The 57,050-nt window shown below is 44.6% G+C and carries 39 protein-coding genes; 5 read left to right on the top strand and 34 right to left on the bottom strand.

Annotated features, from left to right (window positions below):
* Positions 1 to 185 precede the first annotated feature (185 nt).
* The 30 genes from AB5150_RS14815 to leuC form a co-directional block, all read right to left on the bottom strand.
* Positions 186 to 3,419, bottom strand: coding sequence for a glycosyl hydrolase 53 family protein (locus tag AB5150_RS14815; protein ID WP_368292131.1), 3,234 nt, complete (start codon positions 3,417 to 3,419; stop codon positions 186 to 188).
* Between the two features lie 400 nt (positions 3,420 to 3,819).
* The gene (locus AB5150_RS14810) at positions 3,820 to 5,079 is read right to left on the bottom strand and encodes a sensor histidine kinase (protein WP_368292130.1); all 1,260 of its coding nucleotides are present in this window, start codon (positions 5,077 to 5,079) and stop codon (positions 3,820 to 3,822) included.
* Entirely contained in the window at positions 5,076 to 5,762 is a 687-nt protein-coding gene (locus tag AB5150_RS14805) for a response regulator transcription factor (protein WP_055272742.1), read from the bottom strand. The genes AB5150_RS14810 and AB5150_RS14805 overlap by 4 nt, the downstream gene beginning before the upstream one ends.
* A gap of 402 nt (positions 5,763 to 6,164) precedes the next feature.
* Positions 6,165 to 7,244 carry a translation elongation factor Ts gene (gene tsf / locus AB5150_RS14800; protein ID WP_238050360.1) on the bottom strand — a complete coding sequence of 360 codons (1,080 nt, stop codon included), beginning with the start codon at positions 7,242 to 7,244 and terminating at the stop codon, positions 6,165 to 6,167.
* 182 nt (positions 7,245 to 7,426) lie between these two features.
* Positions 7,427 to 8,161: a 30S ribosomal protein S2 gene (gene rpsB, locus AB5150_RS14795; protein WP_015533520.1), complete on the bottom strand. Its 735-nt coding sequence runs from the start codon at positions 8,159 to 8,161 to the stop codon at positions 7,427 to 7,429.
* Between the two features lie 208 nt (positions 8,162 to 8,369).
* The gene (locus AB5150_RS14790) at positions 8,370 to 9,185 is read right to left on the bottom strand and encodes a hypothetical protein (protein WP_368292128.1); all 816 of its coding nucleotides are present in this window, start codon (positions 9,183 to 9,185) and stop codon (positions 8,370 to 8,372) included.
* Between the two features lie 30 nt (positions 9,186 to 9,215).
* Positions 9,216 to 9,962: a hypothetical protein gene (locus AB5150_RS14785; protein WP_368292127.1), complete on the bottom strand. Its 747-nt coding sequence runs from the start codon at positions 9,960 to 9,962 to the stop codon at positions 9,216 to 9,218.
* Between the two features lie 19 nt (positions 9,963 to 9,981).
* On the bottom strand, positions 9,982 to 11,190 hold the full coding sequence (locus AB5150_RS14780) for a hypothetical protein (protein WP_368292126.1): 1,209 nt from the start codon (positions 11,188 to 11,190) through the stop codon (positions 9,982 to 9,984).
* A 38-nt stretch (positions 11,191 to 11,228) separates the two neighbouring features.
* Positions 11,229 to 11,993: a GTP-sensing pleiotropic transcriptional regulator CodY gene (codY, locus tag AB5150_RS14775; RefSeq protein ID WP_022216094.1), complete on the bottom strand. Its 765-nt coding sequence runs from the start codon at positions 11,991 to 11,993 to the stop codon at positions 11,229 to 11,231.
* Between the two features lie 321 nt (positions 11,994 to 12,314).
* Positions 12,315 to 14,399: a type I DNA topoisomerase gene (gene topA / locus AB5150_RS14770; RefSeq protein ID WP_117549412.1), complete on the bottom strand. Its 2,085-nt coding sequence runs from the start codon at positions 14,397 to 14,399 to the stop codon at positions 12,315 to 12,317.
* Positions 14,400 to 14,476: 77 nt separating this feature from the next.
* Positions 14,477 to 15,556: a DNA-processing protein DprA gene (gene dprA / locus AB5150_RS14765; protein WP_055279883.1), complete on the bottom strand. Its 1,080-nt coding sequence runs from the start codon at positions 15,554 to 15,556 to the stop codon at positions 14,477 to 14,479.
* Between the two features lies 1 nt (position 15,557).
* The gene (locus AB5150_RS14760) at positions 15,558 to 17,090 is read right to left on the bottom strand and encodes a YifB family Mg chelatase-like AAA ATPase (protein ID WP_055279882.1); all 1,533 of its coding nucleotides are present in this window, start codon (positions 17,088 to 17,090) and stop codon (positions 15,558 to 15,560) included.
* 120 nt (positions 17,091 to 17,210) lie between these two features.
* Positions 17,211 to 18,101 (bottom strand): ABC transporter permease, encoded by an 891-nt coding sequence (locus AB5150_RS14755; protein ID WP_055272732.1) that lies wholly within the window; start codon positions 18,099 to 18,101, stop codon positions 17,211 to 17,213.
* Positions 18,079 to 19,044: an ABC transporter ATP-binding protein gene (locus tag AB5150_RS14750; RefSeq protein WP_368292125.1), complete on the bottom strand. Its 966-nt coding sequence runs from the start codon at positions 19,042 to 19,044 to the stop codon at positions 18,079 to 18,081. The genes AB5150_RS14755 and AB5150_RS14750 overlap by 23 nt, the downstream gene beginning before the upstream one ends.
* Positions 19,044 to 21,353 (bottom strand): hypothetical protein, encoded by a 2,310-nt coding sequence (locus AB5150_RS14745; RefSeq protein ID WP_368292124.1) that lies wholly within the window; start codon positions 21,351 to 21,353, stop codon positions 19,044 to 19,046. The genes AB5150_RS14750 and AB5150_RS14745 overlap by 1 nt, the downstream gene beginning before the upstream one ends.
* A 180-nt stretch (positions 21,354 to 21,533) precedes the next feature.
* The gene (locus AB5150_RS14740) at positions 21,534 to 22,493 is read right to left on the bottom strand and encodes a GTP-binding protein (RefSeq protein WP_015533531.1); all 960 of its coding nucleotides are present in this window, start codon (positions 22,491 to 22,493) and stop codon (positions 21,534 to 21,536) included.
* Positions 22,494 to 22,524: 31 nt separating this feature from the next.
* Entirely contained in the window at positions 22,525 to 23,670 is a 1,146-nt protein-coding gene (locus AB5150_RS14735) for a CobW family GTP-binding protein (protein WP_368292123.1), read from the bottom strand.
* A 139-nt stretch (positions 23,671 to 23,809) separates the two neighbouring features.
* A complete protein-coding gene (locus AB5150_RS14730) occupies positions 23,810 to 24,718 on the bottom strand; it encodes a mechanosensitive ion channel family protein (protein WP_015533533.1) in 909 nt (302 codons plus the stop codon).
* A 15-nt stretch (positions 24,719 to 24,733) separates the two neighbouring features.
* Positions 24,734 to 26,617, bottom strand: coding sequence for an alpha amylase C-terminal domain-containing protein (locus AB5150_RS14725; RefSeq protein WP_368292122.1), 1,884 nt, complete (start codon positions 26,615 to 26,617; stop codon positions 24,734 to 24,736).
* Positions 26,618 to 26,636: 19 nt separating this feature from the next.
* The gene (locus AB5150_RS14720) at positions 26,637 to 27,872 is read right to left on the bottom strand and encodes a DUF1015 domain-containing protein (protein ID WP_055223949.1); all 1,236 of its coding nucleotides are present in this window, start codon (positions 27,870 to 27,872) and stop codon (positions 26,637 to 26,639) included.
* Positions 27,873 to 27,913: 41 nt separating this feature from the next.
* The gene (locus tag AB5150_RS14715) at positions 27,914 to 28,480 is read right to left on the bottom strand and encodes an AAA family ATPase (protein WP_015533536.1); all 567 of its coding nucleotides are present in this window, start codon (positions 28,478 to 28,480) and stop codon (positions 27,914 to 27,916) included.
* Positions 28,481 to 28,673: 193 nt separating this feature from the next.
* On the bottom strand, positions 28,674 to 32,933 hold the full coding sequence (locus tag AB5150_RS14710) for an Ig-like domain-containing protein (protein WP_173795646.1): 4,260 nt from the start codon (positions 32,931 to 32,933) through the stop codon (positions 28,674 to 28,676).
* A gap of 221 nt (positions 32,934 to 33,154) precedes the next feature.
* Complete coding sequence (gene asd / locus AB5150_RS14705) at positions 33,155 to 34,246, bottom strand: aspartate-semialdehyde dehydrogenase (protein WP_015533537.1); 1,092 nt, start codon at positions 34,244 to 34,246, stop codon at positions 33,155 to 33,157.
* A 26-nt stretch (positions 34,247 to 34,272) separates the two neighbouring features.
* A complete protein-coding gene (locus tag AB5150_RS14700; RefSeq protein ID WP_015533538.1) occupies positions 34,273 to 35,439 on the bottom strand; it encodes a phosphoglycerate dehydrogenase in 1,167 nt (388 codons plus the stop codon).
* A 30-nt stretch (positions 35,440 to 35,469) separates the two neighbouring features.
* Positions 35,470 to 36,552, bottom strand: a complete 1,083-nt coding sequence (gene serC, locus AB5150_RS14695) for a 3-phosphoserine/phosphohydroxythreonine transaminase (RefSeq protein WP_015533539.1) — start codon at positions 36,550 to 36,552, stop codon at positions 35,470 to 35,472.
* 525 nt (positions 36,553 to 37,077) lie between these two features.
* The gene (gene ilvB, locus AB5150_RS14690) at positions 37,078 to 38,751 is read right to left on the bottom strand and encodes a biosynthetic-type acetolactate synthase large subunit (protein WP_118016669.1); all 1,674 of its coding nucleotides are present in this window, start codon (positions 38,749 to 38,751) and stop codon (positions 37,078 to 37,080) included.
* A 33-nt stretch (positions 38,752 to 38,784) separates the two neighbouring features.
* On the bottom strand, positions 38,785 to 40,455 hold the full coding sequence (ilvD, locus tag AB5150_RS14685; RefSeq protein ID WP_015533540.1) for a dihydroxy-acid dehydratase: 1,671 nt from the start codon (positions 40,453 to 40,455) through the stop codon (positions 38,785 to 38,787).
* Positions 40,456 to 40,482: 27 nt separating this feature from the next.
* The gene (leuB, locus tag AB5150_RS14680) at positions 40,483 to 41,565 is read right to left on the bottom strand and encodes a 3-isopropylmalate dehydrogenase (protein WP_015533541.1); all 1,083 of its coding nucleotides are present in this window, start codon (positions 41,563 to 41,565) and stop codon (positions 40,483 to 40,485) included.
* 64 nt (positions 41,566 to 41,629) lie between these two features.
* A complete protein-coding gene (leuD, locus tag AB5150_RS14675; protein WP_022216080.1) occupies positions 41,630 to 42,121 on the bottom strand; it encodes a 3-isopropylmalate dehydratase small subunit in 492 nt (163 codons plus the stop codon).
* Positions 42,122 to 42,142: 21 nt separating this feature from the next.
* The gene (leuC, locus tag AB5150_RS14670; protein WP_022216079.1) at positions 42,143 to 43,408 is read right to left on the bottom strand and encodes a 3-isopropylmalate dehydratase large subunit; all 1,266 of its coding nucleotides are present in this window, start codon (positions 43,406 to 43,408) and stop codon (positions 42,143 to 42,145) included.
* A gap of 118 nt (positions 43,409 to 43,526) precedes the next feature.
* Between leuC and AB5150_RS14665 the strand changes: the two genes are divergently transcribed.
* A complete protein-coding gene (locus tag AB5150_RS14665) occupies positions 43,527 to 44,624 on the top strand; it encodes a LysR family transcriptional regulator (protein WP_349818540.1) in 1,098 nt (365 codons plus the stop codon).
* On the opposite strand, the gene AB5150_RS14660 is transcribed toward AB5150_RS14665, so the two are convergent.
* The 4 genes from AB5150_RS14660 to AB5150_RS14645 all read right to left on the bottom strand — a co-directional run bounded on the left by AB5150_RS14660 (position 44,602) and on the right by AB5150_RS14645 (position 55,578).
* Positions 44,602 to 47,217, bottom strand: coding sequence for a YfhO family protein (locus AB5150_RS14660; protein WP_368292120.1), 2,616 nt, complete (start codon positions 47,215 to 47,217; stop codon positions 44,602 to 44,604). The genes AB5150_RS14665 and AB5150_RS14660 overlap by 23 nt on opposite strands.
* Positions 47,218 to 47,251: 34 nt before the next feature.
* Positions 47,252 to 49,942 (bottom strand): YfhO family protein, encoded by a 2,691-nt coding sequence (locus tag AB5150_RS14655; RefSeq protein ID WP_368292118.1) that lies wholly within the window; start codon positions 49,940 to 49,942, stop codon positions 47,252 to 47,254.
* Positions 49,905 to 51,617 (bottom strand): DUF6541 family protein, encoded by a 1,713-nt coding sequence (locus AB5150_RS14650; protein WP_055223938.1) that lies wholly within the window; start codon positions 51,615 to 51,617, stop codon positions 49,905 to 49,907. Before AB5150_RS14650 ends, AB5150_RS14655 begins: the two co-directional genes overlap by 38 nt.
* A 208-nt stretch (positions 51,618 to 51,825) precedes the next feature.
* A complete protein-coding gene (locus AB5150_RS14645) occupies positions 51,826 to 55,578 on the bottom strand; it encodes a phosphoribosylformylglycinamidine synthase (RefSeq protein WP_015533547.1) in 3,753 nt (1,250 codons plus the stop codon).
* A gap of 247 nt (positions 55,579 to 55,825) precedes the next feature.
* On the opposite strand from AB5150_RS14645, the gene AB5150_RS14640 reads away from it, so the two are divergent.
* From AB5150_RS14640 to AB5150_RS14625, 4 genes are all read left to right on the top strand, one after another.
* A complete protein-coding gene (locus AB5150_RS14640) occupies positions 55,826 to 56,092 on the top strand; it encodes a hypothetical protein (protein ID WP_368292117.1) in 267 nt (88 codons plus the stop codon).
* A 97-nt stretch (positions 56,093 to 56,189) separates the two neighbouring features.
* On the top strand, positions 56,190 to 56,354 hold the full coding sequence (locus AB5150_RS14635) for a hypothetical protein (protein ID WP_368292116.1): 165 nt from the start codon (positions 56,190 to 56,192) through the stop codon (positions 56,352 to 56,354).
* 19 nt (positions 56,355 to 56,373) lie between these two features.
* Positions 56,374 to 56,538, top strand: a complete 165-nt coding sequence (locus AB5150_RS14630; RefSeq protein WP_368292115.1) for a hypothetical protein — start codon at positions 56,374 to 56,376, stop codon at positions 56,536 to 56,538.
* Positions 56,539 to 56,603: 65 nt separating this feature from the next.
* A partial coding sequence (locus AB5150_RS14625) for a hypothetical protein (protein WP_368292114.1) occupies positions 56,604 to 57,050 on the top strand: 447 nt, incomplete at its 3' end.

Genomic DNA, 57,050 nt, shown 5'->3' with positions numbered 1-57,050 from the left:
TGACGTGATCACGACACTGTAATTTAGCGTGCGAAAATAATTTAAAATAATTGTTACTTTACTATTGACAATCTACCTAATTTCTTAATGTTCCTTACAAAAATTAAATAACATATAAACAAATAATAAAATAGTCCGGCCGGGTATTCCCCAATCGGACTATCGTATATATGTATTACTCTGTACTATTTTACTTTTTTGACAACAAGACCTCTCACTACTTTATATCTTGAACCTGATATCTTAACTATACCGGTAACTTCTGTGGCGATCTTGCCCTTCTTCACATAGTAGTTCTTGTGATTCTTAGGACTCTTTACTATTCCCGTCTTGCCTGACTGGAATACACCCTTGTAGATATAGCATTTAGCACCTGTTGTGGTACTCTTGAAGAAGCCTGTATAACCTGACTGGATTATACCTTTCTTTACATAGTAATACTTCTTATTCTTAGTGCTTCTGACAAGGGCTGTCTTGCTCTCTGCAAATTTGCCCTTTATTATGAGACACTGCTGTCCCTTTGAATTTCTGTAGAAACCGGTGTAAGCTGTATAAATCTTGCCACTCTTTACAAGATATGTTTTTCCCGTCTTAGGGCTCTTTACAAGTCCCTTGTATCCTGTCTTTACCACGCCATTTACAACATAGTAGTTGACTCCGGCACCCTTGACAAATCCTGTGTAATTCTCCTGAACCACGCCCTTCTTATAGAAGTAGGTCTTTCCATTCTCCTTCACAAGACCATTCTTGCTTGTATCAATAGAAGGAGTTGGGTCTGGTGTTGGATCTGGATCCGGTGTTGGTATTGGATCTGGTGTTGGATCCGGGTCCGGTGTCGGATCTGGGTCTGGTGTTGGATCTGGGTCCGGTGTTGGATCTGGATCCGGTGTTGGATCTGGATTTGGATCTGGTGTCGGTGTGATATCCGCATCCTTGTAGAGATATGCGTCATCCCATGTTCCCCATGCCTTACCTGATGCGGTTGCTCTCATTCCGACAACAACCTCTGTTGTCTCTTCCACTGTAAATCTAATCTCAGGATGCTGCCATATCTTCCATCCCTGTGGAACTGCTGAAGCTGATGCAAGCTCTGTGTCTCCTGCCTTTGCATATACCTCGTATACATCATTGTCTCCATTTGCACCGCCCTGAATATATGCGCTGAACACATACTCGCCCGGCTCAAGTGTGATGGTCTGATACATGTCATATGTGAAATCTGAAGCATTGTAGTAATGTGCACAGTATGCTCCGTTTCTGTAGTCTTCCTTTGTCTTTATTGCAAGTCCCTTGCTGGTATCTGCGATCGTCCAGCCCTCATTTCCTGACTCAAATCCAGGATTTACAAGGATGTTCTCCTTTAATATTGTTACATTGCACTGAACCTCGACAGTCTCATCATTTACTGTCACAGTTCCCTTTACAGTACATGTTCCTGCACCGTAGTTCTTTACCTTCTCAAGCGCTCCATCCTCCCAGGTGATGTCTGCGCTCTCTGAATTGCCATCATTGTAAGCTACTGTTGCTGCAGTCGGCAGAGCTACATTTGCAATATCTGTTATCTCGATCTCAACATCATCAACTGTTATTGAGACTACCTCTCTCTTGGTCTTTGTTCCTGTATGAACATATGCAAATGTCTTGAGCGACTCAAGTGGGTGTCCTGTGAAGTCAAACAGTGCCTGGTTGTCAACTGCTGAACCGCCGTACCACTTGCCGGCGTCTGCTGCGTCGTACTCTCCTGCGTATGATGAAGCCCAGCCTGAACCGTACTTCTCCCATGCCTCCTTGTTGGCTGCAAGGACGTCTGCTGCATTCTCTGCAGATGAATCATACACATTTACAGGAAGCCATGCAGGCTCCCAGTAGAATACACCGATTCCTGATGAACCTGTATTCTTTACAGCCTTGATAACTGAACTGATCTCATTTGCCTGTCCCTGAACTGATAAATCATAAGTTGTAGAATCATCTTTACCTTTTCTGACAGTATTTTCATGTCCATCACCATCATCCAGTGTATATGCCCATGATGTCTCTGCTACCATTACCAGCTTGCCGTATGTGTCAGCCACATTCTTGAGAACTGATGTGAGGTTGTCAAGTGTGCCATGCCATACAGGATAGTATGATGATGCAAATACATCGTAGTCTACATTGTATGTATTAAGTCTCTTTGCAAAATTTGCGTAATTGCCACTTCTCTCAGGATTGGTGAAATGGATGGCAACAAGGATATTCTTGTCGAGGGCTCTCACCGCCTCACTTCCGGCACTGAAGATCTTTGCCATGTTTTCCCAGTTCTTTGATGTCTCACCGCATATTCCGTTGGTCGTCTCATTTCCAATCTGAACCATACCCACATCAACGCCAGCATCGAGCAGAGTCTTAAGGCTCTCCGATGTGTATGACTTAACTGCAGCTACCTTCTCGTCAAGAGTAAAGTCAGCCCAAGCCTTTGGCACCTGCTGCTTACCTGGATCAGCCCAGAAATCTGAATAATGGAAATCCACAAGAAGCTTTATTCCGGCTGCTGTTGCATACTGTCCGATCTTCTTGGCTGTCTCCAAATCATTGTTACCGCCGCCGTAACCGTTTTTGTCTGCATCATATGGATCATTCCATACACGGACACGCACATAATTTATTCCACATGAAGCAAGGAACTTGAAGTATCCGATATCGTCAAGCTCATTGCCATCGAAGTCATAATACTTAACTCCACTGTTCTTCAGTGACACATAGGACGATACGTCTACACCCTCGATAAATGACTGCTTCTCTCCGTTCAGATCTGTGTATGTGAGATCACTCACGCGGTCCACATATATTCCAGCCTCCACAGGCTCAACTACATCTTCCTCGTCTGTAAGCTTGCAGAGCTTTACATTGTCTATCTTGCCCCAATATCCCTTGGCAAGACTGCCCTTGAATGAAATGCTGACATCAGTTGTATCCTCAAGAACGAACTCTTCTGTCTCATTTGTCGCCCATGCATCCCATCCGGTCGTGGCTCCAACAGCCTGTGACTTATCAGCGACAGATACTGTGAGCCCTGTATCCTGTGCATCGCCCTCGACATCATACTCCAGCTTGTATGTTCCCGCAGGAACAGCCACTACAGTCTGTGTGATGCTGACATCAGCCGCATCTGAAGCCCAGATATTAAGATAATATGTGGAGTTTACATTACTTCCACCGTTTTTTACAACAAGCTCAGCTCCCGATTCACTCTCTATAGTCCAGTTACTGCTGTCACCTGTTTCAAAATCGCCATTTGCAACCTTGAGTGTGTCCACCCAGCTCGCCGCAGCCTTCGCTGTTATCAGTGAAGCTCCAGATCCAAAGATCTGCCCTACCATAAGCGCTCCTGCAAGAACTGCACAGCCAATCTGCTTTACAATTCTCTTTCTTCTCATATATGCCCTCCTAATAAGTATTATTACGCAGACGCATCCCAATGCGCTCCGCGCGGCGTCTGCATTATCACAAGGATTCCTCATTGCAATAATAATGTTGATCAACAGTTGCGCAACCGTTTGTCCTCATACTGATATATTAACATATTTGAGTTCTGGTTACCATGTCGCTTGTAGACAATGTTTTTAAGAATTATTTGTGTATTTTGTATATGCTCAGGCGCAACTTAAGCGCAATTTGTGTACAATTTTGTGCGCAACAGGATAATATTATGTTATGTATTTTCAAATATGCACAATAAATTCCAACGCTTACACAAAGAAAACGCCCTGTCCATGATATGTTATGTAAACTTCATATCATGAACAGAGCGTTTTAACGTATACACACTGTATTATTCTATAATGTAACTTGGAATGTGATGTATCCATCCCCGTCACATCTTGCTGTTATCCTGCCCTTGTGAGACTCAACTATCGATTTGGCGAGAGAAAGTCCTATTCCCGAACCTCCGGTCTCCGAATTTCTTGAGCTGTCAGGTCTATAGAATCTCTCAAACAATATATCCTGAGAGCCCTCTTCCATGCCATCTGTGAGGTTTTTGAGAACAAACTTCACCTTTCTGCCATCACGCTTCAAGGATATACTTATATCCGCTGATTCAACAGCATACTTCATGGCGTTATCCACCAGTATGCTTATGAGCTGCCTGATGGAATTCTCATCTCCGACATACTTTATTCCATCTTCGATATCCGCGCTGATCTTCTTGCCTCGAACCTCCGACAGAGACGAGAAATGATCTATCACCTCATACGCCACATCAGACAGATCAAACTTTGCCTTCTCCTTCGGTTCAGGATTCTCATCCAGTCTGGAGAGAGCCACCATCTGATTTGTGAGCGCTGTCAGTCTCTTGACCTGATCCCTGGTGTTCTTCGTCCATTCACTCTCACCGTTCACCATCTCTATGACCTCGGTATTTGCATCTATGATGGTTAGGGGTGTCTTGATCTCATGGCTTGCATCGGTGATAAACCGCTTCTGCTTGGCATAACTCTCAGCCACCGGCTTGAATATCTTCTTTGACCAGAACAGCACCAACATGAACACCGCAAGGAATCCCAGAAGTGACACTCCTACACTGTATACCAACGTATTTCTGAACGACTCCAGCTCCTGACGGCAGTCGACAAATATTATCCTGGTTCCATCCTCACAGTCCGCTACCCTGTATCTGTATATATCCGTAAATCCACTGTCTGAACCGTCCCCAAGTATCTTCAAAGCATACGACTCGGCTTCCGATTCATCAACAGCAGCTATATTGTCAAGGCTGTAGGACTCAACAGCCCCATCACTTACGACCACGGAGAAATATCTTGTCTGAAATGGTGTCTCCGGTGAGAACTTATCATTGCTCTTGCCATCAGGCTTATCAGGTGGCTGGGAATCCGCATTGGTCTTAACCTTCTCTTTCAGAAAATCCTTGCGGTCAAACTGTCCATTATTATCCACCAGTTCACTTAAGGTATCATCCGCCCTTGAAACCATGCGGGCATAATTTGCTATGTTGAGAATGCTCATTATGACAAACAGCACTCCAAATGTGGATGCCATTGCCGCAAATATAAATCTTTTTCTCAGATTCTTTATCATGTTCTATCCTCTTCCTTATACTCAAGTGTGTATCCCTGATTTCTTACTGCCTTAATGGACACCCCTGAGCCTATCTGACTGAGTTTCTTCCTGAGATACGAGATATTGACCCACACAACACTGATCTCCGTATCCGTGTCATAGCCCCATATCTTCTCCATCATAAGCTCTGCTGATATTATCGCATTCTGATTTGCCATCAGCAGTTCCATGATCTGATATTCCTTGTTCTGCAGCTTTACGCTTCCACCAGATGAACTGAGCTCATAATTCAGGCTGTTTAACGTGCAGTCGCCATACTTCATCTCCGTGCTGACCGCCTCACTCTTTCTTCTGGTTATCGCGCGTATCCTTGCCAGGAGTTCCTTTGTCTCAAATGGCTTTGCAAGATAATCGTCCGCCCCCAGATCAAGGCCGTTGATCTTGTCATCAGTCTCAGCCTTGGCCGTGAGCATAATAACCGGAACATCGCAGCCCTCAGCCCTGATCTTTGACAGCACGGTAAAGCCATCCATCTTTGGCATCATGACATCAAGTATGACTCCGTCATACACCCCTGCCATAATGTAATCATAGGCATCCTGTCCGTTATACACAGCGTCCACTGAGTAATTGTTATGCTTCAATATAACCTGAAGCGCGCTTGAAAGCGCTTTCTCATCCTCCGCAAGAAGTAATCTCATAACCTTATCTCCGTCTCATATTATTATGGTCTCCACCAGATATCACGCAAACCATCTATAATTCGTATTATACCCCTCAAGCTTAAATAAAGCTTAAACCTTCATGACATCAACAATTGTCTGGACAAGTCTGTCTATATCTATAGGCTTGGCAAGATGGGCATTCATACCCGCTTCCCTGCCTCCACACCGTCAGGCATAAGATCAACCAAAAGCCCGGATGCCGATTCTATGTGTCCCTGCTCGTTACTCAGCTCGTTTGCGATCATCTGAACCGCAATTACATAGATTATATTTTATACAGTGCCGGATATCAACAGAAACAGACAATAAAAAAGCCTCACGGCCAGCTCAAAAGCCAACCGCAAGGCAATTATTCATATATTCAGATACGGGATATGATTAAACGTTCATCTGCTTAGCAACCTCGGCTGCAAAGTCCTCGTTCTTCTTCTCCATTCCCTCTCCAACCTCGAAACGAACGAAGCTGGCGATCTTGAGATCCTTGTTAACTGACTCAAGGTACTTGGCAACTGTCTGCTTGCCATCCTCAGCCTTAACGTATACCTGATCAAGAAGGCTGATCTCCTTAACCTGCTTTGAGATACGTCCCTCAACAAGACCATTGAAGATCTTATCTGCAACGATAACATCCTTATCAGCAATAGCAAGCTCTGCAAGCTGTGCCTTTGCCTCCTTTGAAAGGAAGTTGAATAAGAAGTTCATGTTGCTCTTCTTCTCTTCGTAGATAGCTACATCCTCTGCGCTCCATACGCCGTCAACAGCCTTTGCGATAAGCTTGTTAAGGATTGGCTTTGGAAGTGTATCAGGTGCATTAAGTGCACTGTCAACTGTGATCTCCTTAAGCTTAGCCATAGCGTCTGCTGAGATATCAGCTCTGCTGATGTACTGTGGGTTCATAGCTGCGATCTGCATAGCTACGTTCTTGAGTGCTTCCTTAGCAGCGTCATCGCTTGCGCCGTTACCAGCTACGATAACACCGATTCTTCCATTGCCGTGTAAGTAGTCAACTACTACATCGCCTGAAAGCTTCTGGAATCTACGGAATGATAACTTCTCTCCGATTGTTGCTGTCTTGTCAACAAGGGCTTCCTTAAGACCATTCTCTCCGAGAAGTGCCTCAACATCCTCGCCATCCTTGCCACCAACAAGTGATGAAGCAAGTGCCTGATCAGCGATCTGCTGAACAAATGTCTGGAATACCTCGTTCTTAGCAACGAAGTCTGTCTCTGAGTTAACCTCTACAACAACACCTGTTGTACCATTAACTGCTGCACGGCAGATACCCTCTGCTGCGATTCTGCTTGCCTTCTTCTCAGCCTTAACTGCACCGCTCTTACGAAGTACATCTACTGCTGCTTCCATATTACCATCAGTCTCTGCAAGTGCCTTCTTGCAATCCATCATACCGGCACCTGTGAGCTCTCTTAACTCTTTAACCTGAGCTGCTGTGATTGCCATCTTATTTTACCTCCAAATTTGAATATTGACATATCATAATAATGGTTATGTCGTTTTATTAAAGCTTTTTCAGCCTGTATATGTCTCTTTAAAAGTCACGGGATAATACTTTTTATATTACCCCGTTACCTTTTATAATCATTTATTAATTATAATCAATGATGATCAATATCAACTACAGATTACTCCTCTGCAGCCTCCTCAGCCTCTGCCTCATCTACTGAATCAGCATCAACACCCTGCTGAGCCTCGATAACAGCGTCTGCCATCTTTGAAACGATAAGCTTTACAGCTCTGATAGCATCGTCGTTACCAGGGATTACATAATCAAGCTCCTCTGGATCACAGTTTGTATCAGCGATACCAACAAGCTTAATTCCAAGTGACTGAGCCTCCTGGATACATATTCTCTCCTTCTTAGGATCAACAACGAAGATCATGTCTGGGATTCTCTTCATGTTCTTGATACCGCCAAGATTCTTCTCGAGCTTCTCCATCTCCTTCTTGATCTGGATAACTTCCTTCTTAGGAAGAACGTCAAATGTACCGTCCTGCTCCATCTCCTCGTACTTCTTAAGAGTAGCGATTCTTGTCTGGATTGTCTTGAAGTTTGTAAGCATACCTCCAAGCCATCTCTCATTTACATAGTACATACCGCAACGCTCTGCCTCGCTCTTGATTGAGTCCTGAGCCTGCTTCTTTGTACCAACGAAAAGGATTGTTCCACCGTTTGCAACACAATCACCGATTGCATTGTAAGCATCGTCAACCATTCCTACTGACTTCTGAAGATCGATGATGTAGATACCATTACGCTCTGTGTAGATGTATGGCTTCATCTTAGGGTTCCATCTTCTTGTCTGGTGTCCGAAATGTACACCTGCCTCTAATAACTGCTTCATTGAAATAACGCTCATTTTTTCTACCTCCATGGTTAAAATCTTCTGCCGGCATCAACTCTTTGGACCACCCGAGCACAGGCACCACGCCAACTATCAACCAGCATGTATATTTGTTATGCGCACTCACGCAATCGACATTGTAACACAAAAAAAAAGTGCATTCAAGCACTTTTTTCTGAAAATATATGTTTTATAAGAAGTATTCTGTCTGCCGGTCCGTGTTCTATTTTGCTCTTGTCCTGATGCTGTTTATTATATATGAAACACTGGCTACAACAAACAGAAGATAACCGACCGCAAGCTCACCCCAGAATGAACTCATAGTATCTGCAGCATCCAGCACATCATACATACTCTTATAACAGTCAAAGAAGCTCACATCATATCCATAATCACTAAATTCCTGATATAATTCCATGCTGACACTCAGTCTCTCTGAAATGTATATCATTCCTATACACAACACTACGCAGATTATTATGCCCTTCAGGTCAAGTTTCTTTCCAAACTTGTTGTACCCCATCATGGCACATATGACCATAACCGCTCCTGATATGCCTGCGATATAACCAAGCTTATACACAACAAGCCAGAGCACAACTCCGACCAGTGATCCAAGAAACGCTCCTACCAGTCCTGCCAGAACATTTGATCCGGAACTCTTTGCTTTTTTCCCCTGTGGATTCATAGTCTCCTGATCGTAGCCCTGGCCATATGGCTGACTCTGTCCATACATCTGGTTCTGGCCATACTGTGGATTCTGACCATACATCTGGTTCTGGCCATACTGATGATTCTGACCGTACTGCTGTCTCGGATAATAGTTGTCCGTCTGTGAGGCAGCTCCACTATCCGGTTCAGCCGGATTGTTATACCGGTACATAGGACTGGTCTCACTGTGAGTTATTCCAAATTCATTCGGTACATACTGCAAGGCTGCCGGATTTGGCGCAAACGGATCCATACTACTACTACCACTACCCGCACTGAAACGCTGTCCCGGATATCCCATCTCCTCATTATTCATATTGTCTCCCATAATTGATTACTCCTCCCTTTTCTCGTATCTTTACTGATTACCTAATAGTATCCATACTATTCCGCCATTTGTCTCATTGCCGGTAAATGTGTATGTTCCAGGTACAAGACTCTCAGAATATCCCGATCTGAGAAGCCAGTCATAATACTCATCTGCATCCCTGATGCCTATCTGTCCAAGCAACTGGCATATCTCGTATGCTGATGTGCCGGCTCCAAATGTGATCTCTCCGCCGCCATTGTCATACTTGATGGCACTCGCTTTCACAGCCTCTGTCGCCGCCTCGGTAGTCTTATTTGTGCTGCTTCCTGAACCGGTCTGCGAATTCTTATCCTCTGTATAGCCGTTGTCCTTGGCAGATGGAACTCTCTCTGTCTTATCAGAAAGACCTCCGTTGTTATCTGTTGTGCCGGTTCCATTTGACTTGTCGGAGCTTCCGGTCGTACCACTGTTGCTTCCACTGCCGCTCTCTGCATCGCTCTTGCCATTTTCTGACTTGCCTGTCTCTGTTGTAGTCTTATTGGCATTGGCATTCTTTTCCGTGGTTACTTTCTCTGTCGTTGTCTTTTCTGTCGTCTTATCCTCAGTCTTCTTCTCTGTTGTCGTCTCTGTGGAAGAATCCTCTGTGCTCTTATCCTGCTGCTGACTTACGACCGCCGTCTTGCCCTGACCTGAATCAGTTTTTCCGGCATTTCCAAAATTAAACGCAACAGTCATGGTAAGTGCTCCTATCACCAGCCCTGTACCAAGGCCTCTGAAATAACTTTTTTTATACATAGCTTACCTCCCGGACTGATTACTGTTTGTCAGCCTCATTGATCTTGTCTATCATAACCTTAGCCTCTCCAACTCCTATTCCAAGTTTGTTTGCGATCTCCATGATGCTGAGTCCCTTCTTGTGCAGATCTGCAACCTGCGACTCTACATCTGTGCCTTCATCCCATATATCAACAACCTTGTTCTGAGCGGCTTTCTTCTTTTTTCTCTTCTTTGAACGATTGTTTCTAGATCTGGCAGCATTGTTATTCTCAGCGATCGCTGCGGCTGCCTTCTCAGGATTTTCAGCCTCTACCACTGTAAATGCACTGTCTGTTACCGGTGCATCCTCCACACTGACTGCTTTCTCGGCAGCCTCTGCATCTGCAGCAGCCTCAGTTCTGCTCTCTGACTCGGTATTCTCTTTCTGCGCTTCACCCTCGGATGTCTCCGACTTATCATTGTCAGCGATACCGTCTGTTTTTACGTCATCTTCTGCTTCAGCATCAGCTTTAGTCTCAGCTCCATCTGCTGTCTCTGTCTTATCTGCTGCCTGAGAATCATTTTCTGACTGAGCTTTCTCTGCATCCGGCTCAGTCTTCTCTGATCCGTTATCTACCTCCGCAGGCTCTGACTCGGAAGTCTCTACAGTCTCAGGCTCATCGTATGTCACAGGCTCTTTCTCGCTGGTATCATCCGGATCATATGCCTCGTATGCATCCTTAAGGCTCTGGTTGATGTAATCTATCATCTGCTTCTTGGCCTTCTCTGACAACTGTTTCTCACAAGCCTCAAGCTCTGTCTGCATCTTCTTCTTTGCAGCCTCTATACCCTCCTCGTATGCCTTGACTGCATCATCTATCTTCTTCTGGGTATCAGCCTGGGCTGTCTCATTTGCCTTGACTGTGCCGGCTCTGAATTCATCCAGCTCCTTCCTTGTGCTGTCCATGAGCTCACTCATTTCCTTCTTTGAACTCTCTCTCATCTCAGCAAGCTCTTTTTTCGATGACTCCCTGACTTCATCAAGGCCCTTTTTCATGTCTGATTTCACAGCTTCGCCCTGTTTCTTCAGCTCATTCTTCTTCTTCTCTACAAGGCTGTCACAATACTCATCAAGCTTCTTCTCCAGATTCTCCCTGCTCTCATCCATCACAGAATTCTCTGTATTCTCTTTTGGACCGTCAGTGAGGAAAAAGCTTACTATCACTATCGCTACACCTACTATCAATGTCACTATTGCCGGTATCATATATTTCTCTCCTTTTCGATGTATTTATAATTCTGTTCTCAGGCATTCTTCAGTTCATCAAACACCACATCATTCAGCACTTTTATGTACGTGCCCTTCATTCCCGATGATCTCGCCTCGATAACACCTGCGCTCTCAAACTTTCTGAGTGCGTTCACTATAACCGATCTTGTTATGCCTACCCTGTCTGCGACCTTGCTTGCCACCAGTATTCCCTCTTCGCCGTCAAGCTCGGAAAAAATGTGTTTGATCGCCTGCAGCTCTGAAAACGACAGAGTGTTGATTGCTGATCTCACTATGGCCAGCTTGCGGTTCTCCTCAGCATTCTCCTCATTGAGCGCCCGCATCATCTCAAGTCCCACAACGGTGGTTCCGTATTCGCCAAGAATGATGTCATCTATATCGTACTCAGTCTGAAGTCTGTACAGAAACAGAGTTCCAAGTCTCTCTCCTGCTATATCAATAGGAAGGAGCAGACCATGATACTTGTCTATATCCTTTCCATCAAATCCAAGTGTCGTCAGATTAACATTCTCCTTAGTGGACAGGACGAGAAGAAGACGCTCGTTGAGCATGTTGTCTATGAGACTTCCTACCTTACCCTCAATGAGCTCATGGATCTCCGGAATATCCTCTCTGTTCTTGAGTCCGAGTATCTTGCCCTTCTTGCTTATTACCATCACGTTTGAAGCAAGAATGTCGCTGAGCACATCACAAATGTCATTAAAAACAACCTTATGTGAATTGTTATTGTGCAATAACTTGTTGATTTTTCGTGTTTTATCTAACAATTGTACACTCATAAGTTAACCTCCATTTTTTTATGTAATAAAAAGTATCTTTTGCTCGAAATATTATGACTATTTGTGATTCTACCACAACAAGATTGACATAACAACCATATTTTATGTAAAGTTGTCCTAAAAACAAAGATTTAAGGAAGTGTTGATTTTACTGGATTTTTCAGCCACAACATATAGTGGTCAGTCTTTTTTTCGACACAATTTTAATAATTATGACAACCATACACTTCTTTTAATTTTTCTACAATTCAACAAAAAAACAGACAAATTCACTAATTGTCTCCAATTAGGAATCTGTCTGTCACATATCTTATATCTTAATTATTTATCAGCAGTCTCCGCCGCCTTGTTGTTGCAGGTATAACCACACTCCTGATCTGAGCATACCAGCTTATTGCCCTTTACTATCATGTACTTTCCACATTCAGGACATTTCTCATTGCTTGGCATTGCCCATGACATGAAATCACACTCAGGTGCATTGATACATCCATAGTATCTTCTGCCCTTTCTCGTCGTCTTGATGACCACGTCTCCGCCACACTTAGGACAGGTAACACCTATCTTCTCGTAGAACGGCTTTGTAAATCTGCACTCAGGGAATCCAGGACACGCCAGAAATTTGCCGTGAGGACCATACTTGATGACCATGTTTCGTCCGCACACGTCACACACTTCCTCGGACACCTCATCCTCTATCTTGATGGACTCAAGTTCTGCCTCCGCCTTCTTCACCGCCTCGTCGAGATCCGGATAGAAATTGCGGACAACCACTTTCCAGTCCACGGTTCCCTCTCCTATCTTATCGAGAAGGGACTCCATGTTAGCCGTGAAATTCACATCTATGATAACCGGGAACGCCTGCTCCATGCTCTGGTTAACCGCATCACCTATGGCTGTCACATATAACTTCTTCTGTTCCTTCGTTATATATCTTCTCGCAAGTATGGTCGATATGGTTGGAGCATAGGTACTTGGTCTTCCAATTCCAAGCTCCTCCAATGTCTTGACAAGCAATGCCTCTGTATATCTTGCAGGCGGCTGTGTAAAATGCTGTTTCTCCTCAAAGCCGTCAAGCTCCAGCACATCGCCCTCAGCAAGATTGTTGATTCCCGCAACTGTCTCTCCTCTGTCATTGTCCAGATTGTATACAGCAAGGAATCCGTCAAATGCTATCTTTGATGCGGATGTCTGGAATGTCGCATCGCCGCAGCTTACCTTTACACTCTTGACAGAATATACCGCCCCCGCCATCTGGCTTGCAAGGAAACGATTATATATGAGCTGATACAGTCTGAACTGATCCCTTGAGAGCTGTTCCTTTACCATGACCGGTGACAGAGTCACATCTGTAGGTCTGATAGCCTCATGAGCATCCTGTATCTTCTTGTCTGTCTTGGCGCGTCCATTTGAATCGCCAATATATATCTCACCGAAATTGTCCGTTATATATTTGTCAGCAGCAGCAACTGCTTCCTCTGATATTCTAGTGGAATCTGTTCTCAGGTATGTTATGAGACCTATCGTTCCACGGCCCTTGATATCAACTCCCTCATAGAGCTGCTGTGCGATCCTCATCGTCTTGGATGTCGCAAAATTGAGCTTCGATGAAGCCTCCTGCTGCAGCGTACTTGTTGTAAATGGCAGCGGTGCCTTCTTGTTTCTCTCACTCTCTTTTATGGACTTTACAACGTATTCTCCATCTTGAAGACCGCTGAGTATCTCATCGAGGGCCGCTCTGCCTGATATCTCTTCCTTATTCTTACCATCTCCGGTAAACTTGAACGTGATAGGCTTCTTGAGCTTGCCGCCGGTCAGATTCGCGTCCAGTGTCCAGTATTCCTGCGGGATAAAATCATTTATCTCCTTCTCCCTGTCACACACGAGCTTGAGTGCAACAGACTGTACACGTCCGGCAGAAAGACCTCTCTTGATCTTTGCCCAGAGAACCGGGCTGATCTTGTAACCAACAAGTCTGTCGAGCACTCGTCTCGCCTGCTGGGCATCCACAAGGTTCATGTCTATGTCCCTTGCCTGCTTTATAGAATTCTTTACCGCATTCTTTGTAATCTCATTGAACGTAATTCTCTTGTAATCCTTATTCTCCAGCTTAAGTGCTTTCATCAAATGATAGGATATAGCCTCTCCCTCACGGTCCGGGTCAGTTGCGAGATAGATCTTGTCAGCCTTCTTAACCGCTTTTCTCAGAGCGGCAAGGATATCACCTTTACCCCTTATAGTGATATATTTGGGCTCGAAATCATTATCAACGTCTATTCCCATCTGACTCTTTGGCAGATCTCTCACATGGCCATTCGAAGCAATCACCTCATAGTTTGATCCAAGAAACTTTTTTATTGTCTTAGCTTTAGCTGGAGACTCAACAATAACAAGATTTTTTGCCATAGCTATCTGTCCTTTCTGTAGGTTTCCTGTAATTCTTATCATCCCAGAGCATCTTCCGGCAGTGTTCATTTTCATGGTCAGGCTCTGACATAATAATTTCTTACCAACTGTTTTATCAATCTTTTCTGTTCTAATTCATACAATATCTGAGTCACCTCAGACACTGAAATCCCAGTCTCGAAGCATATATCATCTATATGCCTTGATTCCAAACGTACACAACTATACACTTTTTTCTCTGCAGGCGCAAGTAAATTTTTGTTAAATGCCTTTGATTCAGCTCGGTTTATGCCCATTTCATCAAGTATATCCTCCACCTGTGTGACACACACCGCCCCCATTCTGATAAGTCCGTTACAGCCTCTGCTGCCCGAATCCGTGATCCTCCCGGGAACAGCATACACTTCCCGCCCCTGCTCCAGCGCCTGGTCCGCAGTGATCAGAGAACCGCTTTTTTCCCTCGCCTCAACGATGAGCACACCGGACGAAAGTCCACTGATTATCCTGTTCCTGTACGGGAATCTGAAAGCATCCGGTCTTATGTCAAGCCCACATTCCGACAGCACTACTCCGCCGCCATTTCTTATGTCGTGATATATATCATAGTTCTCCCTCGGATACGGAACATTTATACCACTTCCGAGCACAGCCACAGTCTTTCCTCCGGCCTTCATGGCAGCTCTGTGCGCAGCGCCATCTATTCCCAGTGCCATTCCACTGACTATAGTAACCCCTGATGCTGCAAGCTCCCCCGACAGCCTGTCGGCAGCTTCCCTTCCGTACACAGAGGCCTTTCTTGCCCCTACCACCGCAACCGCAGGGTCCAGATCCGCCAGCACATCCACATCCCCTGCTGCAAACAGAAGCATTGGGGGATCCGGTATATCATACAGCTTCCCGGGATACAGCTTATGTCCCGGATATATATATGTAATGTCATTTCTTCTAAGCTCCTCTGCATATGCCGCAACTTTCCCGGCATCTCTGTGTTCAAGGAATCCGTCAGCCTGAGCCTGTGTGAGTTCATCCCGAAGCTGTTCCTCAGAAGTGTTCCACAGTCCTCTTATACCTCCGTATTTCATGGCAACGTTCATCTTCACAGTGTGAGTCATCCTGCTTATCATCCCAAACCAGAGATAAAGTAATTCCTCCGTCATGTCACACACCTCCCTGAATGTCCGCATTTCTGAAGAACACCGCTTCTCTCAGGTGTTTTATCCCGACCTCAGGATCTCCATCGAGATCCGCAATAGTCCTGGCTATCTTGAGTACCCTGTATGCTCCTCTCGCAGTCATATCCATATCGGCAAAACAGTCCTCCATGAAATTCTTTGCCTCGCCGTCAAGCACTACATATTTACTGCATAATGCCGAATCCATCTGGGAATTGAACCGTATATTTTCACCGCTGAACCTTTCACTCTGTATCCTCTGGGCTCTCAGCACACTCTCCCTCATTTCTGCTGAATTCTTCCCTGTCCGGCCACCAAATAACTGTCTGCAGTCCACCTTCCTAACATCCACATTTATATCTATCCTGTCAAGCAGAGGCTTGCTTATCCTGGCATTATAATTCCTGATCTGCCTGACCGTGCATGTACACCTGTTCATATCCGGGTACTGTCCGCAGGGGCATGGATTTCTCGCCGCAACCAGCATGAAGTCCGCAGGAAATCTGTATATTCCACCAAGCCTTGATATACTGACCTCACCGTCCTCAAGGGGCTGTCTCATGACCTCGAGCACGTTCCGGTTAAACTCCGGCAGCTCATCGAGAAACAGCACACCACCGTGTGCAAGACTTATCTCTCCTGGTCTCGGATTATGCCCGCCGCCGGACAGGGCATGCAGGGATATCGTATGATGAGGTGCCCGGAATGGACGGCGGTTTATTATATGACAGGATTCATCCAGAAGCCCCGCCACACTGTACACCTTCGTTATCTCTATACTCTCCTCAAGGCTGAGTCTCGGAAGTATCGTCGGGATACGTCTGGCTATCATGGATTTGCCTGCCCCGGCGGGGCCTGTCATGAGTATGTTGTGCATTCCCGCCGCGGCTATCTCCACTCCACGTTTAAGGGATTCATGCCCCATTACCTCAGAGAAATCCACTTCTGCTTCATCCCCTGACGTATCCAGCATGGCTTCTACATCAACATATTCAGGCTCTATGGTCTGTATACCACTCAAGTGATCGACCAGCTCTCCTATACTTGTGACCGGTATAACAGTCATCCCACGTATAATGGCGGCCTCCCTGGAATTTCCCGCCGGCACTATACAGCTCCTCACACCTTCGCTGTACGCAGAGTGAACTATGGACAGCACACCGCTCACCGTATTCACATGTCCGTCAAGCCCCAGCTCTCCAAGGATAAGTATGTTCTTTATATTGTCTGTTGGAATAACGCCCATGGACGCCAGCATACCCGCTGCGATGGGCAGATCGAAGGCAGTGCCTTCCTTTCTGATATCCGCCGGAAAGAGATTGATCGTTATTCTCTTCGGAGGAATGTTGAAACCGGAATTGCGCAGTGCAGTCCGGACCCGTTCTCCTGCTTCCTTCACGCAGGATGACAGGTATCCGACCATATTCATAACGGGAAGCCCATCGTGTATATCCGTCTCCACTGATATGAGCGTCCCGTCGATTCCCTGTACAAGTCCACTTAATACTTTACTATACATAAGCAAGTGCTCCTTCCTGCTCTGCCGAGCAGCCTCTCCATCGGAGCACATATTACACTAAAAAGGATATCCCATAATCAAACACAAGTCAAACTCCATTTTGTATACCTGTTTGGAATATCATATCCTTGACTTTTTCCTTTTTCTGCTGCCCTTAACCAGCTTCACCGAAGCCACCTTAAGTAGCACAAATGATGCTGCGAGATTCACACACACTGAGATCACGGCCATATGATCCACCACGAAATTCGTGTATTTACCGTATCCCGTCATGGTTTCCACCACAGATTCATCCCCGAGCAATCTGATGAAATTTTCTGCTATCCACATGGCAGGATTGACTGCATAGCACACTGCCTTTCCCATCATATAAGTAGCATAACTGCTTCTTGAACCGTCCGACATATACATCATGGATTCAAAAACTTTTCCTATCGCATATGATAAAAACACAACAACCGCTATAGTCACTATGGTTGATATGGCCGCCGACACAGAAGTTCTCTTCACGCAGGAGTAAAATATTCCGATACTACCAACGTATATATCTATAAAGAGAACCATTCCAAGATATTTGAACAGTTCGTCCCAGCCCATTCCTCCAACTATGAATGCAACCGCCATAAACGGAAGAGTTGCTATGACATACATTGCCGTGGTGGCAACTGCCGACAGGAGCTTACCTGCAACTATCGATATAGGTCTTACCGGAGTCGTCAGCATGATCTCAAGCGTCTGTCTCTCCCTCTCACCGGATATCGAGGTGGATGTGATTATCGGAACTATGAGTCCTATTATGCACAGCTCACACACCGCAAGCACAGGAAACATCTGTGCAATATTTGAATAATATACCTGATATGCCGAGCCTCTGCTCGTCATGAAGAGCATTCCGACAACCAGCGCAAACAGGCAGTTGATGACTGTTATCGTCACGACCATTCTGGCACTTCTCGCATTTACCAGAATATCCTTCTTCAATATGGGATTAATAATTGTTCTTCGCGCCACGATTCTCACCTCCCGTAATCTTAAGGAACAGGGATTCCAGATCTTCCTTATCCCTGAAAAACTGATGAACGTGCACACCGTTGTCCACAAGACTTCTGAGAAGCTCGGCGTCAGACTCCCTCGTGCCTGAATAATAGACAAAAATTTCTCCATCTTGTATACTTATGCGATCCACATTGAATCTTTCCTTCACAATGACAGATATCCTGTTGGCTGAGGCCTCCGCATCAAGTCCCAACATATATCCCTTTATCCTTACAGGAGGCATGTTCTTATCACCATTTACAATCTCATCCACGCTTCCGCTGGCCACTATCTTTCCGTGGTCTATGACACCTATACTCGTACACATCTCTGAAAGCTCCGGCAGAATATGCGAGCTTATCACGATGGTCTTGCCCATCTCCTTCAGATCACGCAGTATATTCTTCATATCATGTCTTGACCTTGGATCCAGACCCGAACTCGGCTCATCAAGCACCAGAAGCTCGGGATCATGTATGAGCGCTCTTGCTACACAGAGTCTCTGCTTCATACCTCTTGAAAGGCTGTCGACGAACTCGTCCTTTTTATCCTGAAGGGCGACAAGCTCTAGATATTTATCTGCGACCTTCTCCACTTCCCGCTTGCTCATACCGTACATGGAGCCATAAAAATCCATGTACTCCATGACCTTCAGATTGTCGTACACACCGAAAAAGTCAGGAACATATCCTATCTTCCGTTTCACATCCGCAGGTCTGCCAAGTGCGTCTACACCGTCTATGGTGACCTTTCCCGATGTGGCTTTAAGGAGTCCGCACATGATCCTCATGGTTGTCGTCTTACCGGCACCATTTGGTCCGACAAATCCGAATATCTCGCCCTTATCAATATGAAGATTCATATGATCGAGCGCAACAAACTTTCCATATCTCTTGGTGAGTTCTTCTATATCAACCATTACCGGACACCTCCCCTCGCACTGATATGTGGAAGGTAACTGTCCACATAATAATCTCCCTGCTGAGGAGATATAAATCTCATAGCCAGGCATCCGTCCGACATATATTTGTCAAGTTCCTGCCCCTTTATGATCGTTTGTCCATCGGCAAATACCGTGTCATATTCACCGGTCTCTCTGTTGAGCATCTGCACTACGACCTTGTTCTTGCCGCTTCCCGCCTGGGTCTTATCGTATATCAGTTCCGTTATATCATCATTCTTGCCAAATCTGATGTTAACGTCCACGGTTTCAGAATACATCAACAGATCGTCATCACCATAATCTGATCCGCCGATTCCATTCTCATCCCTGTCATAAATGCTGTAATAATAAACTCCATCCACATCCTCATATTTAAGGGTATCTATGTCGTATACCATATAGCTGCCATAATTTTCCGTATCGGCATCACTCATCATATCCGGATCCCGCTGTATGGTTCCCCACACAGCCACAACGCCGTCATCTGCAGCGAGTCTACTGTACTGGGCAAGCCGGAGCTGCATGTAATAATTTCTGGACCATTCCGCCGACGATTCATCATCTCCGAAATAATCCTCACCATACTTCTTCGTGTAATATGATCTCATTCCGTCAAGTATGGAGCCGCCGTCAAATTTGTGGGTATTCTTCCTGCTTATCCGTATGGTATCTCCCGCTCTCAGGACATCAGCAACGTAATAATATCCCTCGGACATGACCACAAGATTCTCCACATCGTACGAGGTGTCATTTGTCAATGTTCCCTCAAAGCCATCTGTATATAATGTCAAATTCTTCCGAATCCTTCCAATATCGTTGCTTCCAGCAAAGCTTGCATTAGCTGATATAGTGCCAAATGAACGATTGCTGTAATAATTCAGTGTAACGCCATCTTTTCCATCATTTTTTACCGCATTGAGATTGTCATAAAAGCTGGATTCCATGGAATCATCCATCTCGATGTTGGAATATTTGCTGTTGATGTCTATCTTGTATTGGCCTGATCTGCCGCCTATTATATATGAATATGCATCCTCCCGCTTGGTATCACCGCTTATATCCGCAGCCACAAATGTAAGTCCGATAGGCTTTGTAACTCTGTACTTGAGGCTTACCATATATATGGCACCTGTACCGATAATTGCACATACCGGGATAACTCCCCATATGAGCTCCTTCTTTTTGAGCCTGCTGAGGACGATGTACGCCACAGGACCACACACAATGATATATATGATCAGCACGAGCATAATGACAACAGGTGACGGGGTGCTTCTCTTGTTGGCTGCATTTGCCACATCATATCCATAATATGTGCCACCATAATACCAGCCTCCATCGATCCAGTTCTGTGTCATATCCGTAAAGCCTGCCTCCAGAACAGCCTGCGCCTGGGCAGTCTTATCCTTCTCATCCGTCTGTGCAAGCGAATACGGGAGCACCACGATCCTGCCATATCCCATATTCAGATAGTACCCATCTGAGCCGTCCAGCTCATGTACCTTCTGTGTGTCATTCACAGCGGAGACAAAATCGCCGTCAAAGCTGCTGAGTTCATTTTCATCTGACGACTTGGCCAGTATCATAGCTCCACCACTGTACACCCATTGTTTTATGGCAGCACTCTGCTTCTCTGACAATCCCGACAGATCATAATCATCCACCAACAGGTACTCTATAGCCTCCAGTCCCTCCTCGGACTCAGGAATGTCTGAGGGTGATAATGCAACAGTCTCTACCTTTGCATTATCATACACATTGTCCATGGAGACATCCTCTATATAAGACATGGCATCCTGTCTGTCACTCATCACGCCCACCGCGGCTACCATATCATTGCCCTCTATACTCAGTGAATCCCGCTCTGAGTACACCAGCTCTCCGTCACTGTCCTTGATCTCAACCTTTGCTATACCGGAGCCCATATTATCGACACAGAATTCCAGCTCTGTATTTTCTCCTGCCTTTAATTCCACATCTCTGGCATATGTCATATTCTTCGTGCCAAAGCCTTCGGAATAGCTCGTCTGTACAGACACATTTCCCGCAAAATCTGTGTCGCACACAATATCCAGCCTGATAACACTGCCTCTGTCATTTACCGCATATCCATTGAGTCCATACTTTAGCTGTATATCAAAATCAGGGTTATTTTCAATTATCCTCTGTTCAACCCGTCCATATGCACTATCTGTGTTCGTTTCCGCCATAGCTGGACAGATCATACCTCCAAGCAGCATAAGTGCAACCGCACCGCCACACGCAAGTTTCGCCGATCTGATCATAAGTCTTTCCTTCCAATTTGACTTTATTTTTTACACTAAACTTATAATAAATTCTGCCGGTAAATAACGCAACTTACACTTTCGTAAGGACACGTCAAAGCTCTTCCGGCATTCCCCGTCCGCGCAAAAAAAGCTCCCCGGATACATCAAATATCATGTATTCAGGGAGCTGCTCAACTCTTAACTGAAATATACTACCTCTTCATCAGGTGCACTTGTGAGTGTGACCTTCTCTGCTGTGAGAACAGGTCCTTCACCTTCAAAATCTGGGTAATACTCGTAGCCTATCTTGGCTGTGACATCAACCCACTGTCTGTCCACAAGATTCTTAGCACCCTGATAATAGCACTTGAATCCGACAAACTGGATATCCTCAACACAGCATGTCATGGCGAATCTTCCAGGAACAAATGCATTGCTGCCGTACTGCTTTGGTCTAAATACCATGGCCTTGAAGTGGATCTTCTTGCCGTCGTATCTCTCTTTCATGTCAGATGCATCCACATACCAGATACCGAAATCGTCATCCGGCAGTTCTATCACATCTGCGCTCACATCGTATGGCAGATCCTCAGGTTCATTTGTCTCAGGTGCAATGGAGCCATCTTTCATCTCAAAGATGATCTGTGCTCTTCTGTTCACCGCCTTGATGGATCTTCTCCACTCAGGGATCTTGGAATTCTCATCACATCTGTTGAAGATGACCATGTCCGCACTGTTGAACTGCTCAACCATGGTTGCCTTCATGTTCTGTGAGTACACATCGTATGTCTCCGCATTCACAAATGAGATAACCTGGACAACCGTCCATCCCTTTGGAACCCTTATCTCAAATATCTTATCGAGCTTCCACATACCATTGTACTCGATCATGACCTGTTCCGGATTGTATTTGTCCTGAAGGTCAAGGAGATGGTCTGTTGTGAGCTGATCTTCCTCTATGAACTCTGTATATATATTAGCCTTCTTCAGAGCCTCAAGATCATACTCCTCCTCTCCGTCCTCACAGACGAGAAGAAGTGTCTTGGCTCCACCTGTAAAGCCTCTGTCCATCAGGGTCTCCTTGGCAAATGTTGTCTTACCGCTCTCAAGGAATCCCATGAACACATATACAGGTATCTCTTTATTCTGACGTCCCATCATATTAACTCCTTATCATAGAACAACCTGCTTAAACCTCGAACAGTTCTGCAAGGTCGTCCTCCTTAAGCTTGCTTCCTATTACGCAAAGCTTACCAGTGATGTCAGCCTTGCCCTTTCTGACCTCAAACTCGCCTGGTACAAGATCAAAGTACAGCCACTCACCTGCATCGCTAGGTACGATACCCTTTGCTCTGAGGATAACACCGTACTTCTCTGTGTCAGCCAGAGTGTCAAGAATCTCTCTGAGTTTGTCCTCATTGTACTTGTGTGGTGTCTCCTTGCCCCAGCTTGTAAATACCTCATCTGCATGATGATGGTGGTGATCATGGTCATGGCAGCCACATGTACACTCATCGCCATGGTCGTGATCATGATGATGATCGTGGTCGTGGTGATGCTCGTGCTCGTCGTGATCGTGGTGATGCTCGTGCTCATCGTGGTCGTGATGATGCTCATGGTCGTCATCATGGTCGTGATGATGGTCATGGTCGTGACAGCCACATGTGCACTCATCGCCGTGGTCGTGGTCATGATCATGTCCCTTCTTAGCCTCATCCATCATTGTCTCCTCAAGAGACTTGTAGTTCTGCATAGCCTCTCTGATGGCTGCTCCATCGATCTCATCCCATGGAGTTGTAATGATGGTTGCATGATCGTTCTTCTCTCTGATCATGGCTACAGCCTTCTCTATCTTGTCCTGTGTAGTAGTCTGTGTTCTGCTCAGGATGATAGTGTTAGCACTCTCGATCTGGTTGTTGAAGAACTCGCCAAAGTTCTTCATATAAATCTTAACCTTTGACACATCGGCAACTGTTGTGTAGCTGTCGAGCTCTACATCAAGATCTCCTGATACATCCTTTACTGCCTTGATAACGTCAGACAGCTTGCCAACTCCTGATGGCTCAATGATGATCCTGTCAGGTGTGTAATCTGTGATAACCTGCTTAAGTGCAGTACCGAAATCTCCGACCAGTGAACAACAGATACAACCTGAGTTCATCTCTGTGATCTGAACGCCGGCATCCTTCAGGAAACCGCCATCGATTCCTATCTCACCAAACTCGTTCTCTATAAGAACCAGCTTCTCTCCCTTAAATGCCTGCTCAATAAGTTTCTTGATCAACGTTGTCTTGCCAGCTCCAAGGAAGCCTGAGATAATATCAATCTTTGTCATATCAATCACTCCTTAAACAAATTTATATTAAGACCATGTATACTAAATACACGGTCTTTGATATCTACATCCACATGATTATACTCGATTGCTTTTATTTTTGCAAGAAATCAGACATCATATGTGGATTATTGAGTATTTATTTCATGTGTACATCCATCTGATTAAATGGAATCTCTATGTCATTCTCGTCAAATGCCTTTTTCAGCTTCCACATGGCATCCCACTTGGCATCAAAGAACTTCTCTATCGTCGCATAGAACTTCACATACATATTGATCCCACTGTCTGCAAATTCATCTATATAGAACAGAATCTGCTCATCCGGAAGATAACCATCCACATCCTTAATGGTCTCAATGGTAACCCTCTTGACCTTCTCCATATCAGAATCATACGCAACAGAAAATGGTATATCCACCCTCCTCATATCATGCTCTGTCACATTCACAAGGGATGTGTTGGATATGTTGCCATTCGGTATGACGACTGATTTGTTGTCGAAAGTTATCAGCCTTGTATAGAATATGTCTATGGACACGACTGTTCCTTCGCAGTGGGTATTGTTCTCCACAATATAGTCACCGACCCTGAATGGTTTTAATATGAGAATCAACAAGCCGCCCGCAAGATTCGACAGACTTCCCTGAAGTGCAAGTCCGAGGGTAACCCCCGCTGTGCCTAGTATAGTTATAAATGAAGTGATCTGAAATCCCACAATGCTCGCCGCAGTGAGCACGATCAACACATTCAGAACAATCTTGACCGCAGATATGAAAAAACCAGCAACGCTTGGATCCAGCTTTGACCTCTCAAAACTCTTCCTGAGTATCCTGAGCAGCAACTTCACCAGCTTGAAGCAGACGACCATGAATATGACAGCCACAACTATACTGCCAAGCTTGGACATACACCAGTCTGTAAGCTTCTGGATATACTGCCCTACGATACTTACCTGATCCGTGGCCTCCTTCACCGCATCCCCGACCACACTCTCTGTGGTCGCAGTATCAGCCGCCATGTTATACAGATCACCAATCAATAGCATAAATGTCTATTCCTCCTATTTTACATGGGCAAACACTGCAAATGACAGTGCAGGAGCACTCACTTCTATCACGCCATCCGCAGCAGTCTTATATCCTTTGTTATTGTTGCCCTCGCCTCCGTATTTCAGGTTATCACTTGAGAAGATCTCTCTGTACTTTCCATCCGTCTCAACCGGAAGCTTATATCCTGTCACATTTTTAAGTCCGAAGTTGCAGACAATATACACATCATCTGCGACATCCAAACCATGTCTTACAAATGATATTACCTGTCCCTTCTCCTGTATATCAAGTGCACTGCCGGCAAGGTCCCTGCCATCACCGCACAGAGCATTCTTTGTATCGTATAATTTGTTGAGTTCCTTTATATATTTCTGAAAATAGCTGTTTGCATCGAACTCAAGAACCGACCAGTCGATCTGGGTTCTTCCGTCAAACCCGGCAAATCCGCCTAATTCCTGTCCCATAAACGTCAGCTTTCTTCCCGGTAGTGACATGGTGAGACCAAACAGAAGTCTGAGATCAGCATACTTGTCCTCATAGCCACCCGACATCTTGGATGCGTAACTTCCACGCTCATATGCAACCTCATCATGGCTGAGCGCCCATACGGTATCATCATTCTCGTCAAATGGTATACCACATGTATAATCCGTAAAGCTTCCTCTGTTCACTGGAGGTATCATCATGAAATCTGTCACTCTGGACACAGCTTCATTATTCCACCTGAGATCTGTCATGACAGCATCGCCTGCAGTGCCGAGGGTTGTTCTCAATGCTCTGATAAGTTCCTCGTCCTCCAGCCTTACTCCGTCCAGATGATATGTGTCTATCCAATATGCGATGCAATCCACATCCCTCACAGATACCATATCCATGATAACGCCTATTCCCTTGCTGTGGAAATGGTCGACCATAGCCATGAACTCCGTAGGTGTTCCAAATCTCGATGTCGGAGCGAACATTCCCACGGTATCATAGCCCCAGCCATTGTCATCTCTATATTCCATAAGTGGCATAAACTGTATGTAGTTGTATCCCATATTCTTCACGTACATGGCAGCCTCTTTGCCAAATTCGAGATAGTTAAGAGGATATCCATCTGAGTTTCTCTTCCATGTCGGCATGTGGACCTCATATATATTTACCGGGGCAGATACACTGCCTCTCTTCTTCATATATGAAGAGTCTAACCAGCTATACTCAAGCTTTGCAAGTACCGATGCATTTCCCGGTGCCACCTCATACACCTCAGCGTAAGGGTCTGCAAATATATCTGTATTTCCATCTCTGTATAATGCCTCGAATTTGTATCTGGTATTCATGAGATCGCCCGGAATGAACAGCTCAAACATATCAGTGTAGTCAATCCTTCTCATAGGATTCACGCGTCCATCCCATCCGTTGAAATCTCCGACCACACTGACCCTGGTTGCCCCCGGCATATTCATGCAGAACGATACACCCTGTACACCATCGAGCGTGATCTGTCTTGCTCCAAACAGATCCTTTACATGGAAATCCGACAATATTCCATCGTCTCCATTTACCACCTTCATGACATTGACCGGATCCACGCTGTATCCGAATGAATACGGATCATAGAATTCAGCCGCCTGCTCGCCTTCTGTTATGAGCTTATATGCAAATGCCCCGCTATCCTCGATCTTCACTGTAAAAAATCCCTGTGAACCTATCTCGGTCATAGGATATTTAAATATCGGCTCGCCCGTTTCTTCATTTATCCTGAGAACAAACGCAGCCGTAGCCCTCGGAAGGTATGCATTTACATAGCAGTCATTAAGACACTGGTGCATACCAAGAATATGATGAGGGTTGCCATGCGTACCCCTTGTTATCGCTGCAACCTCATCTGATTTCAATACAAATATCTCCATAAAACCCCTTCTCCTAATGTTAGTCTATCTTGTGTATAAATATTCCGCTTCTGAGCTTTGGCTCAAACCACGTTGACTTTGGAGGCATGAGAAGTCCCGCATCTGCAATGTCGAACAGTTCAGTGATGGATGTCGGATACATCGAGAATGCAACCGCCATTCCTCCATCCACCAGACGCTCAAGCTCTGCAAGTCCTCTGATTCCACCTACGAACATGATCCTCTGATCAGTTCTCGGATCCTGTATTCCAAGTATCGGTGCAAGCACATTGTCCTGAAGTACCGATACGTCAAGTCTGCCCACGACATCATCCGGAACAATACCTTCTCTGACATCCAGTCTGTACCAGCTTCCATCCATGTACATTCCCACCTGTCCTTTGACCTGTGGTTCCACCGGAACATCACTGGCTGTCACATCAAATATCTTTGAAACCTCATCCATGAATTCCTGCTTGTCATGTCCGTTGAGATCCTTTACCACTCTGTTGTACGGCATGATCATAAGCTGGTCATGAGGGAAAAGTACAGAGAGGAAATAATTGAATTCCTCATCCCCGGTATATCCCGGATTCTTCTCTCTCATATGGATTCCCGCCTTGACGGCCGATGCCGCCCTGTGGTGTCCATCCGCTATATAGATATCGTCCACTCCTTCAAATGCAGCTCTGATGGTGTCTATATCTTCCTGGCCATCTATTATCCATACGTTGTGAGTGATCCCGTCAGGTGATGTGAAGCCGTACAACTTATCACCCTTCTTCACTCTATCGATGATCTCGTCAACCTTATCTATCGCTCTGTACGCAAGGAATATAGGTCCCGTCTGCGCTCCGCATGCCTCGACATGCTTTATTCTGTCTATCTCCTTGTCCTCTCTGGTATTCTCATGCTTCTTGATGACTCCATTCATATAGTCATCTATAGAAGAACATGCCACGAGTCCTGTCTGATGCCGGCCATCCATGATAAGCTCATAAATATAATAGACTGGTCTGCGCTCCATGATATATGTTCCATCATCTATCATGCCCTGAAGCAGCTGACCAGCCTTATCATATACACATGGAGCATATGTATCCACATCTGGTCCAAAGGATGTCTCTGCTCTGTCCACTTTCAAAAATGATAATGGTTCGCGCTTGACCTCTATCTCTGCTTCCTGACGGTTATACACATCGTATGGCAAGGCAGCTACTCTGCCTGCAACATCTGGTCTCGGTCTATAGGCTCTAAAACTTCTGATTGTTGCCATATTCTCTACTCCTGTCATAAATATTTTATTGTATGTGCCAATTAACCTCTTACAGCCTTGACAACCTTCTTGATCGAATCCTCATATTCCTCCTCTGATGAGTTCTCGAATATGAAGAGATCCTTGATGTTTGTAGGCGGATTGAAGTTCTGGCTGTTGATGTACTCATCCCAGTGCTCAAGCTTCCATGTATCCCTGTCTGAAGCTCTCTTGATCATTCTCTCATGACATACATCTTTTCTTGTATTTACCCAGATAACGAAGAGCTCTGCATCTTTCTCTGCAAGCTTAGCGCGAAGATTGTCAAGATACTCATCATCTCTGATCTCCTCTGTGAACGGAGCATTGATGAGAACTGTATCATTGTAATCCAATGCCTCAAATGCAAGATCCAGCACACAGTAATACTCGTAATCTCTGATCTCCTTCTGGAAGAAGTCTGATGAACGGTTGTACTCCTGTCCGGCAACTACAAATATCTGCTTTGAAAGCACGATAAGTGTATCCTTGTCAAGGTATACACAATTGTGAAGTGCCTTTGCAACCTGCTTTGAAATAAATGTCTTTCCACATGCTGGTGGTGATGTAACTAAAATAAGCTTCTTCATATCTATAAATGCCTCCATGTAAATGAAATCAATTTTTCTAATAGTTTATCACAATTGCTATTTGCTTACAACATTTTTTAACGTTAAATAAAAATAAAGAACAGCAAAGAACAATATACGTAAAAAACCGTCAGACCTGTTTTGCAGGCCTGACGATTAAGATCATATCTCCCAACTGTATGTTGTTATATTTTTATTTTACTATGATTGTACACTTTGCGTACTTACCACTGCCATCCTTAGCCTTACATTTAATTACCGCACGGCCCTTCTTCTTACCTACTACTGTTCCTCTTGTTGTTACAGTGGCGATCTTCTTATTTGAAGAAACCCAGGTAACTGCCTTGTTGTTTGCAGTTGCAGGACCTACTGTTGCCCTGAGTGTTATCTTTCCCTTTCTCTTTATGGTTGCTGTCTTCTTGTTTAACTTGATTGAAGAAACCATAATAACTGAATTGATTGTACACTTGGCAGTAATATTGCTTCCGTCCTTTGATTTACATGTGATAACTGCCGAACCCTTTCCAACAGCCTTGACAACTCCTGTTGACGAAACTGTTGCAACCTTGGTGTTCGATGATGACCATGTAACCGCCTTATTGTTTGCCGCTGCAGGACCTACAGTTGCCTTGAGTGTGAATGTCGCACCCTTCTTGATAGTCTTGTTTGTTGCATTGAGCTTGATGGATGTTACAGGCTGTGAAACCGTAACAGTACACTTTGCAAGCTTGCCGCTTCCATCCTTAGCCTTACATGTGATAACTGCTGTTCCCTTTGATACTGCTGTGATAGTACCATTGTTTACAGTTGCTACCTTGCTGTTAGAAGTTGTCCACTCAACATTTCTGTTATTTGCGTTAGCAGGAGCTACAGTCGATGTTATTCTGCCCTGTTTACCCACAAACAGATTCAGTTTTGTCTGATTAAGTTTTATTCCTGTAACCGGCTGGTTAACTGTAAGTCTGAGAGCTGCCTTGGCCTTTCTTCCTTCAATGCCTTCGACAGCCTCGCATGTGATTGTCGCTGTACCTCGGGATTTTGCTGTTACCTCTCCATTCTGATCTACAGATGCTACTGCTTCACTCGAGCTTGTCCACTTCAGCTCTGTTTTTGAAGCATTCTCCGGATTGAGAGTCACATTCGGGGTAAACTTATCACCTACATTCACAGTCTTAGTGCTCTCACCCAATACTATTGATGATATCTGCTGGACTACTGTAACTTCACATGTTTTTGATACTCCACTGCCATCTCTAGCTGTACATGTTATGTTTGTTGTTCCGGCTTTAACACCTGTTATTGTTCCGTTTGATACTGTTGCAACACCCGGATCACTTGACTGCCATATAACATTTCTGTCATTTGCATCTTCTGGAAGTACGGTCTGCTTAACAGTTCCTCGTTCACCCACATACAGAGTGAGCTTATCCTTGTCAAGTGTTATAGCACTTACATACTTCTTTACTGTAAGAGTGAATGATGTTGTTTTCTCACTTCCATCAACTGCTGTAGCTGTGATAACTGTGGTTCCTCTGTCGAGGGCTGTTATCAAACCATCCTTGTCAATGCTTGCAACACTCTCGTCTGATGATGCCCAGATGACTTCCTGATTCGATGCAGTTGCAGGGGATGCAGTGCTTGTTACCTGCAGTGTATCACCAGCATATATTGTTGTCTTGTCTCTGTTTATTCTAAGGCTTGTAACTCTCTGCTTTACTGTAATGTTGCAATCCACATACTCATCATCTGAAATTGAAAATCTGATAACAGCAGTTCCTGCTGATCTGGCAGTAACTGTAGCCTTTGTCTTATCTGTTGAACTATATGACACCGAAGCAACGTTTGTATCTGACGATGTCCACTTCAAATTCTTGTAAATACTTGCATCATCCGCATCGATAACAGCCTCAAGTGATACTGTTCTGCTTTCCGTATCTGCTCCGAGCAACAATTCTGCACTGTTCATATTGAGAGTCAAACCTTTTACAGGAGGCTGTACAGTCACATGACACTTGCCGTACACCTGCTCAGTATCAACAGATGTACATATGATATCAGCTTCTCCCGGATTGACAGCCTTCACATTTCCCTCGGCATCGACCGTAGCAATGCTCTCATTTGATGATGACCATACAACGCTCTGCTCCACTGCAGTATTTGGAGAAACCGTAGCAACGAGATTACTGCTTCCACCTGCAATGATTGTCATTCTAGACTGTGAAAGTGTCACGCTGTTTACTCTCTGTTCAACATTTACCTGAATTACTGTCTCTACATCAGGATTATCAGTTGATGTAAAATGAAGGAATGCGATTCCTGCACCTCTTGTTGTTATAGTCTTACTTGATGTATTAAACGACAAAACCTTATTGTTTTCTTTGCCATCCGCATCAGTCACCTTACAAGTGAATCCTGATATCTCTTTGGACGCAAGACCATCCTCGGTAACACACTTTACATCCAGCTTCTTAGAGCCATTTCTTGGATATGTTCCACAGTCCATGTTGATGACTGCGCCATTCTCGTATGTTATCTGGTTGCCTGCATCATCCTTCTCGTTCTGATCTACAAGATAAAGTCCGGTAACAGGCTTGTGACACTCCATATTCACATATCCTATAGCACGATCATTCAGCAGAATGTTAATCTGAGCTGTTCCCGCCGAAACACAGGTCAGTTCTCCTGTCTCCCTGTCTATCTGTGCAACTCTTTCATTTGACGAACTCCATGTTATGTTCTTGTGTGGATTTTTTTCGTCATCCGTAGCTGTAAGTGTAGTCGTATCACCAACTCTGAAGCTGAGTGTAGAACTGTCTGACTTTACAACATTTCCATCAGTTGTATACCATACTGTGACCTTGAGCGGGTTAAGAATGTTGAGTGTGAACTTGACCTTCCCCATTCCTGCTCCTGTATAGTAATTGTATGTAATCTTCTCCGCATCCGGCTCCGCTGTAAATATATATCCATCAAGCTGTCCTCCAGTCACGGATGACGCCTCATTGCTGGCATCTATGCCCTGTATTCCTGCGTATCCTGTAGTATTCCTGTTTCGTTTATGAATTTCAACCCCATTATCATCCGTTAAAGGCTTGCCGTTGTTATCTACAGCAACAGGAAGTTCATAGTCATACCACGCCTTATGCAAACCATAGACTTTTGAAAAATCGCTAAAATCATAATCATAGTTCGTAGTATCAAGTGTTATATCCCTGCTATTCCCACTGCAACTGAACACACCATCATCGCCATAAAGTTTAGGACACACTGATATATCTATGGCCACAAGATTGTTGTTGTCAATCTCAAGTTCTTTAAGGTCAGGATGACCATCAAGCTTTATACCCTGGATATTATTGTCTGAAATATAAAGCTTCTCCAATAAACTGTTTGATGCTATATCAAGCTCTGCAAGAGAATTTGATGATGCGTCAAGATTAACCAGATTGGTGAGAGTAGATACATCAAGCTTATTTATGCCAGTATCCTTGACATAAAGCTCTCTAAGTGCTGTATTCGCAGTAAAATCCACCGCACCCAGAACATTGCTGCTGACATCAAGGTAGCTAAGACTTGTGTTCTTTGACACATCTATTGATGTAAGTCTCGTGTTAGAACAATCAAGTGTTGTAAGCGCCGGGGTATTGTCTATGTTCAGCTCAGCCACATAGCTATTTGAACAATCAAGCGAACCAAGGACTATATCACCGGATACGTCAAGCTTGGTAATTGACGAACGAACAACAACTCCACTGTCGCTCTTTGCTCCAGCACAATAAAGATTCTTAAGCTTCTCATGACCTGACACATCAAGGACAGGCAGTGAACGCATGCTGTCACAATAAAGCGTTGTAAGCTCCATGTTTGAGCCAAGATCAAGTGTTGATATGGTGGTTCCACTTACGCCAAGCACCTTAAGCCCCTTCATATTGCTGACATCTATCGATGAAAGGTTTGTTGAATTGGCATTGAGCAGTACAAGATTATTGTAATCAGCCAGAGATGTAAGGCTTGTGATCTTGTTTCCACTTATATCAAGATATGTAAGTTTCTCTGCACTTACCGGCAATGTCAGACTGTCTATTCTGTTACTTGAGACATCTATATATTCAAGATTCTCAAGATTCTCTATATCAAGATTCCTTATAGACTGCTCATTACAATCCAGCTTTGACAGATTGGTGAACAATTCTACGCCATTCAAACTTGATATAGCAGGAGAACACTTCGAAACATCTATAGATGTTACATTCGAGATCTCCGCATCTGACAGATAACCATTACTGTCTGTATCGAAATTACTCGACACATAGCTTCTAAACGACGAATCCGTAAACGTGTCAGCTATGGATACGCCATCATCCGCTGCATAAACCGGGCCAACACTGGCCAGTGACTGGACAATCATCGCTGCACTCACAGCCGCTGCCAGCCATCTCTTCCCTTTTCTCATAAAATACCTCCCTTAGTAATTCATGGTTTATTTACAATTAATCTAATTTTAGTATACCTGTTTGTGCAATGTCAACATAATGTTATCAATAATACTGCATAATATAACGCCATGCAAAACAAAAAAATTGCCGGAACATGTTCACTTCATAGCAGCAACATTATCCCGGCAAATCTTTATGATATTGTTAGCACAGACACTTCAAATATCCATATAATTTATTACTTCTTTGTGATATATCCCTTAGCCTTCAGAAGCTCTGCACAGAGAACTGCACCACCTGCAGCACCTCTTACAGTGTTGTGTGAAAGGCCAACGAACTTCCAGTCATATACTGAATCCTCACGGAGACGTCCAACGCTGATACCCATACCTTTCTCGAAGTCAACGTCCAGAGCAACCTGTGGTCTGTTGTCCTCCTCAAGGTACTGGATAAACTGCTTTGGTGCACTTGGAAGACCAAGCTCCTGAGGCGCGCCCTTGAAGCTTGTCATAGCCTCGATAAGCTGCTCCTTTGTAGGGTTCTTTCTGAACTTTACGAATACAGTTGCTGTATGTCCGTTGAGAACTGGGACTCTGATACACTGGCTTGTGATAGTGATTCCCTCTGCAGGAACGATCACACCATTCTCCTTGTCTACCTTACCCCAGATTCTGAGTGGCTCCTTCTCTGACTTCTCTTCCTCACCGCCGATATATGGGATGATGTTGCCAAGCATCTCAGGCCAATCCTTGAATGTCTTACCTGCTCCTGAGATTGCCTGATATGTGCTTACGATAACCTCGTATGGCTCAAATGGCATCCATGCTGTAAGTACCGGTGCGTAGCTCTGGATTGAGCAGTTAGGCTTAACTGCAACAAATCCTCTCTCTGTTCCAAGTCTCTTCTTCTGGAACTCGATAACCTCTGCATGGTCTGCATTGATCTCTGGAACCATCATAGGAACATCAGGAGTCCATCTGTGAGCTGAGTTGTTTGAAACTACAGGAGTCTCTGTCTTGGCATAAGCCTCCTCTATAGCCTTGATCTCATCCTTTGTCATATCTACTGCTGAGAATACAAAATCAACTGTGGCAGCAACCTTCTCTACCTCATTGACATTGTATACTACAAGCTTCTTAACTGCCTCTGGCATCGGTGTATCCATCTTCCATCTGTCACCAACTGCCTCTTCGTATGTCTTGCCTGCGCTTCTTGGGCTGGCTGCAACTGTAACGACCTCGAACCAAGGATGGTTCTCAAGAAGTGAGATAAATCTCTGACCTACCATACCTGTTGCGCCAAGGATACCTACCTTTAACTTGTCACTCATTTTTCTTCTCTCCTATTTATCTTTTATTACTTTATGACTCTTACCTTAACAACTCCCTCGATTGCTGAGAGTTCTGCGATGTCGTCTGCTGTTGGCTCTACACCGATATCAAGGATAGAATATGCGTAATCGCCCTTTGCCTTGCTGATCATTCCTGATACATTGCCGCCCTTCTTGGAGAATACTCCTGTGAACTGGGTGAGCATGTTAGGGATGTTCTTGTGGCAGATAGTAACTCTGGCTACATCACTGCACTGTCCCATGTTTACGTTTGGATAGTTTACAGAGTTCTTGATGTTTCCATCGTTGATGTATGCCTTGATCTCCTTACAAGCCATAACTGCACAATTGTCCTCTGACTCTGCTGTTGAAGCTCCAAGATGTGGGAATGCTACCACGTTCTTGTAACCTGCTATAGCTGGGTTAGGGAAGTCTGTCATATACTTTGCAACCTTGCCTGAGTCGAGTGCTGCCTTCATATCCTCATCGTTGACCAGTACGTCTCTTGCGAAGTTGAGGATCTTCACGCCGTCCTTCATCAGTGCAAATGCATCTGCATTGATCATTCCCTTTGTGCTGTCAAGAGCTGGAACATGAACTGTTATATAATCACAGTCTCTGTAGATATCCTCTACATTTGTGATGTGCTTTACATCCTTTGAAAGTCCCCATGCTGCATCTACTGACACATATGGATCATATCCGTATACCTGCATGCCGAGCTTAAGCGCAACATTTGCAACCTTTGCTCCAATGGCACCAAGTCCGATTACACCGAGCTTCTTGCCAAGGATCTCATTGCCTGCGTAGTTCTTCTTCTGCTTCTCCACCATCTTGGCGATATCCGCCTCAGCGGCATTGTCCTTGACCCAGTTGTAACCGCCAACGAGGTCTCTTGAAGCCATGAGGAGTGCTGCTACTACAAGCTCCTTAACACCATTTGCATTTGCTCCTGGTGTGTTAAATACTACGATACCCTTCTCAGCGCACTTATCAAGTGGAATGTTGTTGACACCTGCACCTGCACGGGCTACTGCCAGAAGGTTGTCTGACAGCTCAAGATCATGCATGGATGCACTTCTGACCAGAACTGCATCTGCATCTGCGAAATTGTCTGTTACTTCATATGTATCAGGTAAAAGCTCCATACCGCACTTGGCGATAGGGTTTAAGCAATTAATCTTTACTGACATGTCTTTTTCTCCCTTTTCTGTTACTATATATTACTTGTTCTCTGCCTCGAACTTCTTCATGAACTCTACAAGCTTCTCAACACCCTCGATAGGCATTGCGTTGTAGATAGATGCTCTCATACCACCTACTGTTCTGTGACCCTTGAGGTTGACAAATCCAGCCTCTGTAGCCTCCTTGACGAACTTTGCATCAAGGTCTGCGTCACCAGTTACAAATGGTACGTTCATGAGTGAACGGTCTTCCTTTACTACAGTTCCCTTGAAGAGCTCTGAGCTGTCGAGGAAATCATAGAGGATCTTGGCCTTCTTCTCGTTGTGAGCCTTCATAGCCTCAAGGCCGCCCATCTCCTTAACCCACTTGAATACCTTGCCACAGATATAGATGCCGTAGCATGGAGGTGTGTTGTAGAGTGAGTCTGCATCTGCCTGAGTCTTGTACTTGAGCATGGTTGGTGTAAATGGCATAACGTCATCTCTGATAAGATCCTCACGGATGATAGCCACTACTACGCCTGCAGGACCAACGTTCTTCTGAACTCCGAAGTAGATCATACCGTAATCCTCAACATTTACAGGCTGTGAGAGAATGTCTGATGACATATCTGCAACAAGTATCTTGCCCTTTGTGTTAGGAAGTGTGTGGTATGTTGTTCCATATATAGTATTGTTATGACAAATGTAAACATAATCAGCATCGTCATCTATTGGAAGATCTGAACAATCTGGGATATATGAGAAAGTCTTGTCTGCTGATGATGCAACTGCAACTGCCTTTCCATATTTCTTTGCTTCTTCGTATGCTTTCTTTGCCCACTGACCTGTGATGATGTAGTCAGCTACGCCATTCTTCATGAGATTCATTGGAATTGCTGCGAACTGCTGTGAAGCTCCTCCCTGAAGGAAAAGCACCTTGTAGTTGTCAGGTATGTTCATGAGATCTCTGAGATCCTTCTCTGCCTCTTTGATGATATTGTCGAAGGCTTTAGATCGATGGCTCATCTCCATTACGCTCATGCCTGTTCCCTTGTAATCAAGCATTTCTTCTGCTGCCTCTTTTAATACCACCTCAGGAAGAACTGAAGGGCCTGCTGAAAAGTTGTACACTCTTGCCATTTTTGTTATCTCTCCTTCTTTTTAGTTGTGACAATGATTTCGTTTTAATGTATGTAAGCCTGTGTTTCGCTGCCTATATCGTTCTGCGGAGCGCTCCCGCTCGTCTCCTCCTGCAGCGGTACTAAGGTGCCGCCTACAGCGCCACCTAAGGACCGGCGGAGGAGAATGTCCTTCGAACGATATAGGCAGCGAAACACAGGCTAATTTACTTTATTTACGAAATCATCTGTTTATGACCTAATAAAATGTGTGCGAGATATTTTACTTAACAAAAATGTCCTTCGTTCCCATTTATATGAAAATTCTGACTTATCTTTGTTCTTTTGGTGTATCTCGCTTGCGATTAACAAGTTATTTTTACTAAATTCTTATATTATCAAGTAAAACAACTTTATTATCGCTTATATCCCTGTACTATAGCACTCTTTTCGCCTGTCGGCAAGTAGGGATTATATATATAAGCACCATATCTATGTTTTGTACGCGCACAAATATGGTGCCTTTCCGAGCTTATATTGACATATATTACATATCGTCCTCTGAGAAACAGGTATCGATGGCTGCTCCCGGAGCTACCATTGGCCATACCTTGTCGTCTCCCGCTATTGTTACATCTATTACCACAGGTCTGCCTGCTGTCAGGGCTGTCTTCATTGCTGCCTCGAACTCATCAAGGGTGTTGGCTCTGATTCCCATGGCACCAAGTCCCTCTGCTACCTTGACGAAATCTACCGAATCGTCAAGCACGGTGTTGGAATATCTGTGGTCATAGAACAGTGTCTGCCACTGCCTTACCATTCCAAGTACGTGGTTGTTCAGGACTACCTGGATGATAGGCACGTTGTATCTCGCAGCTGTTGCTATCTCGTTCAGATTCATTCTGAAGCATCCGTCACCGGCTATGTTGATGACTGTCTTATCAGGTCTGCCGTACTTTGCTCCGATAGCTGCGCCAACACCGTAACCCATGGTTCCAAGTCCGCCTGATGACAGGAAGGTCCTAGGCTCCTTGAATGTATAGTTCTGGGCTGCCCACATCTGATGCTGTCCGACATCTGTTGTGATGATCGCATCACCCTCTGTAAGCTCGTAGATTTTCTTGATAGCTGCAGGTCCGTTCAGTGTGTCAAAGCTGTACACGTCAGGATTCTGCTTCTTGAGGTCTTCGATCTCAGACATCCATGTCTTGTTAGACTGGGCGGCAAGCTTGCTGTTGAGTATCTTCAGGACTTCCTTTGCATCGCCGACTATACTGGCATTTGTTGGGATATTCTTATCTATCTCAGCCGCATCTATATCTATATGTATGATCTTTGCATTTGGCGCGAACTTGGATGCATTTCCGATAACTCGGTCTGAGAATCTGGCACCAACAACGATCACAAGATCTGCCCTTGACACACCGAGGTTGGACACCTTTGTTCCGTGCATACCGATCATGCCTGTATATCTCTCGCTTCTTCCGTCAAATGCGCCCTTGCCCATAAGTGTATCGCACACTGGTGCATCCACCTTATCTGCAAATTCTGCAAGCTCTGCGGATGCGTCAGAGATGATGCATCCGCCACCTGCCATGATAAATGGTCTTCTTGAAACCTTGATCATCTCAAGGACTTTGTTCACATCCTCCTCGCGGATGGTGTCTGTCTTTCTCTCGATGACCTCCGGTGTCTCTGGTATATACTCTGTCTCCGCTGCGGTTACATCCTTTGTTATATCCACAAGCACCGGGCCAGGTCTGCCGCTCTTTGCGATCTTGAACGCACGTCTGATGGTCGGTGCAAGATCATCTATGTGCTTCACGATAAAGCTGTGCTTGGTTATAGGCATAACAACACCTGCAATGTCTACCTCCTGGAAGCTGTCCTTACCGAGCATATTTACACCTACATTTGCTGTTATTGCCACAACAGGAATGGAATCCATGTATGCTGTAGCTATACCTGTTACAAGGTTGGTGGCACCCGGACCTGATGTGGCCATACATACTCCGACCTTGCCTGTAGCTCTGGCATATCCATCTGCCGCATGGGCAGCCCCCTGCTCATGTGATGTGAGCACATGGTTGATCTCATCCTGGTGCTTGTAGAGGGCATCATATACGTTGAGGATAGTTCCTCCCGGATAACCGAACACGGTGTCAACGCCCTGTTCTTTAAGGCACTCTATAACAATTTCAGAACCTGATATCTTTGACATCTTACTTTCTCCTTTTCCCTTAATTGTGATCAATTAATTCTTTGGCACCTCAAGAACAGCACCTCTGTTGCCTGATGTAACCATAGCTGCGTATCTTGCAAGATAGCCTGTTGTAACCTTTGGCTGTCTTGGCTTCCATGCAGCCTTTCTCTTTGCAAGCTCCTCGTCTGAGACATCGAGCTTGATGCTGAGGTTGTTGATATCGATCTCGATCATATCGCCTTCCTCAACAAGAGCGATAGGTCCGCCCACAGCAGCTTCAGGTGATACATGTCCGATGGACGCTCCACGGCTTGCTCCTGAGAATCTTCCGTCTGTGATAAGGGCAACTGATGAGCCAAGTCCCATACCAGCGATGGCTGATGTAGGGTTGAGCATCTCTCTCATACCAGGGCCTCCCTTTGGTCCCTCGTATCTGATGACTACCACGTCACCCTCTACGATCTTGCCGCCCTTGATAGCTGCGATTGCGTCCTCCTCACAGTCAAATACCCTTGCAGGGCCCTTGTGAGCCAGCATCTCAGGCACAACTGCTGAACGCTTTACTACAGAGCCGTCTGGTGCAAGGTTACCCTTGAGTACAGCCAGACCACCTGTAACTGTATATGGATTGTCCATAGGTCTGATGACCTCAGGATTCTTGTTTACACTATTGGCAACAGCCTCTCCTATTGTCTTGCCTGTAACTGTCATGCAGTCCTTGTTGATGAGTCCTGCATCTGCAAGCTGCTTGATAACCGCATACACACCACCGGCCTCATTGAGATCCTCCATGTATGTGTGGCCTGCAGGAGCAAGGTGACACAGGTTAGGTGTCTTTGCGCTGATCTCATTTGCAAATGAGATATCAAAGTCGAAACCGATCTCATGTGCGATGGCTGGAAGGTGGAGCATAGAGTTGGTTGAACATCCAAGTGCCATATCAACTGTAAGAGCGTTGATGATTGACTCCTTTGTGATGATGTCTCTAGGCTTGATGCCCTTTCTGTACATATCCATAACTGCCATTCCTGCATGCTTTGCAAGCTTAAGTCTCTCTGAATATACTGCAGGGATTGTTCCATTTCCAGGAAGTCCCATTCCAAGAGCCTCTGTCAGACAGTTCATAGAGTTTGCTGTGTACATACCTGAACATGATCCGCATGTAGGGCATGTCTTGCACTCATACTCGTATACATCCTCCTCAGTCATGGTTCCGGCTGCGTATGAACCTACAGCCTCGAACATACTTGAAAGACTTGTCTTATTTCCCTTTACGTGTCCGGCAAGCATAGGGCCGCCAGATACAAATACTGTTGGGACATTTACTCTGGCTGCTGCCATGAGAAGTCCTGGAACGTTCTTGTCACAGTTAGGGATCATGACGAGCGCGTCAAACTGATGTGCTATAGCCATAGCCTCTGTTGAGTCTGCGATCAGATCTCTTGTAACCAGTGAATACTTCATTCCGATGTGTCCCATTGCTATACCATCACACACAGCGATCGCCGGGAACATAACAGGTGTACCACCTGCCATGGCAACTCCCATCTTTACTGCCTGTGCTATCTTGTCCAGGTTCATGTGACCTGGAACTATCTCATTGTATGAACATACGATACCTACTAAAGGTCTCTCCATCTCTTCCTTTGTCATGCCCAGTGCGTTGAACAGAGATCTGTGTGGTGCCTGCTGCATTCCAACCCTAACATTATCACTCTTCATCTTATTCTCCTCCAATAATGGTCCTTTCTATATTCTCTCGCAGATAAGATCACCCATCTCGGAACAGCTTACGAGCTGTGTTCCCTCTGAGTGGATATCTATTGTTCTGTATCCGTCCTTGAGAACCGTCTTTACAGCGTTCTCAACTGCATCTGCCTCCTTGTCGAGGTCAAATGTGTATCTGAGCATCATTGCCGCCGACAGGATGGTTGCTATCGGATTCGCCTTGTTCTGGCCTGCTATGTCAGGTGCCGATCCGCCTGATGGCTCATACATACCGAACTTTGTCTCGTTAAGTGATGCAGATGAAAGCATTCCGATAGAACCTGAGATCATGGATGCCTCGTCTGAGAGGATGTCTCCGAACATGTTCTCTGTGAGAACCACATCGAACTGTGCAGGATCCTTCACAAGCTGCATCGCGCAGTTGTCGACGAGCATGTGTTCAAGCTCAACCTCAGGGTAATCCTTTGCCACTTCCTCAACGACCTTTCTCCAGAGTCTTGATGAGTCAAGGACATTGGCCTTGTCAACGGATGTGACTTTCTTTCTTCTCTTCATAGCTATGTCAAATGCCTTGATGGCTATTCTTCTGATCTCGTTCTCATTGTATGTGAGGGTATCAACGGCTGTCATAACTCCGTCAACCTCCTCTGTGTGTCTCTCGCCGAAGTAGAGACCACCGGTGAGCTCTCTCATCATCATCATGTCAAATCCGCGCTCTGCGATCTCAGCCTTAAGTGGACATGCCTCCTTCAGCTCATCGTAGAGATTGGCTGGACGAAGGTTTGCGAAGAGGCCAAGCTCTTTTCTGATCTTCAGAAGTCCTGCCTCCGGGCGGAGATTTGGAGGGAGCTTATACCATGGTGATGTGGATGTATTTCCTCCGATTGAACCGAGAAGAACCGCATCCTTTGACTTTGCAACTGCCACTGCCTCGTCTGTGAGTGGCACGCCTGTCGCATCTATTGAACATCCGCCCATGAGGATCTGCTCATAGTCAAATGTATGTCCGAACTTCTCTCCAACTGTATCGAGAACCTTCATAGCCTCTGTGACTACCTCAGGGCCGATACCGTCGCCTTTTATTACGGCTAAATTACACTGCATTTTTGTCTCCTTCCTGTTTTGCCTTTCATGATATATCTTCACTCTGGCCAAACATGCTCATACTCTATTTATTTTTATTATTGATATAGTTGATGAGTCCCTCGCTCTTGATGATCTCCTGCATGAATGGAGGGAATGCCTGTCCCTTAAATTCTGTTCCCTGGGTTCTGTCATAGATCATACCGCTGTCGAAATCGATTTCCACGTCATCGCCTGCCTGGATAGCCTCTGCTGCCTCAGGGCACTCGATGATCGGAAGTCCGATATTGATGGCATTCCTATAGAAGATTCTGGCAAATGTCTCTGCGATTACGCAGCTTATTCCTGAAGCCTTGATGGCTATAGGTGCATGCTCTCTTGAAGATCCACAGCCGAAGTTCTTTCTTGCCACCATGATATCGCCCGGCTTTACGCGCTTTACGAAATCCTTATCTATATCTTCCATACAGCTCTTTGCGAGCTCTGCAGGATCTGATGAATTCAGGTATCTTGCAGGGATGATTACATCTGTATCTACGTTGTCACCGTATTTGTGTACTGTTCCATGTGCTTTCATAGTCTATCTCCTTTATCTCTTTTATAATCCAAGTTCGTCAGGACTGCTGATCTTACCTGTGATAGCTGAAGCTGCTGCAACAGCAGGACTGGCAAGATACACCTCTGAGTCTACGTGACCCATACGTCCTACGAAGTTACGGTTGGTTGTTGATACAGCTCTCTCTCCCGCTGCCATGACACCCATATGTCCTCCAAGACATGGGCCGCATGTAGGAGTTGAAACCACTGCTCCAGCCTTGACAAATATAGTCATGAGGCCTTCCTCAATACACTGAAGGTAGATATCCTGTGTTCCAGGGATGACGATAACTCTGACACCGTCAGCAACCTTTCTTCCCTTGATGATATCTGCCGCAATTCTCATATCTGATATACGTCCATTTGTACATGAACCGATGACTACCTGATCGATCTTGATATCTCCGACCTCATCGATAGTCTTTGTATTCTCTGGGAGATGAGGGAAAGCAACTGTCGGCTTAAGCTGTGACAGGTCGATGGTGTACTCTGCATCGTATACAGCGTCCTCGTCTGCCTCATACTTTGTATATGACTTTGTGCTGTGCTCCTTCATGTACTCCTCTGTAAGCTCATCGACAGGGAAGATACCATTCTTGGCACCTGCCTCGATGGCCATGTTCGCAATTGTAAATCTATCGTCCATTGTGAGGTTCTTGATTCCCTCTCCAACAAACTCCATAGACTTATAAAGCGCACCGTCAACACCGATCATACCGATGATGTGAAGGATGACGTCCTTACCACTGATCCACTTTGCCTTCTCTCCAACGATGTTGAACTTGATGGCTGATGGAACCTTGAACCAGGCCTTGCCTGTCACCATTCCTGCTGCCATATCTGTACTTCCGACACCTGTTGAGAATGCACCGAGTGCTCCGTATGTACATGTATGTGAGTCTGCTCCGATACATGTCTCACCAGCCACGATAAGTCCTTTCTCCGGAAGGAGCGCATGCTCGATACCCATTGCTCCGACATCGAAATAGTTCTCGATCTCATTTGCCGCTGAGAACTGTCTTACACACTTACAGTGCTCTGCACTCTTGATATCCTTGTTAGGTGTGAAGTGATCCATGACAAGTGCTATCTTCTTCTTGTCAAATACTTCCTTCTTGTTGAACTTCTCCATCTCGTGAATTGCGACCGGAGTTGTTACGTCATTTCCTAATACTAAATCCAAATCTGCCTCGATAAGCTGTCCTGCTTCAACTGATGGCAGTCCTGCATGAGCAGCTAAAATCTTCTGAGTCATGGTCATACCCATATTTATAGTCCTCCTATCATTTGTTTCTAAATACAAATTCTTACTCTTGATAATATCACTCATCTAGGTATAATTACAATATATAAAAAGAATAGTTATTATAACCTGGAGGAATATCATGATAAGTAATCTGAACAATTACGTTATTTTTCATACAGTCGCCAAAGCCGGCAACATCAGCAAGGCCGCAAATCAGCTCTACATCAGTCAGCCCGCGATAAGCAAGGCTATTTCCAAACTTGAAGAAGAACTTGGCAATGCGCTTTTTAACAGAAGTTCCAGAGGGGTAACTCTGACTGAAGAGGGACAGGTTCTCTATGAATATGTTGAGAGGGCATTTGACTCTCTGAATATGGGTGAGGAAAATCTGAAGAATTACAAGGAGCTTGGAATCGGTCACATAAGAATCGGCGTGAGCACATCCCTGTGCAAGCACATACTCCTGGACTATCTGAAGGACTTCATCAGGGAGAATCCAAACATCAAGTTCAGCATAGACTGCCACTCAACCGTGAACACCATCAAGCTTCTCAGAAACGAAGATATAGATATAGGCCTGATTTGCAACACAGAGCTTCCAAAGGGGATAGTCTACTCTCCTGTCAAGGAGATACATGACGTATTTGTGGCAAGCCCTGAATATCTGGATAATTTCTACGAGCGCGCAAATGGCAGAGATCAATACAGCTTTGCCGATGAGCTTTCAGGCAATATCAAGGGTAACATTATACCGCTGCTAAACTCAGGCTTAGCCTCTGCCACACACGGCGATGCAACAGATCAAGGTGCGGATAAAAAAAGCAGAGATACCGGACATTCATCCGGCATCTCTGCTTCTACCACTATTCATAACTCAAGTAACTCAGGTATGTCCAATATATCAACAGTCGACATCCTTGAAGGCTCCAACCTCATGGTTCTTGAGGAGGCAAATGTAACCCGTACCCACGTGGACGAGTATCTCCGCTCACAGGGCATAAGCTGCAGCCAGGTACTTGAAATCAACAACATGGATCTCCTCATCGACTTCGCCGCCATCGGCATGGGCGTTGCCAGCGTGGTACGTGAATTCGCACATGAACAACTCTCATCCGGTGTTATAACCGAACTTCCGCTTGACACTCCTATTCCGAGCAGGAGTGTCGGCTTCGCTTACTCAGGAATGAAGAATCAGAGCACAGCTATGAAGAAATTTATGGAGTGGGTAGGGGTGTGATTACATGCTTCTGTTTACTGTCCCACCTCAGCATAAACAGCATGATGCATATTCCAAACAGCGAAACCAGTGCGCCAGCCATAAGCCCAGGTGTTCTGTATGCAATTTCTATATCGTGACTGCCCGCATATATCTGGACCCCCATATTGCCTTTACCAAGGCGAATTTTTTCTGCCGGCTCTCCATCCACATATATCTTAAACCCATCATCATATGGATATGCGATATACAGGATACCTGGATTTTTCACATCCACACTTCCATAGAAAGTATTCTTTACAAATCCTGTACACTCAAGCGGACTATCAAGTATCTTCTCTTCTGCTTTCTCAAATTCATCTGCATTGTAATTGTATACCTTTACAAATCGCTCTCCAACACTTCCTGTTTTAGAGCTGGTCGCACCTCCTATAGTTATCCTGACATGTTGTCCTTTCTTTACGAGGCCGACATGTGACAACTGTTCTGTAACATATGACCCATTCGATACCCTGAGATCTCCGTCCACGATCATCTCCACATAGTGATCGCGGCTATCCTTACTGTAGACATACATATCCATATCAGATTCAGCATCAAACTCATACCGGGTCATCGGCACAAATGCATTTGACGTTCTGTATATGCAATAACCCACTGATTCCTTAAGTGTGTCCTGATTGAGATAAGAAGTACTCCAATCCGATATATCAATCTCTGTAAATACATCTGACGACAGACCACAGCCACTCTTCATAAAATCATTCTGATTTTCAAGAGGTGTCCTGTCTGCTTTCCAGTCTACGATACCATCATCCAACATAAATCCCATCATCTCAGGAGTTTCTGCTTCATACAGATTGTATACGTCATTCTCAGCAACAAGGTTATACCCTGCGTAAGTACCATTCTCCGGACTCAGCACATATCTGACATTGTACATGAGCGCTGTAAGCGGTGTAGTTCCCGAATATATATATTCAACATTGTCAAAGTGGGCAAGTCCCATACTGGAAAACGCTCTGATCGTATTTCCATTTGCCATGGATGAATACCAGTTTGTCTGAGAATATGGCGCATAATTCTCATAAACCATAGCGCTCTTTCTGGTGCCATTTTCTGTATCCAGGGAATTGTATACTGATTCCCACTGATCTAGTCTTACAGCATCTGTCAGAAGACAGTCCTCCGTCTTGCCCGGCATTACATATAATGCATTTCCCATAATCTCAGCTATCCAACAGCCACAGATAATGCACACAGCCACTCCCGGCTTTATGCTTCCTCTTCTGCAAAGCACGCACAGAATGGCTGCAAATGCCAGCATAAGCATAAATATAACATAGCCAAGCGGGGTACTCATCTCTCTGCTGTCAATAAGACTTGCCACAAATATTACGCCTGCCACCGCAGTACTTACAGCAATATACCTCAGTCTCATCTTACCAAGATTCATGAGAATTCGATATGCTGCAACAATTAATATAAACGTTAATATAAATGCAAACCTGTTTCCAAGTCCATGTGTGATCGTCATGCCATGGAACACGTAATTGAGCGGAAGATAGTTCAGGGCAAGCACTAGCAGGGCCATGGCTATACAGTATTTCACCCTCGTCTTCCAGTCGCACACATCAGACAGAATAAAAATGCAGGCAGCAAATATAACAATACTTCCACAATAACTGTTATTGCTGAACATAGATACACATTCCAGATCCTTCAGCGGATAGAATGAAGATATATACGCTCCAAACTGTCCCCACATCTGTGTTCCTTCAAGCCCCATATCAGTCACCGAAGACGCCGCTCTCATGACCACCAGTCCGGCAGGAACCAGAACCACTCCTGCGAGCAGAGCAGACAGCACCGAGCAGCCGGCAAACGAAAGTCCTCTGCGTAGGAAATCTTTGACATTTTCCCGTTTTTCCAGCAAGAAATATATCACGGCAAACACACATATATAGAATGAAAAATAGAAATTGCATATGATCGATGCTGCCAAAGACAGCGTGTATAACATCCATCCTTTTCCATCTGACAGATGCTCTATGCCAAGTGCCACTATCGGAAGCAGAATAAGCCCATCAAGCCACATAATATTATGTCCATATGCAAGGACATACCCGGACAGTCCATATGCCATACCGCATGCCAGCTCTATGAACGTTGCAACTGTCTGGCTGTACCCATTCTCTGTATTTTTCTTATTGGTATGTCTGAAAAAGTAAAGCGCCGTGACCGGCAGGCAGGCGGATTTTATGATGATAAGCAATACCATGGAAAGTTCCAGCCTGCTCTCTCCCAACATCAGAACGATGATATTGAACGGGCTCAGGCAGTAATACAGTGACTCCTGTACAGCATCGATTCCCATTCCCATCGACCAGATAAAGCTTCCTTTGCCACCTCCCGAAATCCATTCAAATAACATATGAAACATATTCTTATACTGCACATATGCATCATACGTCAGAAAACTTTTATCTCCGAACGGATATGCTTTCTGCAGAATCAGAATTACTGTATATATCAGAAATGTAACTAAGAATACAGCCGCATACAGAATCCCGCTCTTTTTATGTTTGTTTACTTCTCCTTGCTTTGTACCCATATCAATCCCCACTTAATTTATTGCGCTATCTGTTCTATGCAGCCTGTACCTTCTTTTTCCTGCTGCGTCTGAGATTCACCATGTATAATACAACTATGAGCCATCCTGCTGCAGATAACATAAGCCCTAGCTTAAAGCCATATGTTACATATCTGAATTCTATTGTATGTGTTCCTGCTGTCAGCTCCAGACCCACAAGCGCACCGTTTGCCAACGGTGTTATATCGGTCTTATTTCCATCAACATACGCTGTAAAGCCTCTGTAATAAGGAATTGATGTATACAATATACCATCCTCCTTTGCTGTCACCGTACCCTTTACATATGTAGATGTCACTGTGTCAAGTGAAAGTGTCCTATCCTTAATTGATTCCTTGCATTCCTGCATCTTGTCATCGTGATATTCATAGAAATCTATACACGTTACTCCTTTTTTAAGGACTGTGGACAGATTGACTGCCTGTATCTCGACCTTCTGCCCACTCTTCAGCTCGCCGAGATCAAGTACATCCTTTGGTGAGGGATAAGCGTCATACTCATTTATATCCGCTATCACATTTCCGTCTACAGTTACAATATTACACAGCTTATTTGCATCCTCAAGGCTCACATACAAATGCATATCCCTCGGAGCTGTAAACGTATAAATCTGTGTGGCATGGTAATCTTCATCGAGCGACACATTCATATATGTATAAGCATTTTTATCAGTCTTTCTCTCCAAAGTTACTCCATCGGGCAAGACCTGTCTATCCGGAGTGCATCCTCTATATTTCACATCAAAATCAGTCAGTTCATCCGGTGAAACATGAGTGAACACTCCTTCAACTCCCGACACATCTTTCACGAATTCATTCTGCACCTCAAACGGAACTACGTCTGACACATTCCAATCTTTTATACTGCCATCTGTAGAAAAGCCCGCTCCCACAGCATAGTCTGTTGTATACCATGCAATCTCATCATCTATATCGTACACATCGTTTTTCAGATTATAACTTTGCTCCTTTGTATATCCACCATAATATGCATCTGCATCCGATAATACATTTCTTACATTGAACATAAGCGCAGTTACCGGTGTAGTATTTCTGTATGCATATGTAGCGCCGTGTTCCTGATACACCATTCCAAGCGCATCAAAAAGCCATGTCACTTTTGTATTTATGATTGAAGAGAATATATTAGTGTCTGAATAGACTGTATTATTTTGTGACAAAATCCAGGATGTCTTTCTATTAAGATCACTGTTGTCCTTTTCATTATATATGGCTCTCCATCCGTCAGTCCCGCCTAGATGCTCCTTGCCCGTAGTATATGCATCCGTATTCACATATACGGCATTGGATATCAGTTCCACAAAAAGTATTACTATAAAATTCACAATCAGAGAATTTATCTTTATGCTGTTTCTGGCCTGCAATACAAATACCATAAACAAATATATAATAAGCAGAATCGTGACCATATAGCAGACTACATTTTGCACCTCATTGTTTGCCAGAAAAACGCCCCCAAGGAAAACCAGAAATACAACTCCGGTCAGTATCCCTTCCCGAATCCCCGGCTTCGTCCAGTTCACAGCACACTCAAAAGCTGAAACAATAAGAAGTATGACAAGAATAAAAGCATATCTGTAAGAATATAGATGTGGATATGTGAACCCATGAAGAACATACAGTGCCCCTGTCAGATTCAGACAGGCAACAAGCAGCGCTATCTCCACCAGTCTCTTAACTCTTGCCCGAAGCTGTATATTCCTGTTAAACACATATACAACCGCAAGGAAAAGCAGAGACAGTCCCATATACATATTCCTTGCATACAGAGTTCTTCCAGCTATATCTATATCATGTCCCCAGAAAAAGCTCTGGAACAAATTTGCAAAATTACCAAACTTGCTAAATGGTATATCTTCTGTGAGTGAACTTGCACCTTCTCTTCCAACTATCGCAAGGAAACACGGCACAAGTACAACACATGCACTGAGTGCAGCCGTCATAGATGTGAGTGTAAACTTCACTCCACGCTTCCAAAACATTTTCCAGCTATCCTTTTTCACATCGATAAACCATATCACAGCTATCATAGCCACAAACCACGAAAAATAGAAGTTGAATACAAATGACATGAAAAGCATCACAAAATAAAGTCTCACATCACCGCCCTCAATAAGTCTCTCAACGCCAAGCATCATAACAGGCACGAGAAGAAGGCATATAAGCCAAATGAGATTATACTGATATGCAAGCATATAATCGCACATGGAATAAGCCATTCCCATCACAACACAGAGTATGTCATTCAGCCATCCGTGCTGCATTTTATTTCTGCTGGTATGCGATAAGAAATAGGTCATAGTAACTCCGCAAAGTCCAACCTGAATACACATACTGACGATCATTCCCAGCTCCATATGTGAACCGCCGAACAAAACTGCTATTAGATTGACAGGACTTGCCAGATAATAAAAGAAATTAGTATAGAAATCATATCCTAGTCCCATGTCCCAACTGAAAAAAATTGATTTTCCCTGTCTTATCCTGCCTGATAATTCCACAAAAAACGCATAATACTGGGTATTAGAATCTCCAAGCAGTATAGTATTCTTTCCAAATGGATAACAGTCTGTCATCATCATATGTATCACTATACATATGATAGGAATCAGAAATGCCATTCCATACTTAACAATTTTTCTTGACCTGATTTTCTTTTTTTCCATAATTACTCCACCACTCCATATAACTTTGTATTTTTCCTTTTTCGACAGCATGTTGCATTATAAGTATCAATAACATAAGCAAGACCGCTGATATACTTATTCTCCATGACCAATGCTGAATCTTTGTCCCCTTATATTTTACAACAACTTTACCTGCCTCTGGCGAAACTGATATTTCTACCAATCCATCATTTAGACATTTGCTTACCGTCAGTTTCCGTCCATCAGCCATTATTGCTTCATATCCCTTATAATAATACTTTGGAACTATGCACTCCCCCGCAGTTTTACCCGCATCAAACTCATAGCTTCCGTCTGATCCATAGCGCCCCCGTATGTAAGTATCTTCGCACTTTACCATCCCGCTGCTTTCTGCTCCGACAGATGTTGCAAGATCCCCTTCTGCTGGAAGCCACTCCCAGAACCCTATGCTGTCTGTACTTCCTGCATTATCCGCATAACCTTCCGGATAGTTCACATAGCCACCAAGTTCTATATTCCATACCATATTCAGGCTAAAAATACCGATAAGTATGCTTCCAGCCGCACATAAACATGCATTTCTTCTGTATGATGGCAACAGCTTTATTATATCCACTGACTGAAGTGCAAGACCAAGTGCCACAAAGAATTCTGTGAACATATTCAGCCTCCACGGAAACTGTATACTGACAAATGGAGTTCTGTCGATAAGTTTCCATGGAAAAATCTTTGTCTCGCATACAAGAAGCACCGCCGCTGTCACAAGGCACATCAAAGCCTTTTTATTATATACTTTTTTATATATACTGACAAATACCATAAGTGCCAGTATTCCAATCTCAATGAATGCAACCGAATACTTTCCACTCACTATCGCGAGCAGTGTCTGAGTCTCCTCATGTGTGTAAAATGCCGGTTCATTGCTTACATAGAACCTTCCATCTGCAAATTGTTCAAGTACAGGAAGCCAATAATAACATGTAAGTACTGCACACGCAAGAGCTTCCATACACACAGCCCCAATAAGTCTTCTGCAAGCCGCAATTCTTTTCCATCTCGCACACACCCAGATTATTCCCATTACTACACATAATACAAAGCTTATCGTGTGTGAAAGCATAAGACACGAATATGATACACATAAAAGGCCTTTTCTACTGTGTCCCATCTCAGTCAGGTCGTAAAGAGCAAGAAACGCCAGTGGAATAAATACCATGGCAGCAATTTCGCCAAGTGCAAATCTGGTATATACATCCTCAAGATGATAATGTCCCATTGTGTAAAGCACCATAGTGACAACACCCGCGCAACGGCTTCTGCCAATGCTCCGCCCTGTATAATACGCAGTAAGTCCCGTACATATCATCAGTACATATATATATATCTTCATTGCAATCTCCGGTGATGCCCCCAGAAGTCTGAAGAGAACGGCTGGCAGCAAGAACAAATCAGGGTAAAATATTCCCATACCGTAGCCATACCCTTCCAACATAGTCTGATATATATATACAGGGTATCCCTGCCCTGACTTTAGCGCTTTGAGGATACTCTCCACCCTGAGCATATGAACCTGCTGGTCATCACCGTATGGCAGGCCTGTCTTAAAACAAGGGATCATACATACACCACTTATCAGAAGCACCAGCATTGCAATTCCCAGAATCTCTATTCTGTTTTTCTTTTTTTCTATCACGCAGAATCTCCTCCCGGTCGTCAAAGCTCTGCCACATCATCCCCGGCAGTCAGTACGCATAAATATAAAGACAAACGGGGACAGGTATGGAATCTACTCTCACCTGTCCCCGTATTCTCAGTCATCTAAAACTGTTTATGACTCCTGCACATCTGTGCTATTTTTATTGGTATATCACCGGATATAATCCGTGTGACATGATTTCATCTTACTTAAAATACTCCACACCACTCTCGAATATCTTCTGGTTCTGGTCGCCGTATACGTTTACAGCTACAGCCTGTCCAATACGCTCCGAGTGACCCATCTTACCAAGGACACGTCCGTCTGGGCTTGTGATACCCTCGATCGCATAGTATGAACCGTTGACGTTGTAGTACTCGTCCATGGTTGGGTTGCCGTTCATGTCGACATACTGTGTTGCAACCTGTCCATTTGCAAAGAGCTTCTCGCACCATTCCTTGCTTGCAACGAAACGTCCCTCACCGTGTGAGATAGGAATTGTGTATACTCCGCCGAGCTCTGCCTTCTTCAGCCATGGGCTCTTGTTTGTTACAACCTTGGTGTATACCATCTTGGACTGATGACGTCCGATGCTGTTCATTGTCAGTGTAGGTGAATCATCTGTCTGTGGTCTGATCTCGCCGTAAGGCACAAGACCGAGCTTGATGAGTGCCTGGAATCCGTTACAGATACCAAGTGCAAGTCCGTCCCTCTCGTTCAGGAGCTTCATGACTTCCTCGGAGATCTTCGCATTACGGAATGCAGTTGCGATGAACTTACCTGATCCGTCTGGCTCATCACCGGCTGAGAATCCGCCTGGGAACATGATGATCTGTGAATCGCTGATTGCCTTTGCAAATGCGTCAACAGAATCTCTGATTCCCTGTGCTGTCATATTTCTGAATACTATCGTCTGTACGTCTGCGCCTGCTCTCTCAAATGCCTTTGCTGAGTCATACTCACAGTTTGTACCAGGGAATACAGGTATGAATACCTTTGGCTTGGCAACCTTGTTCCTTGATGTGTAAACTGTCTTGGCGTCGAAGAGTCCAGTCTTGATCTCTGTCTGTGGAACATTTGACTCTGTTGGGAATACCTTCTCAAGAGTCTTTGTCCATGCTGCAAGAGCCTCGTCCATAGTGATCGTGACATCCTTGTATGTAAATACAGGCTCCTTTGTAACCTTACCTATCTTCTTGACAGGAATTCCGAGCTGATCAAGATCTGCTGCCTTAACCTCAAGAATGATAGCGCCATAGTTCTTGGCAACAAGATCCTTCTTGCTGACTGTATCCTCAAGCTCAACACCGAGCTTATTTCCAAATGCCATCTTGCTGACAGCCTCTATGATACCGCCAAATCCAACTGCGTATGCAGACTGGATCTTGCCCTCCTTGATCTTCTTGTTCAGGAGGTCATACATGTACAGAACATTCTCATATACAGGTATGTCGTTCTCGTCTTTCTCTATATCCATCTCCACAAGAACATTGCCTGCCTTCTTGAGCTCAGGTGTCACAACGTCCATGTAGCTTGCCACGTCAACTGCAAATGATACAAGTGTTGGAGGTACATCTATATCATTGAATGTACCTGACATACTGTCCTTTCCACCGATAGACGGAAGTCCAAGTCCTATCTGAACATCATATGCTCCGAGGAGTGCTGCCAGTGGCTGTCCCCATCTGTATGGGTCTGTTCCAAGTCTCTTGAAATATTCCTGGAATGTAAGTCTGATCTTGCTTACATCTCCACCTGCTGCAGCTATCTTGGCTGCTGATGTAACAACCGCATATACTGAACCGTGATATGGGCTCCAGCTTGACAGATATGGGTCAAATCCGTAGCTCATCATGGTGATAGTGTCTGTCTTACCCTTGAGTACAGGCAGCTTTGCGATCATTGTCTGTGTAGGTGTGAGCTGATACTTTCCACCGTAAGGCATTGTGACTGTTCCTGCTCCGATAGAGCTGTCGAACATCTCCACAAGTCCTTTCTGTGAGCACACATTCAGATCTGACAGTGTATCGAGCCATGCCTTCTTGACATCCTCAGGCTCCTTAACTGAAGCAAAGTAATTATCTGCCTTGCTTGGAACTTCAACCTTGACCTGAGTCTCCTGATGAGCACCATTTGTGTTGAGGAATGCACGTGAGATGTTCACGATGTCCTTGCCTCTCCACTTGAGGATAAGTCTAGGCTCCTCTGTAACCTTTGCAACTACTACAGCCTCAAGGTTCTCCTCCTCAGCGTATCCGAGCATAGTGTCAACATCCTTAGGATCGACAACTATAGCCATACGCTCCTGGGACTCTGATATTGCAAGCTCTGTACCGTCAAGACCTGCGTACTTCTTTGGCACCTTGTCAAGATCTACCACAAGTCCGTCTGCCAGCTCTCCGATGGCAACTGACACACCGCCGGCACCAAAATCGTTACACTTCTTTATAATAGATGAAACCTCTTCTCTTCTGAAGAGTCTCTGGATCTTTCTCTCTGTAGGTGGGTTACCCTTCTGAACCTCAGCACCACATGTCTCGAGTGAGTGTGATGTGTGAGCCTTGGATGAACCTGTTGCTCCACCACAGCCATCACGGCCTGTACGTCCGCCGAGCAGGATGATTACATCTCCCGGATCAGATGTGAGACGCTTTACAGCACGTCTTGGAGCTGCACCCATAACTGCTCCGATCTCCATTCTCTTTGCAACATAATCTGGATGATATATCTCATTTACAAGGCCTGTTGCAAGACCGATCTGGTTACCATATGAGCTGTAACCGTGGGCTGCTGTTGTCACGATCTTACGCTGTGGAAGCTTGCCCTCCATTGTGTCCTTGAGAGACTTTGTAGGATCAGCTGCACCGGTAACTCTCATAGCCTGGTATACGTAACCTCTTCCTGAGAGCGGATCTCTGATAGCACCGCCAAGACATGTAGCAGCACCACCGAATGGCTCGATCTCTGTAGGATGGTTGTGTGTCTCGTTCTTGAAGAATACGAGCCACTCTTCCTCTACTCCGTCCACAACTACAGGAACAACTATAGAGCAAGCATTGATCTCGTCTGACACTTCCATATCATCGAGCTTGCCTGCTGCCTTGAGCTGTTTCATACCCATAAGGGCTATATCCATGAGACATACAAACTTGTCATCTCTGTCCTTGTACATCTCCTTCATCTCTGCTCTGTATGCGTCAAATGTCTTCTCAAGAAGATCCTTGTAATCTCCATCGTCGAACTCTACATCTGTGAGCTCTGTTGAGAATGTTGTATGACGGCAGTGATCTGACCAGTATGTATCGAGAACTCTGATCTCGGTCATGGATGGATCTCTCTTCTCCTCACCCTTGAAATAGTTCTGGATGTGAAGGAAATCCTTGAATGTCATGGCAAGTCCAAGTGAGTCATAAAGCTCCTTAAGATCTGCCTCTGCCATGTCCTTGAATCCGTCAAATATATGAACATCGGCTGGCTCAGGGAACTCTGTAACCAGAGTCTCAGGAATCTCCATACCGCATATTCTTGAATCAACAGGGTTTACACAGTAGTCCATGACAGCCTTCATCTGCTCGTCTGTCACGTCGCCCGAAAGTACATATGTTGTGGCAGTCTTGATAACAGGCTCCTCATCCTCTGCAAGAAGCTTTACACACTGCTCTGCTGAATCGGCTCTCTGATCGAACTGACCTGGAAGCGCCTCTACTGAGAACACCTTATCTGTGGCAGCAAGCTCAGGCTCACCCTCATAGATCACATCTACAGGCGGCTCAGCAAATACTGTCTCAAGAGCCTTTGCATATGTCTCATCTGATATGTTCTCAATATCATACCTGACAAGCACTCTCACATACTCAGCCTTGATACCCAGATAGTTCTTAATCTCTTCGTGAAGTTCCTTCGCCTTGACCGCATAGTCAGGCTTTTTCTCAACATACACTCTCTTGACCTTACTCATGTCATACCTCCATAGTAAAAGCGTTTTTGTTATTTCAATTCTTTAATAATAGCATTTATCTTGTTTTTTTTGTAGTAGTTTTTATCTTTTTGCCTATTTTTGTTAATTTACAATAATAGTGTAACAAACAGATGTTCAGAGAGTTGAACATTCCCCTGTTTGTATCCTGTCCGTGTAAATGCCCTTATACGGACAGGATTAAAGAATATATAAGGGTATAACGACAAGTTGAAAGGATGGTAAGAATATGGCTTTTTTATTTAGTTTGGATCTAATGAAGATCGCACAGGAAGAAAAGGTAATTGTTGACAAGGAAGGTAATGAACGGGGCAAGTATTATGTCATTGGTCTTAGCAATGGAGCTAAAAGTTTTGAGGTAACTTGCGGAGAGAAGAATAATCTTCTTAAAGTGCCTGTTTTTTCAAAGGTACGTGTTCATTTTGACATAGTAGATAAAAAGTTAAAAGCTATTGATGCAGATGCAGTGGCTAAAGGCGGTGAGAAGAATTCTTAAAAAATATTTTTTAGATTCTTCAATACTTTTCTGTTTTATATCGCGTAAATTCCCCCCTTTGTGGGTTTTTAAATAAATCTGAAAGGGGGTGAAGCATATGACGATGGAGCAGATCACTGCAGGCATTACAGACCTCATGGGTGTTATGGGAACTGTACTTACATCAATAGGTAGCAATGCCGCACTTATGGTAATCTTTTGTGTCGGTGTAGTCGGTGCTGGTGCTGGTGCATTTAAGAAGATCGCAAGATCAGTAAAGTAGTGGAAGGGAGTATGTAATTATGAAGATTGCAGATATTACAACTGGTGTCACTAACCTTATGACAGTGATGGGTACTGTTCTTACTGGTATTGGTGATAATGCGGCGCTTATGGTTATCTTTTGTGTTGGTGTAGTTGGTGCTGGTGCGGCTGCATTCAGGAAGATTAAGCGTTCTGTGAAGTAAAGAAACAATATGATAGGGTGTGGGCATACCCCTATTTTTTATGCTTTCTGATAAGGAGATATTAAATGAAGCTAAGATTAAAAAGAATAAGCAAATTGAATATTGTTGTAGCTGTATTTGTTTCTATATTGTTGTTGTTTTGTAATTGCGTGTGTCCACGTTTGTTTGTTTATGCTTCTAATTCCGGGGTTTCAAAATATTTACATGGTTCTCAGTATGTTACAAAAAATGGGTATTACTTTGAGCAATCAGATTATATATGTGGTAGTGATTTTTGCTCTTCGCCTGCATCTTATGAGTGTACTGGTCATTGTTTTGATGCTTCTGGAATGCCTGTATCTGCTACTGATTCGGTAAAGAAAAAATTTAATAGCTTTTTATCCTCTGTCGGTGTTGATTTAAGTGGTCTTGATTTGTATTTTGTTTTGTATGAGCGTCCTACCGATGGTAGTTCTGGTTATTTAGAACAAATGTTTTTTTGGGTTCCAAAGGGTTCTTCTATATGTATGGGG

Origin of the sequence: Coprococcus sp. RTP21281st1_F1_RTP21281_210402 (genome assembly GCF_040915325.1) — a bacterium.
In the GTDB taxonomy this organism is placed as follows: Bacteria; Bacillota; Clostridia; order Lachnospirales; family Lachnospiraceae; genus Coprococcus; species Coprococcus aceti.
This window is presented reverse-complemented; position numbering and strand designations above follow the sequence as displayed.

Coding starts and splice junctions, on each gene's coding strand:
- AB5150_RS14815 (WP_368292131.1), bottom strand. CDS start 3,419: ATGAGAAGAAAGAGAATTGTAAAGCAGATTGGCTGTGCAGTTCTTGCA.
- AB5150_RS14810 (WP_368292130.1), bottom strand. CDS start 5,079: ATGATAAAGAATCTGAGAAAAAGATTTATATTTGCGGCAATGGCATCC.
- AB5150_RS14805 (WP_055272742.1), bottom strand. CDS start 5,762: ATGAGATTACTTCTTGCGGAGGATGAGAAAGCGCTTTCAAGCGCGCTT.
- tsf (WP_238050360.1), bottom strand. CDS start 7,244: ATGGCAATCACAGCAGCTCAGGTTAAAGAGTTAAGAGAGCTCACAGGT.
- rpsB (WP_015533520.1), bottom strand. CDS start 8,161: ATGAGCGTTATTTCAATGAAGCAGTTATTAGAGGCAGGTGTACATTTC.
- AB5150_RS14790 (WP_368292128.1), bottom strand. CDS start 9,185: ATGGGAGACAATATGAATAATGAGGAGATGGGATATCCGGGACAGCGT.
- AB5150_RS14785 (WP_368292127.1), bottom strand. CDS start 9,962: ATGTATAAAAAAAGTTATTTCAGAGGCCTTGGTACAGGGCTGGTGATA.
- AB5150_RS14780 (WP_368292126.1), bottom strand. CDS start 11,190: ATGATACCGGCAATAGTGACATTGATAGTAGGTGTAGCGATAGTGATA.
- codY (WP_022216094.1), bottom strand. CDS start 11,993: ATGAGTGTACAATTGTTAGATAAAACACGAAAAATCAACAAGTTATTG.
- topA (WP_117549412.1), bottom strand. CDS start 14,399: ATGGCAAAAAATCTTGTTATTGTTGAGTCTCCAGCTAAAGCTAAGACA.
- dprA (WP_055279883.1), bottom strand. CDS start 15,556: ATGACGGAGGAATTACTTTATCTCTGGTTTGGGATGATAAGCAGGATG.
- AB5150_RS14760 (WP_055279882.1), bottom strand. CDS start 17,090: ATGTATAGTAAAGTATTAAGTGGACTTGTACAGGGAATCGACGGGACG.
- AB5150_RS14750 (WP_368292125.1), bottom strand. CDS start 19,044: ATGGTTGATATAGAAGAACTCACCAAGAGATATGGAAAGTTTGTTGCG.
- AB5150_RS14745 (WP_368292124.1), bottom strand. CDS start 21,353: ATGATCAGATCGGCGAAACTTGCGTGTGGCGGTGCGGTTGCACTTATG.
- AB5150_RS14740 (WP_015533531.1), bottom strand. CDS start 22,493: ATGGGACGTCAGAATAAAGAGATACCTGTATATGTGTTCATGGGATTC.
- AB5150_RS14735 (WP_368292123.1), bottom strand. CDS start 23,670: ATGACAAAGATTGATATTATCTCAGGCTTCCTTGGAGCTGGCAAGACA.
- AB5150_RS14730 (WP_015533533.1), bottom strand. CDS start 24,718: ATGCTATTGATTGGTGATCTGTATAACATGGCGGCTGATACTGCGACC.
- AB5150_RS14725 (WP_368292122.1), bottom strand. CDS start 26,617: ATGGAGATATTTGTATTGAAATCAGATGAGGTTGCAGCGATAACAAGG.
- AB5150_RS14720 (WP_055223949.1), bottom strand. CDS start 27,872: ATGGCAACAATCAGAAGTTTTAGAGCCTATAGACCGAGACCAGATGTT.
- AB5150_RS14715 (WP_015533536.1), bottom strand. CDS start 28,480: ATGAAGAAGCTTATTTTAGTTACATCACCACCAGCATGTGGAAAGACA.
- AB5150_RS14710 (WP_173795646.1), bottom strand. CDS start 32,933: ATGAGAAAAGGGAAGAGATGGCTGGCAGCGGCTGTGAGTGCAGCGATG.
- asd (WP_015533537.1), bottom strand. CDS start 34,246: ATGAGTGACAAGTTAAAGGTAGGTATCCTTGGCGCAACAGGTATGGTA.
- AB5150_RS14700 (WP_015533538.1), bottom strand. CDS start 35,439: ATGTCAGTAAAGATTAATTGCTTAAACCCTATCGCCAAGTGCGGTATG.
- serC (WP_015533539.1), bottom strand. CDS start 36,552: ATGGCAAGAGTGTACAACTTTTCAGCAGGCCCTTCAGTTCTTCCTGAG.
- ilvB (WP_118016669.1), bottom strand. CDS start 38,751: ATGTCAAAGATATCAGGTTCTGAAATTGTTATAGAGTGCCTTAAAGAA.
- ilvD (WP_015533540.1), bottom strand. CDS start 40,455: ATGAAGAGTGATAATGTTAGGGTTGGAATGCAGCAGGCACCACACAGA.
- leuB (WP_015533541.1), bottom strand. CDS start 41,565: ATGCAGTGTAATTTAGCCGTAATAAAAGGCGACGGTATCGGCCCTGAG.
- leuD (WP_022216080.1), bottom strand. CDS start 42,121: ATGAAAGCACATGGAACAGTACACAAATACGGTGACAACGTAGATACA.
- leuC (WP_022216079.1), bottom strand. CDS start 43,408: ATGGGTATGACCATGACTCAGAAGATTTTAGCTGCTCATGCAGGACTG.
- AB5150_RS14665 (WP_349818540.1), top strand. CDS start 43,527: ATGATAAGTAATCTGAACAATTACGTTATTTTTCATACAGTCGCCAAA.
- AB5150_RS14660 (WP_368292120.1), bottom strand. CDS start 47,217: ATGGGTACAAAGCAAGGAGAAGTAAACAAACATAAAAAGAGCGGGATT.
- AB5150_RS14655 (WP_368292118.1), bottom strand. CDS start 49,942: ATGGAAAAAAAGAAAATCAGGTCAAGAAAAATTGTTAAGTATGGAATG.
- AB5150_RS14645 (WP_015533547.1), bottom strand. CDS start 55,578: ATGAGTAAGGTCAAGAGAGTGTATGTTGAGAAAAAGCCTGACTATGCG.
- AB5150_RS14640 (WP_368292117.1), top strand. CDS start 55,826: ATGGCTTTTTTATTTAGTTTGGATCTAATGAAGATCGCACAGGAAGAA.
- AB5150_RS14635 (WP_368292116.1), top strand. CDS start 56,190: ATGACGATGGAGCAGATCACTGCAGGCATTACAGACCTCATGGGTGTT.
- AB5150_RS14630 (WP_368292115.1), top strand. CDS start 56,374: ATGAAGATTGCAGATATTACAACTGGTGTCACTAACCTTATGACAGTG.